Origin of the sequence: Blastococcus sp. URHD0036, from assembly GCF_000701365.1 — a bacterium.
In the GTDB taxonomy this organism is placed as follows: Bacteria; Actinomycetota; Actinomycetes; order Mycobacteriales; family Geodermatophilaceae; genus Trujillonella.
In genome coordinates this window covers 113,158-169,872 of the sequence record NZ_JNIK01000005.1, presented here as the reverse complement: position 1 = coordinate 169,872, position 56,715 = coordinate 113,158, and the positions used below count along the sequence as shown (strand labels likewise).

Annotated in this window: 58 protein-coding genes (2 of these 58 cut by a window edge); 24 read left to right on the top strand and 34 right to left on the bottom strand. The window is 75.2% G+C overall.

Annotated elements, in window-relative coordinates; genetic code table 11:
• The 9 genes from N555_RS0105595 to N555_RS0105555 form a co-directional block, all read left to right on the top strand.
• A protein-coding gene (locus N555_RS0105595; RefSeq protein WP_231502611.1) for a TetR/AcrR family transcriptional regulator crosses the window boundary here: on the top strand, positions 1-280 show its end. Its footprint begins 542 nt before the window's first position; the window shows 280 of its 822 coding nt (coding positions 543-822); the start codon falls outside the window, past its left edge; its stop codon occupies positions 278-280.
• Positions 281-389: 109 nt separating this feature from the next.
• Positions 390-1,217, top strand: coding sequence for a DUF2382 domain-containing protein (locus N555_RS0105590; protein ID WP_029430510.1), 828 nt, complete (start codon positions 390-392; stop codon positions 1,215-1,217).
• Positions 1,218-1,310: 93 nt separating this feature from the next.
• Complete coding sequence (locus N555_RS0105585; RefSeq protein WP_029430509.1) at positions 1,311-1,958, top strand: hypothetical protein; 648 nt, start codon at positions 1,311-1,313, stop codon at positions 1,956-1,958.
• Positions 1,959-2,112: 154 nt separating this feature from the next.
• On the top strand, positions 2,113-2,766 hold the full coding sequence (locus tag N555_RS0105580) for a GNAT family N-acetyltransferase (RefSeq protein WP_029430508.1): 654 nt from the start codon (positions 2,113-2,115) through the stop codon (positions 2,764-2,766).
• Between the two features lie 17 nt (positions 2,767-2,783).
• On the top strand, positions 2,784-3,182 hold the full coding sequence (locus tag N555_RS0105575) for a YciI family protein (protein WP_231502610.1): 399 nt from the start codon (positions 2,784-2,786) through the stop codon (positions 3,180-3,182).
• Between the two features lie 13 nt (positions 3,183-3,195).
• Positions 3,196-4,419: an RNA polymerase sigma factor gene (locus N555_RS0105570; RefSeq protein ID WP_029430506.1), complete on the top strand. Its 1,224-nt coding sequence runs from the start codon at positions 3,196-3,198 to the stop codon at positions 4,417-4,419.
• Positions 4,416-4,691, top strand: a complete 276-nt coding sequence (locus N555_RS0105565) for a DUF1905 domain-containing protein (protein WP_029430505.1) — start codon at positions 4,416-4,418, stop codon at positions 4,689-4,691. The genes N555_RS0105570 and N555_RS0105565 overlap by 4 nt, the downstream gene beginning before the upstream one ends.
• Entirely contained in the window at positions 4,688-5,038 is a 351-nt protein-coding gene (locus N555_RS0105560) for a VOC family protein (RefSeq protein ID WP_029430504.1), read from the top strand. The genes N555_RS0105565 and N555_RS0105560 overlap by 4 nt, the downstream gene beginning before the upstream one ends.
• 100 nt (positions 5,039-5,138) lie before the next feature.
• Positions 5,139-5,567 carry a nuclear transport factor 2 family protein gene (locus N555_RS0105555; protein ID WP_029430503.1) on the top strand — a complete coding sequence of 143 codons (429 nt, stop codon included), beginning with the start codon at positions 5,139-5,141 and terminating at the stop codon, positions 5,565-5,567.
• A gap of 16 nt (positions 5,568-5,583) precedes the next feature.
• Here the strand turns inward: N555_RS0105555 and arfB are convergent, their stop codons facing one another.
• On the bottom strand, positions 5,584-6,024 hold the full coding sequence (arfB, locus tag N555_RS0105550) for an alternative ribosome rescue aminoacyl-tRNA hydrolase ArfB (protein WP_029430502.1): 441 nt from the start codon (positions 6,022-6,024) through the stop codon (positions 5,584-5,586).
• 33 nt (positions 6,025-6,057) lie between these two features.
• Entirely contained in the window at positions 6,058-6,576 is a 519-nt protein-coding gene (yidD, locus tag N555_RS27320) for a membrane protein insertion efficiency factor YidD (protein ID WP_029430501.1), read from the bottom strand.
• A 43-nt stretch (positions 6,577-6,619) separates the two neighbouring features.
• Between yidD and mmuM the strand changes: the two genes are divergently transcribed.
• Positions 6,620-7,534, top strand: a complete 915-nt coding sequence (gene mmuM / locus N555_RS0105540) for a homocysteine S-methyltransferase (RefSeq protein WP_029430500.1) — start codon at positions 6,620-6,622, stop codon at positions 7,532-7,534.
• 49 nt (positions 7,535-7,583) lie between these two features.
• Here the strand turns inward: mmuM and N555_RS0105535 are convergent, their stop codons facing one another.
• Both N555_RS0105535 and N555_RS28925 read right to left on the bottom strand, forming a co-directional pair.
• Complete coding sequence (locus N555_RS0105535; protein WP_029430499.1) at positions 7,584-8,441, bottom strand: SDR family oxidoreductase; 858 nt, start codon at positions 8,439-8,441, stop codon at positions 7,584-7,586.
• A 151-nt stretch (positions 8,442-8,592) separates the two neighbouring features.
• Complete coding sequence (locus N555_RS28925; RefSeq protein ID WP_255347337.1) at positions 8,593-8,718, bottom strand: hypothetical protein; 126 nt, start codon at positions 8,716-8,718, stop codon at positions 8,593-8,595.
• 88 nt (positions 8,719-8,806) lie between these two features.
• Between N555_RS28925 and N555_RS0105525 the strand changes: the two genes are divergently transcribed.
• From N555_RS0105525 to N555_RS0105510, 4 genes are all read left to right on the top strand, one after another.
• Positions 8,807-11,440 carry a DEAD/DEAH box helicase gene (locus N555_RS0105525; protein ID WP_231502609.1) on the top strand — a complete coding sequence of 878 codons (2,634 nt, stop codon included), beginning with the start codon at positions 8,807-8,809 and terminating at the stop codon, positions 11,438-11,440.
• A gap of 205 nt (positions 11,441-11,645) precedes the next feature.
• Complete coding sequence (locus N555_RS0105520; protein WP_029430497.1) at positions 11,646-12,431, top strand: sulfite exporter TauE/SafE family protein; 786 nt, start codon at positions 11,646-11,648, stop codon at positions 12,429-12,431.
• Entirely contained in the window at positions 12,428-13,198 is a 771-nt protein-coding gene (locus N555_RS0105515; RefSeq protein WP_029430496.1) for a sulfite exporter TauE/SafE family protein, read from the top strand. Before N555_RS0105520 ends, N555_RS0105515 begins: the two co-directional genes overlap by 4 nt.
• 55 nt (positions 13,199-13,253) lie before the next feature.
• Entirely contained in the window at positions 13,254-13,988 is a 735-nt protein-coding gene (locus N555_RS0105510; protein ID WP_051683770.1) for an ANTAR domain-containing protein, read from the top strand.
• 30 nt (positions 13,989-14,018) lie between these two features.
• Here N555_RS0105510 and N555_RS28200 read toward each other — a convergent pair whose 3' ends face one another.
• The 3 genes from N555_RS28200 to N555_RS0105495 form a co-directional block, all read right to left on the bottom strand.
• The gene (locus N555_RS28200) at positions 14,019-14,747 is read right to left on the bottom strand and encodes a hypothetical protein (protein WP_197028906.1); all 729 of its coding nucleotides are present in this window, start codon (positions 14,745-14,747) and stop codon (positions 14,019-14,021) included.
• Positions 14,748-14,860: 113 nt separating this feature from the next.
• Positions 14,861-16,540 (bottom strand): alpha-amylase family protein, encoded by a 1,680-nt coding sequence (locus N555_RS0105500; protein WP_029430493.1) that lies wholly within the window; start codon positions 16,538-16,540, stop codon positions 14,861-14,863.
• Between the two features lie 34 nt (positions 16,541-16,574).
• Positions 16,575-17,624, bottom strand: a complete 1,050-nt coding sequence (locus tag N555_RS0105495) for a TIGR03885 family FMN-dependent LLM class oxidoreductase (RefSeq protein WP_034508922.1) — start codon at positions 17,622-17,624, stop codon at positions 16,575-16,577.
• A 66-nt stretch (positions 17,625-17,690) separates the two neighbouring features.
• Between N555_RS0105495 and hrpB the strand changes: the two genes are divergently transcribed.
• The 4 genes from hrpB (at position 17,691) to N555_RS0105475 (ending at position 22,989) form a co-directional block, all read left to right on the top strand.
• A complete protein-coding gene (gene hrpB, locus N555_RS0105490) occupies positions 17,691-20,177 on the top strand; it encodes an ATP-dependent helicase HrpB (protein ID WP_029430491.1) in 2,487 nt (828 codons plus the stop codon).
• Between the two features lie 72 nt (positions 20,178-20,249).
• Positions 20,250-22,103, top strand: a complete 1,854-nt coding sequence (malQ, locus tag N555_RS0105485) for a 4-alpha-glucanotransferase (protein ID WP_029430490.1) — start codon at positions 20,250-20,252, stop codon at positions 22,101-22,103.
• Between the two features lie 227 nt (positions 22,104-22,330).
• A complete protein-coding gene (locus N555_RS0105480; protein ID WP_231502608.1) occupies positions 22,331-22,708 on the top strand; it encodes a hypothetical protein in 378 nt (125 codons plus the stop codon).
• An 80-nt stretch (positions 22,709-22,788) separates the two neighbouring features.
• Complete coding sequence (locus tag N555_RS0105475) at positions 22,789-22,989, top strand: hypothetical protein (RefSeq protein WP_029430488.1); 201 nt, start codon at positions 22,789-22,791, stop codon at positions 22,987-22,989.
• Here the strand turns inward: N555_RS0105475 and N555_RS0105470 are convergent.
• Positions 22,986-24,263, bottom strand: a complete 1,278-nt coding sequence (locus tag N555_RS0105470; protein ID WP_231502607.1) for an MFS transporter — start codon at positions 24,261-24,263, stop codon at positions 22,986-22,988. The two genes, N555_RS0105475 and N555_RS0105470, sit on opposite strands and share 4 nt — an antisense overlap.
• 46 nt (positions 24,264-24,309) lie before the next feature.
• On the opposite strand from N555_RS0105470, the gene N555_RS0105465 reads away from it, so the two are divergent.
• The 3 genes from N555_RS0105465 (at position 24,310) to N555_RS0105455 (ending at position 26,530) form a co-directional block, all read left to right on the top strand.
• Entirely contained in the window at positions 24,310-24,765 is a 456-nt protein-coding gene (locus N555_RS0105465) for a hypothetical protein (protein WP_029430486.1), read from the top strand.
• Positions 24,753-25,598 carry a DUF998 domain-containing protein gene (locus N555_RS0105460; RefSeq protein ID WP_034508919.1) on the top strand — a complete coding sequence of 282 codons (846 nt, stop codon included), beginning with the start codon at positions 24,753-24,755 and terminating at the stop codon, positions 25,596-25,598. The genes N555_RS0105465 and N555_RS0105460 overlap by 13 nt, the downstream gene beginning before the upstream one ends.
• Positions 25,599-25,663: 65 nt before the next feature.
• Positions 25,664-26,530 carry a universal stress protein gene (locus N555_RS0105455; protein ID WP_029430484.1) on the top strand — a complete coding sequence of 289 codons (867 nt, stop codon included), beginning with the start codon at positions 25,664-25,666 and terminating at the stop codon, positions 26,528-26,530.
• A gap of 10 nt (positions 26,531-26,540) precedes the next feature.
• Here N555_RS0105455 and N555_RS0105450 read toward each other — a convergent pair whose 3' ends face one another.
• Positions 26,541-27,461, bottom strand: coding sequence for a DMT family transporter (locus tag N555_RS0105450; protein WP_034508916.1), 921 nt, complete (start codon positions 27,459-27,461; stop codon positions 26,541-26,543).
• A 62-nt stretch (positions 27,462-27,523) separates the two neighbouring features.
• Complete coding sequence (locus N555_RS0105445; protein ID WP_029430482.1) at positions 27,524-28,267, bottom strand: SDR family oxidoreductase; 744 nt, start codon at positions 28,265-28,267, stop codon at positions 27,524-27,526.
• Positions 28,268-28,352: 85 nt separating this feature from the next.
• Between N555_RS0105445 and N555_RS0105440 the strand changes: the two genes are divergently transcribed.
• Positions 28,353-29,897 carry a helix-turn-helix domain-containing protein gene (locus tag N555_RS0105440; protein ID WP_231502606.1) on the top strand — a complete coding sequence of 515 codons (1,545 nt, stop codon included), beginning with the start codon at positions 28,353-28,355 and terminating at the stop codon, positions 29,895-29,897.
• A gap of 52 nt (positions 29,898-29,949) precedes the next feature.
• Here the strand turns inward: N555_RS0105440 and N555_RS0105435 are convergent, their stop codons facing one another.
• On the bottom strand, positions 29,950-30,687 hold the full coding sequence (locus N555_RS0105435) for a DUF5995 family protein (RefSeq protein WP_255347338.1): 738 nt from the start codon (positions 30,685-30,687) through the stop codon (positions 29,950-29,952).
• An 8-nt stretch (positions 30,688-30,695) separates the two neighbouring features.
• Entirely contained in the window at positions 30,696-32,549 is a 1,854-nt protein-coding gene (locus N555_RS0105430) for a PucR family transcriptional regulator (protein WP_029430480.1), read from the bottom strand.
• Positions 32,550-32,956: 407 nt separating this feature from the next.
• Here N555_RS0105430 and N555_RS0105425 point away from each other — a divergent pair, with 407 nt between their 5' ends.
• On the top strand, positions 32,957-33,949 hold the full coding sequence (locus N555_RS0105425; protein WP_029430479.1) for an oxamate carbamoyltransferase subunit AllH family protein: 993 nt from the start codon (positions 32,957-32,959) through the stop codon (positions 33,947-33,949).
• A 150-nt stretch (positions 33,950-34,099) separates the two neighbouring features.
• Here N555_RS0105425 and hisG read toward each other — a convergent pair whose 3' ends face one another.
• From hisG to rpe, 7 genes are read right to left on the bottom strand one after another with little or no spacing between them, the layout of a single operon-like run.
• Positions 34,100-34,966, bottom strand: a complete 867-nt coding sequence (gene hisG / locus N555_RS0105420) for an ATP phosphoribosyltransferase (RefSeq protein WP_029430478.1) — start codon at positions 34,964-34,966, stop codon at positions 34,100-34,102.
• Between the two features lie 44 nt (positions 34,967-35,010).
• Positions 35,011-35,274 carry a phosphoribosyl-ATP diphosphatase gene (locus N555_RS0105415; protein WP_029430477.1) on the bottom strand — a complete coding sequence of 88 codons (264 nt, stop codon included), beginning with the start codon at positions 35,272-35,274 and terminating at the stop codon, positions 35,011-35,013.
• Positions 35,271-35,795, bottom strand: coding sequence for a 6,7-dimethyl-8-ribityllumazine synthase (gene ribH, locus N555_RS0105410; protein WP_029430476.1), 525 nt, complete (start codon positions 35,793-35,795; stop codon positions 35,271-35,273). Before ribH ends, N555_RS0105415 begins: the two co-directional genes overlap by 4 nt.
• Positions 35,792-37,093 carry a bifunctional 3,4-dihydroxy-2-butanone-4-phosphate synthase/GTP cyclohydrolase II gene (locus N555_RS0105405; RefSeq protein WP_029430475.1) on the bottom strand — a complete coding sequence of 434 codons (1,302 nt, stop codon included), beginning with the start codon at positions 37,091-37,093 and terminating at the stop codon, positions 35,792-35,794. The genes ribH and N555_RS0105405 overlap by 4 nt, the downstream gene beginning before the upstream one ends.
• Positions 37,090-37,713 (bottom strand): riboflavin synthase, encoded by a 624-nt coding sequence (locus N555_RS0105400; RefSeq protein ID WP_029430474.1) that lies wholly within the window; start codon positions 37,711-37,713, stop codon positions 37,090-37,092. Before N555_RS0105400 ends, N555_RS0105405 begins: the two co-directional genes overlap by 4 nt.
• Positions 37,714-37,715: 2 nt before the next feature.
• Complete coding sequence (gene ribD / locus N555_RS0105395; protein ID WP_231502604.1) at positions 37,716-38,747, bottom strand: bifunctional diaminohydroxyphosphoribosylaminopyrimidine deaminase/5-amino-6-(5-phosphoribosylamino)uracil reductase RibD; 1,032 nt, start codon at positions 38,745-38,747, stop codon at positions 37,716-37,718.
• Entirely contained in the window at positions 38,744-39,418 is a 675-nt protein-coding gene (rpe, locus tag N555_RS0105390; protein ID WP_029430472.1) for a ribulose-phosphate 3-epimerase, read from the bottom strand. The genes ribD and rpe overlap by 4 nt, the downstream gene beginning before the upstream one ends.
• A 191-nt stretch (positions 39,419-39,609) precedes the next feature.
• Between rpe and N555_RS0105385 the strand changes: the two genes are divergently transcribed.
• A complete protein-coding gene (locus tag N555_RS0105385) occupies positions 39,610-41,082 on the top strand; it encodes an aldehyde dehydrogenase family protein (protein WP_029430471.1) in 1,473 nt (490 codons plus the stop codon).
• 157 nt (positions 41,083-41,239) lie between these two features.
• On the opposite strand, the gene N555_RS0105380 is transcribed toward N555_RS0105385, so the two are convergent.
• From N555_RS0105380 to carB, 15 genes are all read right to left on the bottom strand, one after another.
• Positions 41,240-42,643 (bottom strand): RsmB/NOP family class I SAM-dependent RNA methyltransferase, encoded by a 1,404-nt coding sequence (locus N555_RS0105380; RefSeq protein WP_081866004.1) that lies wholly within the window; start codon positions 42,641-42,643, stop codon positions 41,240-41,242.
• Positions 42,640-43,617 (bottom strand): methionyl-tRNA formyltransferase, encoded by a 978-nt coding sequence (fmt, locus tag N555_RS0105375; RefSeq protein ID WP_231502603.1) that lies wholly within the window; start codon positions 43,615-43,617, stop codon positions 42,640-42,642. The genes N555_RS0105380 and fmt overlap by 4 nt, the downstream gene beginning before the upstream one ends.
• Positions 43,566-44,099 (bottom strand): peptide deformylase, encoded by a 534-nt coding sequence (def, locus tag N555_RS0105370; protein ID WP_029430544.1) that lies wholly within the window; start codon positions 44,097-44,099, stop codon positions 43,566-43,568. The genes fmt and def overlap by 52 nt, the downstream gene beginning before the upstream one ends.
• 25 nt (positions 44,100-44,124) lie before the next feature.
• Positions 44,125-44,814, bottom strand: coding sequence for an aspartate/glutamate racemase family protein (locus N555_RS0105365; RefSeq protein ID WP_029430468.1), 690 nt, complete (start codon positions 44,812-44,814; stop codon positions 44,125-44,127).
• Positions 44,815-44,821: 7 nt separating this feature from the next.
• Positions 44,822-46,783, bottom strand: a complete 1,962-nt coding sequence (locus tag N555_RS0105360) for a primosomal protein N' (protein ID WP_231502602.1) — start codon at positions 46,781-46,783, stop codon at positions 44,822-44,824.
• A 114-nt stretch (positions 46,784-46,897) separates the two neighbouring features.
• Positions 46,898-48,094 carry a methionine adenosyltransferase gene (gene metK, locus N555_RS0105355; RefSeq protein ID WP_029430466.1) on the bottom strand — a complete coding sequence of 399 codons (1,197 nt, stop codon included), beginning with the start codon at positions 48,092-48,094 and terminating at the stop codon, positions 46,898-46,900.
• Between the two features lie 92 nt (positions 48,095-48,186).
• A complete protein-coding gene (gene coaBC / locus N555_RS0105350; RefSeq protein ID WP_029430465.1) occupies positions 48,187-49,398 on the bottom strand; it encodes a bifunctional phosphopantothenoylcysteine decarboxylase/phosphopantothenate--cysteine ligase CoaBC in 1,212 nt (403 codons plus the stop codon).
• A gap of 78 nt (positions 49,399-49,476) precedes the next feature.
• Positions 49,477-49,740, bottom strand: a complete 264-nt coding sequence (gene rpoZ, locus N555_RS0105345) for a DNA-directed RNA polymerase subunit omega (RefSeq protein ID WP_012949163.1) — start codon at positions 49,738-49,740, stop codon at positions 49,477-49,479.
• 56 nt (positions 49,741-49,796) lie between these two features.
• Complete coding sequence (gene gmk / locus N555_RS0105340; RefSeq protein ID WP_029430464.1) at positions 49,797-50,405, bottom strand: guanylate kinase; 609 nt, start codon at positions 50,403-50,405, stop codon at positions 49,797-49,799.
• 30 nt (positions 50,406-50,435) lie between these two features.
• A complete protein-coding gene (gene mihF / locus N555_RS0105335; RefSeq protein ID WP_029430463.1) occupies positions 50,436-50,792 on the bottom strand; it encodes an integration host factor, actinobacterial type in 357 nt (118 codons plus the stop codon).
• A 322-nt stretch (positions 50,793-51,114) separates the two neighbouring features.
• Positions 51,115-51,429 carry a hypothetical protein gene (locus tag N555_RS0105330; RefSeq protein ID WP_029430462.1) on the bottom strand — a complete coding sequence of 105 codons (315 nt, stop codon included), beginning with the start codon at positions 51,427-51,429 and terminating at the stop codon, positions 51,115-51,117.
• Positions 51,426-52,316 (bottom strand): orotidine-5'-phosphate decarboxylase, encoded by an 891-nt coding sequence (pyrF, locus tag N555_RS0105325; protein WP_029430461.1) that lies wholly within the window; start codon positions 52,314-52,316, stop codon positions 51,426-51,428. Before pyrF ends, N555_RS0105330 begins: the two co-directional genes overlap by 4 nt.
• On the bottom strand, positions 52,313-53,251 hold the full coding sequence (locus N555_RS0105320) for a dihydroorotate dehydrogenase (RefSeq protein ID WP_231502601.1): 939 nt from the start codon (positions 53,249-53,251) through the stop codon (positions 52,313-52,315). The genes pyrF and N555_RS0105320 overlap by 4 nt, the downstream gene beginning before the upstream one ends.
• Positions 53,248-54,129, bottom strand: coding sequence for a dihydroorotate dehydrogenase electron transfer subunit (locus N555_RS0105315; protein WP_156036203.1), 882 nt, complete (start codon positions 54,127-54,129; stop codon positions 53,248-53,250). The genes N555_RS0105320 and N555_RS0105315 overlap by 4 nt, the downstream gene beginning before the upstream one ends.
• Positions 54,126-56,715: the 3' portion of a carbamoyl-phosphate synthase large subunit gene (gene carB, locus N555_RS0105310; protein ID WP_029430458.1), read on the bottom strand. The gene runs 704 nt beyond the window's last position; 2,590 of the gene's 3,294 nt are visible here — the last part of the coding sequence; its start codon lies off the right edge, out of view; it ends in the stop codon at positions 54,126-54,128. Before carB ends, N555_RS0105315 begins: the two co-directional genes overlap by 4 nt.

Below are 56,715 nucleotides of genomic sequence, written 5' to 3'. Positions count from 1 at the left end.
CCGCGCCTACAGCAGCTTCCTGCTCGGCCACCTGCTGCTGGAGGTCTCGCAGAAGGGCGTGGCGGTGAACGCCGAGGACGCCGGTGCCCAGCCCCCGGAGTTCGCGCCGGACCTGAGCGAGTACCCGACCGTGGTCCGGCTCCAAGGGCTGCTGTCCGTGGACGAGTCGGCCGCGGAGTTCGAAGAGGCGCTGGAGAACCTGCTCGGACGCCTCGAGGTCGTGCGGCGTGAGGGGCGCAACCCCCGCAATCCGGAGAGCTTCACCGATCGTCCCGACTAGGACGTTTACGTCGTAAACGGCACGGGCAGGACTGCTGTGGCGGCCCGCCCGGTGTACCCGGCCCGGGGGCCTGCCGACACCTCTCAGTCGACCCTCCCGAGGAGAACCCGTGATCAGCGAGCAGCAGATCAGCACCGTCATCGGCAGCACCGCCGTCGGCCCCCAGGGCAAGCTCGGCACCGTCGGCGAGGTCTACCTCGACGACTCGACCGGCCGCCCCGAGTGGGCGACGGTCAAGACCGGCCTGTTCGGCACCAAGGAGGCCTTCGTGCCGCTGGCCGAGGCCGAGCTCTCCGGCGGCGAGCTGCGTCTGCCGTACGGCAAGGACCAGGTCAGCAACTCGCCGCACCACGACGTCGAGGGCCACCTCTCCCCCGAGGACGAGGCCGACCTGTACCGCCACTACGGCATCGGTGGCACCCAGGAGATCGCCGCCGCGGTCGGCACCGCGCGCGGCCCCGAGCTCACCGACGACACGACCGGCTACTCGACCACCGGCGGGGCGATCACCGACACGACGCGCGGCACCGTCGGCCACGACACCTCCGGCCCGACCACCGACGACGCGATGACGCGGTCGGAGGAGCGGCTCGAGGTCGGCACCCAGCGGGTGGAGACCGGCGTCGCGCGGCTGCGGAAGTACGTGGTGAGCGAGAACGTCACCGAGACCGTGCCGGTCTCGCACGAGGAGATCCGCGTCGAGCGGGAGCCCATCACCGACGCCAACGTCGGCAACGCGCTCGACGGCCCGGCGATCTCCGAGGAGGAGCACGAGGTCACGCTGCACGCCGAGCGCCCCGTCGTCGCCAAGGAGGCCGTGCCGGTCGAGCGTGTCCGGCTGGACGTCGACACCGTCGCCGACCAGGAGACGGTCAGCGAGACGGTGCGCAAGGAGCAGATCGAGCTCGACGCCGACGAGACCACCCGTCGCCGCTGATCCCGAACGGGTGACCCTGGAGCCGGCCGCGCATCCCGCGGCCGGCTCCCGGGCACTCCCCCGTCCCCTGACCGCCCCACCAGCGGAGGCACCATGAGCAGCAGCACCGCACCGGACGCCGGCGCGACCGGCACGACCGGCACCACCACCGCTCCCACCGGCGGGGCACGGGTGACCCGCGGCGTCGCGCGGGACGCCGTCGACGCCCAGCACGCCCGCTTCGGCGGCATCAAGTGGGGCGCGGCGTTCTTCGGCTGGCTGTCGGCCAACGGCCTGGCCGTCATCCTGATCGCGCTGGTCGCGGCCGCGGGGGTGGCGATCGGGCTCACCCAGGGCGTGAACAGCGCCGACGAGGCCACGGACGAGGCCACCACGATCGGCCTGGGCGGCGGCATCGCCCTCGTCGTCATCCTCTTCCTCGCCTACCTCGCCGGCGGCTACGTGGCCGGGCGGATGTCCCGGTTCGACGGGTTCCGGCAGGGGCTGGCCGTCTGGCTGATCGGGCTGCTGGTCGTCGCCGCGCTCGCCGTCGCCGGACTGGTCTTCGGCAACGAGTACAACGTGCTCGAGCGGCTGGACCTCCCGCGCATCCCGATCGACGAGGGCACCGGCACCACCGGCGGGATCATCGCCCTGGCCGCCGTCCTCGTGGCCACGCTGCTGGGCGCCATCCTGGGTGGCCGTCTCGGCACCCGGTACCACCGCAAGGTCGACCGCGCCGGCTTCGACGCGACCGTCTGAGCCATCGACGTCCGGAAGGGCCTCACTCTTCGCCGGAGTGGGGCCCTTCCGGCTCTTGCGGTGTTCCTCGTGCGCCTGCGGTGCTGCAGCGCCGCAAGAGGGCGAGGAATACCGCAGAAGCGCCGCCGTCGGGGCGTCGTGGTCTGATGCCGGGGTGAGCGACGTCCCCACCGTCGTCCGGGTGGGTGCGCCCTCCGTGCGGCCGGCCGAGCAGCGCGACGTCCCCCGGATCGCGGCCACCCTGACCGTGGCCCTGGCCGACTCCCGCTGGACCCGCTGGGCGCTGCCCGAGGACGGCCGGATCCAGCGGCTGACCCGCTGGCACGAGCTGTCCGGCGGGCACCGCGGGGTCTCCACCGGGACGGCCTGGGTGACCGAGGACGTCACCGCCGTCGCCACCTGGACTCCCCCACCGGGCGCCCCGGGGACGACGCCGATGCCCGCGGACGTGCGGGCGGCGCTGGACCGCGAGCTGCCCGTGCTGTCCGCCTCGCACGCGGGCCGGGTCGCCCGTACCCGGGAGATCGTCGACGCCGCCCGCCCGGCCGGAGCGCACTGGTGGCTGGACCACCTCGGCACCCGCCCGTCGGCACGCCGCAAGGGCCTGGGCCGCGCGGTCCTCGGCCCCGCGCTGGACCGCTGCGACGCCGACGGCGTGCCGGCCGCCACCTCCGTCTACACCTGGGCCGGGGTCCGGTTCCTGCGCGGCTCCGGCTTCGACGTGGCCGCCTCGCTGCACACCGCCGACGACGAGCTGCCGGTGTGGGTGCTGGTGCGTCCCCCGGCGACGGGTGTCGAATCCGGCTGAGGCCGTTCGTACAGGGGGTGAGCGGGCGGACCAGCCGCCCGCCGGACGCCGGGGAGACCACCGTGGCCCAGTACCTGCTCAACCTCATCCAGCCCGACGGCGACGCCCCGCCGCCGCCGGAGTTCCTCGAGCCGATCATGCGCGACATCGCCGCGGTCAACGAGGAGATGCGCGCCGCCGGCGTCTGGGTGTTCGCCGCCGGGCTGCACCCGGCCTCGTCCGCCACGGTCCTGACGCCGCAGGGGGACGACGTCCTCGTCACCGACGGCCCGTTCGTCGAGGCCAAGGAGCACATCGGGGGCTTCACCCTCATCGACGCAGCCGACCTCGACGCCGCCCTCTTCTGGGCCCGGAAGATCGCCCGCGCCAGCACGCTGCCCATCGAGGTGCGGCCGGTGGCCGACGGCGGGGAGTGAGGGCCGCTCCTCGATGACCTCGATCGAGGACGTCTTCCGCGAGGCGTACGGCCGCGCGGTCGCCGTCCTGACCCGCCTCCTCGGCGACATCGACACCGCCGAGGAGGCGGTCCAGGACGCCTTCGTCACCGCGCTGCAGCGGTGGCCGGCCGACGGGGTGCCCCCCAGCCCGGCCGGCTGGATCGTCACCACCGCCCGCAACCGGGCGATCGACCGGAAGCGCCGCGAGGCGACCCGCGATGCCCGGCACGCCCAGGCGGCCCTGCTCGCCGAGCCGGGCCCCCCGCCCGAGGAGGGTGCCGTGAGGGACGACCGGCTCCGCATGCTCTTCACCTGCTGCCACCCCGCGCTGGCGCCCGCCGCCCGGGTCGCGCTGACCCTGCGTCTCGTCGGTGGGCTGACCACTCCCGAGATCGCCGCGGCGTTCCTCGTCCCCGAGCCGACGATGGCCCAGCGGCTCGTGCGGGCCAAGGCGAAGATCCGCGACGCCCGGATCCCCTACCGGGTGCCGGCCGAGGCCGACCTCCCCGACCGGCTGGCCGGCGTGCTCGCCGTCGTCTACCTGGTGTTCACCGAGGGCCACACGGCCAGCGCCGGTGACCGGCTGGTCCGCACCGACCTGTGCGCCGAGGCCATCCGGCTGGGGCGGGCGATGGTCGAGCTGATGCCCGACGAGCCCGAGGCCCTGGGCCTGCTGGCGCTGATGCTGCTGACCGAGTCACGGCGGCCGGCGCGGCTCTCCCCGGACGGCGAGCTGGTGCCGCTTTCCGTGCAGGATCGCGAGCTGTGGGACGGCGCGCTGATCGCCGAGGGGCAGGACCTGGTGCGCCGCTGCCTGCGCCGAGGCGCGCCCGGGCCCTACCAGGTGCAGGCGGCGATCCAGGCCGTGCACGCGGACGCCCGGACCGCGGCCGACACGGACTGGCGCCAGGTCGTCGTCCTCTACGACCACCTCATGGCGCTCGCCCCGACGCCGGTCGTGGCGCTCAACCGGGCGGTCGCGGTGGCGGAGGTCGACGGCCCCGCGGCCGGGCTGGCCGCGCTGGAAGGCGTGGAGCTGCGGTCGCACCTGCTGCCCGCCGTCCGTGCCGACCTGCTGCGCCGGCTCGGCCGCACCGCCGAGGCGGCCGCGGCGTACGACGCGGCCCTGGCGTCGGTCGCGAACGAGCGGGAGGCGGTCTTCCTGCGCGGGCGCCGCGATGAGTTGCCGCCGCCCTCGGGGTCTGAGGAGGCATGAGCACTCCTCTGGACGTCACCTTCACCGCGCCCATCGAGAAGGACGGCGCTTATCCCACGTACCTGACCGTGCCGGACTCCGGGGAGCTGCTCGGCACCCGGCGCGCGGTCAAGGTGACCGGCACGGCCGACGGGCACCCGTTCGAGGCGACGCTCATGCCGTCGGGCACGGGTCCGCACTGGCTGCCGCTGCGCGCCGCGATCTGCACCGCGATCGGCAAGAGCGCGGCCGGGGAGACGGTGACGGTGCACCTGCAGGCGCGGCGGTCGTGACCATGGACCTCTTCGCCGGCCTCCCGGTGCGCGACCGTGCGCGCTCGATCGCCTGGTTCACCCAGCTGCTGGGGGCCGAGCCCGCCTTCTTCCCGAACGACACCGAGGCCGTGTGGGAGCTCCGCGAGCACGGCTACCTCTACGTCGACGTCCGGCCGGCCACCGCGGGCGGCGGGATGGTGACGCTGTTCGTCGAGGACTTCGAACAGCGGCTTGCGGCCATCGTCCGGCGGGGGCTGGAGCCGGCCGTGCGCGAGGTGTACGAGAACGGCGTCCGGCACGCGACCTTCCGCGACCCGGACGGGAACGAGGTCTCCTTCGGCGGCCCGCCCGGCGAGACGGGCTGAGCCCCGCGGGTCCGCCGCAGGGGCGCAGGTCCCTGGCCGGGCGAGCTCGGCCCGGAGGACCGTGGTCGCGGTCGGAGCAACCTCATGGAGAGGGAGAGCGATGACCGAGACCAGCGAGGTCATGGACCGGTACCTCGACGCCCTGCTGAACGGCCGGGACTTCGCCGCGATGTTCGCCCCGGACGTCGTCTGGACGACCATGGAGACCGGAGAGCAGGTCCGGGGGCGAGATGCGGTGCGGGACCTCATCGTGGAGATGCACAGCCGCTCCTTCGAGGCGCACCCGGAACTGGTCTCCCTGGTGACCGGCGACGGCGTGGCCCTGCTCGAGGCCGTCTTCGCCGGTCGGCAGGTGGGCACGTGGCAGGGCCTGCCCGCGAGTGGCCGCGATGTCCGGGCGCCGTACGCCATGGCCTACGACGTCGCGGGCGGCTCCATCACCGCGCTGCGCGCCTACCTCCCGATCGCACAGCTGCGCGCGCAGCTGACGCAGACCCAGGGGGCGGTCAGCGCGCCGGCCTCGGTGTGAGGCCGACGGCTCGTTCTCAGTCCCAGGTGTTGCGGCGGCGCTTGAGCTCGCCGCGCTGCTTCTTGGCCGCGATCCGCCGCTCCTGCGAACCTCGGGTCGGCTTGGTGCGGCGGCGGGCCGGCGGTGGCGGGGCGAGGGCGGCCCGGAGGACGGCGGCCATGAGCTCCCGGGCGGCCTGCCGGTTGCGCAGCTGCTGCCGGTGCTCCGACGCCACGACGGTCAGCACGCCGTCGACCAGCCGCGGGGCCAGCCGCTCGGCCAGCCGGGCCCGCTGGGGGTCGGTCAGCCCGGGCAGCTCGAGCGGTACGACCGACAGCTCCACCCGGGAATCGGCGGTGTTGACCCCCTGACCGCCCGGCCCGGACGAGCGGGAGAACCGCCAGCGCAGATCGCCCGCGGGGACGACGAGGGAGCCGGTGACCGCGAGGTCACCGGCGGCGTCGTCGGAAGCGGGCACCCGGACATTCTCACCGGGGAGGCAACCGACTTCTCAGGCGGCGGCGGGCACGGGGTCTGCTCCCCCGGCGGCACCCGGCCGGCAGCGGACCAGCCGGCGCAGCGTCAGCCACGAGCCCCGCCCGGCCCCGTGCGTCTCCAGCGCCTCGACCGCGTAGGCCGAGCAGGAGGGCGTGAACTGGCAGCACGGCGCCCGCTTCGGGCTCACCTCGCGCTGGTAGACGCGGACCGCAGCCACCAGCCGGTCGGCGAGCCGACCACGACCCGCGCCCGCCCGGTGGACGTGCCGCGCCGTCGTCGGGGCCAGGTAGACCATCTCCATGCCGCAGCCGATGGCGTTGGCCAGGCAGCAGCCGGTGTTCAGGAACAGCAGGTCGCGCAGGCAGGAGTCGTTGCTCCGGCCGCGCCCGTACCCGTAGCCGGGCGGCGGACCGTAGCCCCGCCCGTAGCCACCGCCGTATCCACGCGGCGGAGGTCCGTACCCGCGGCCCCACCCGGGCCCGTAGCCGCCCCGCCGGCGCCGGCCGCCACCGCTGCTCCAGATGAAGACCATGCACCGATTGTCAGAGGGTCCCCGCGGGTCCGCAGCGCGGAGGATGGGTGCCGTGCCTCCCCAGCCGCTCTCCGCCGCGCTCGCCGCCGGACCCGTCGTCCTCGACGGCGGCCTGTCCACCGAGCTCGAGGCGCAGGGGCACGACGTCTCCTCGGCCCTGTGGTCGGCGCGGCTGCTGCGCGACGACCCCGCGGCGGTCGTCGCGGCGCACGCCGCCTTCGCTGCCGCCGGCGCCCAGGTGGTGACGACGGCGAGCTACCAGGCCTCGGTCGAGGGCTTCGCGACGGCGTTCGGGCTGGACCGGGCCGGCGCGCTGGCGCTGATCCGCCGGTCGGTGGAGCTCGCCCGTGAGGGCGCACCGGAAGCATGGGTGGCAGGCTCCGTCGGCCCCTACGGCGCGGCGCTGGCCGACGGGTCCGAGTACACCGGCGCGTACGTGGACGAGGTCGGCGTCCGGGCGCTTCGGGAGTTCCACCGGCCGCGGATGGCGGCGCTGGCCGAGGCGGGGGCCGACGTCCTGGCGCTCGAGACGATCCCGGCGGCGGCGGAGGCCGAGGCGCTGCTGATCGAGGCCGAGGACCTCGGCGTCCCGGTCTGGTTGTCGCTCACCACCGTGCGCGACGCTGCCGGGCTGGCCCGGGCCCGGCGGGGCGAGCTCGCGGCGGACGTCTTCGCGATGGCAGCCGACGTCGACGTGGTCCTCGCCGTCGGCGTCAACTGCACCGCCCCGGCGGACGTCCGGGCCGGGGTGGCCGCGGCGGCGACCAGCGGGCGGCCCGTCGTCGTCTACCCGAACAGCGGCGAGGGCTGGGACGCGACGGCGCGGCGGTGGACCGGTACCGGCGGCGTCGACCCGGCCGCCGTCCCGAGCTGGGTGGCCGCGGGCGCCCGGCTGGTCGGGGGCTGCTGCCGGATCGGCCCGTCCGACATCCGCCGGCTCGCCGCCGCGCTGCACTGACCGGAGTGCCAGAAGCGAGGAAACCTCGCTCCTGGCACTCCGGAAAGCCTCAGAGGATCGGGTTGCCGCCGGTGACGGCGACGCGCGCGCCGGAGACGTAGGACGCCTCGTCGCTGGCCAGCAGCACGTACACCGGCGCGAGCTCCGCGGGCTGGGCCGCGCGACCGAGCGGCACCTGCTGGCCGAAGCTCTCCACCTTCTCCGGCGGCATGGTCGAGGGGATCAGCGGCGTCCACACCGGGCCCGGCGCGACGCTGTTGGCGCGGATGCCCTTCTCGGCGTACATCTGCGCCAGGCTCGCGGTGAAGTTGGCGATGCCGGCCTTGGTCATCGCGTACGGGGCCAGCTGCGGGCTCGGCATGTCGGAGTTGACCGACGACGAGTTGATGATCGAGCCGCCCGAGGGCATGTGCGGGATCGCGTCCTTGCAGAGCACGAACATCGCGGTGAGGTTCGTGGCGAGCGTGTGGTCCCACTCCTCGTCCGGGATCTCCTCCAGCGACTCGTGGGTCATCTGGAAGGCCGCGTTGTTGACCAGGACGTCGACCTTGCCGAACTCCTCGACGGCCTTCGGGATGATCGTCTTCGCGTGCGCCCGGTCGGCGAGGTCGCCGGGCACCAGCACGCACTTCCGCCCGGCCTGCTCCACGTACTTCGCGGTGTCCTGCGCGTCCTCGTGCTCGGAGAGGTAGGCGATGAGGACGTCGGCGCCCTCGCGCGCGAACGCGATCGCGACCGCCCGACCGATGCCGCTGTCGCCGCCGGTGATCACGGCGGCCTTGCCGGTGAGCTTCCCGGAGCCGGTGTAGCTCTCCTCGCCGTGGTCGGGCTTCGGGTCCATCTCGCCCAGGGTCCCGGGCGGGGTCTGCTGCTGCTCGGGCTGGGAGTCGGGGCGCGGTGACGACACGGGTTCCTCCTGCTGCGTACGGCGTGCGGCGCGGGGAGCTGCTCCCCCGCTGCCTCGCCGACGCGCCTACCCGCGCCGTTCCCGGACTACCCCGGACAGCACGGAACCGGCCGGGCTGGTGCCCGGCCGGTTCCCGTTCGTGCTGCGCGCGTCAGGCCGCGCGGTGCTCCTGCTGCTGGGCCGCCGTCGGCAGCTCCCAGCGCATCTCCATGTGCCGGTGCCCCGCCTTGTCGACGACGGGCACCCACCTGACCAGCGGTCGTTCCTCAACGCGCATCTCGCGTCCGCCTCTCGTTCACCTGTTGTTCACCTTCTGACCTTAGTCGGTTCACCTGACACATCTCGGGAGGTGATGTGACCGAGTCGTGACCGAAGGCGGCCGGGAGGGCGCCTGCGCGGGAAGGGACGGCGCGTCCGGCACGCTGTTCCCCACGATGACCGAGGCCCTCTCCCCCAGCAGCACCGCCCCGCCCCTGCTCGACGACCCCGCCGACCTCTCCTCGCTCCGGGCGCGCGGAGCCGACGCCGACGAGCTGTTCACCGCCTTCGCCGCCTGGGCCGAGGCCGGCGGGACGACGCTCTACCCGGCGCAGGAGGAGGCGCTGATCGAGCTGCTCAGCGGCGCGAACGTCGTCCTCTCCACGCCCACGGGGTCGGGCAAGTCCCTGGTGGCGACCGGCGCGCAGTACGCGGCGCTGGCCGGCGGCCGGCGCAGCTACTACACGGCGCCGATCAAGGCCCTGGTCAGCGAGAAGTTCTTCGCGCTCTGCGGCGTGTTCGGCGCGGCCAACGTCGGCATGCTCACCGGCGACGCGGCCGTGAACCGGGACGCGCCGATCATCGCCTGCACCGCCGAGATCCTCGCCAACATCGCGCTGCGCGAGGGCGCCGACGCCGACGTCGGCCTGGTGGTCATGGACGAGTTCCACTTCTACGGCGACCCCGACCGCGGCTGGGCCTGGCAGGTGCCGCTGCTGGAGCTGCCGAAGGCGCAGTTCCTGCTGATGAGCGCCACCCTCGGCGACACGACGGACCTCCGCGAGGACCTCTCCCGGCGCACCGGCCGGCCCACCGCCCTGGTGGCCAGCGCCCAGCGACCGGTCCCGCTGCACCACTACTACGCGACGACGCCGATGCACGAGACCATCCAGGAGCTGCTGGACACCAAGCAGGCGCCGGTCTACGTCGTCCACTTCACCCAGGCCTCGGCGCTCGAGCGGGCGCAGGCGCTGATGAGCGTGAACGTGGCCACCAAGGAGGAGAAGGCCGCGATCGCCGACATGATCGGCGGGTTCCGCTTCTCCTCCGCCTTCGGCACGACCCTCAGCCGGCTGGTCCGCCACGGCATCGGTGTCCACCACGCGGGGATGCTGCCGAAGTACCGGCGGCTGGTGGAGCAGCTCGCGCAGGCCGGGCTGCTCAAGGTCATCTGCGGCACCGACACCCTCGGCGTCGGCATCAACGTGCCGATCCGCACCGTCGTCTTCTCCGCGCTGAGCAAGTACGACGGCACCCGCAGCCGGCTGCTCCAGGTCCGCGAGTTCCACCAGATCGCCGGCCGGGCCGGGCGCGCGGGCTACGACACCGCAGGCACGGTCGTCGTCCAGGCGCCCGAGCACGAGGTGGAGAACCTCAAGCAGTTCGCCAAGGTCGCCGACGACCCGAAGAAACGCCGCAAGCTGGTGCGCAAGAAGGTCCCCGACGGCATGGTGCCGTGGAGCGAGTCGACGATGACCCGGCTGGTCGAGGGCGAACCCGAGAAGCTGAGCAGCCACATGCGGGTGACCACGGCGATGGTCCTCGACGTGGTCGACCGGCCGGGGAACCCGTTCGTCGCCATGCGCCGGCTGCTGACGGAGAACCACGAGCCGCGCCCCAAGCAGCTCAGGCTGATCCGCGAGGCCGTCGGCATCGCCCGGTCGCTGCTGCAGGCCGGCGTCCTCGAGCGGCTCGACGAGCCCGAGCCGGACGGACGTCGCTACGACCTCACCCTCGACCTGCCCGAGGACTTCGCGCTCAACCAGCCGCTGTCGACCTTCGCCCTCGCCGCGATCGAGCTGCTGGACGCCGAGTCCGACACCTATCCCCTCGACGTCGTCAGCGTCATCGAGGCCACCCTCGACGACCCCCGGCAGATCCTCGCCGCGCAGCTGAACAAGGCCAAGGGCGAGGCCGTCGCGCAGATGAAGGCCGAGGGCATCGAGTACGACGAGCGGATGGAGCTGCTCGAGGAGATCAGCTACCCCAAGCCGCTCGAGGAGCTGCTCGGGCACGCGTTCGAGGTCTACACGCGGACCAACCCGTGGGCCAGGGACGCCCACCTGTCGCCGAAGTCGGTCGTCCGCGACATGTGGGAGCGGGCGATGACCTTCCGGGAGCTGGTCAACACCTACGGGCTCACGCGGTCGGAGGGCGCGGCGCTGCGGTACCTCTCCGACGCGTTCAAGGCGCTGCGGTCGGGGGTCCCGGCGGCCGCGCGCACCGAGGAGGTCACCGACCTCGTGGAGTGGCTGGGCGAGCTGGTCCGCCAGGTCGACTCGTCGCTGCTGGACGAGTGGGAGTCGCTCACCGATCCGGATCAGCCCCTGGACCAGCCGGTCGCCGTCCCGGCCCGGCCGCGGCCGCTCACCGGCAACGAGCGGGCGTTCACCGCGATGATCCGCAACGCGCTGTTCCACCGCGTGCAGCTGTGGGGACGGCGCCGCTGGTACGACCTCGGCGAGCTCGACGCCGGCTCCGGGTGGGACGCCGACCGCTGGGGCGAGGTCGTGCAGGCCTACTTCGCCGAGCACGCCGAGCTCGGCACCGGCGCCGACGCCCGCGGCCCCGCGCTGCTCATCTGGGACAAGGAGACGCCCGGCGTCTGGAAGGTGCGGCAGATCCTCGACGACCCGGACGGCAACCACGACTGGGGCATCGACGCCGAGGTCGACCTCGCCGCCTCCGACGAGGAGGGCGCGCTGGTCCTGCGGATCGTCGACGCCGGCCGCCGCGACTGACCCGACTGCCACCGACCGGCCCGTTCCCCTCCCGGGCGCTCGTGCTCTGCCCATCCGGACGGGGCAGAGCACGAACGCGGCCGTCGGGCACGTGGCCGGGCCTGCTCGTGCTCTGCCCACAGGGCTGGGCAGAGCACGAGCAAGGCAGGGGGGACGTCGGCCCCGCGTGCCCGGCTGCCCGAACGGCCTGTGACACCGTGAGCCGGTGACGCCGTGGGAGATGGTCGCGGTCGCCGCGGCGGGGCTGGCGGCCGGCGGGATCAACGCCGTCGTCGGCTCGGGGACCCTGGTGACGTTCCCGGTGCTGCTCGCCGTCGGGCTGCCGCCGGTGACCGCGAGCGTGTCCAACAGCCTCGGGCTGGTGCCGGGCAACGTCGCCGGAGCCATCGGCTACCGCCGTGAGCTCTCCGGTCAGCGCCGGCTGCTGATGCTGCTCCTGCCGGCCTCCGTGCTCGGTGCGGTGACCGGCGCCTTCCTACTCCTGCACCTGCCGGCCGAGGCGTTCGAGACGATCGTGCCGGTGCTGGTCGGGCTGGCCGTCGTCCTGGTGGCCACCCAGCCGTGGCTGCAGCGGTCCATCGCCCGCCGGCGCGCCGCCGCGGGGCAGACCGGCCCGGTGCGGCTGAGCGGCGGGCGGCGGGCCGCGCTGCTGGCCGGGGCCTACGGCACCGGCACCTACGGCGGCTACTTCGCCGCCAGCCAGGGGATCCTGCAGATCGGCGTCTTCGGCCTGCTGCTCCCCGAGCCCCTGCAGCGGCTGAACGCGATCAAGAACGTGCTGACCTCCGCGGTCAACGCGGTCGCGGCACTGGCCTACATCGTCGTCGCCAGCGACCGGGTCGACTGGGCCGCGGCCGGCTTGATCGCGGCCGGCTCGGTGTTCGGCGGCTACCTCGGCGGGAAGTTCGGCCGGCGGCTGCCCCCGACGGTCCTGCGGGTGGCGATCGTGGTGCTGGGCTGCGTGGCGATCGTGGTGCTGCTGCGCCGATGAGCCCGCTGGAGTGGTGCCTCCTCGTCGTCGCCGGGGTCGGCGCGGGGCTCACCGGCAGCATCGCCGGGCTCGCCTCGCTGATCAGCTACCCCGCGCTGCTGGCGACCGGCCTCCCGCCGGTGACGGCGAACGTGACCAACACCGTCGCGCTGGTCCTCAACAGCGTCGGCTCGGTCAGCGCCTCCCGGCCGGAGCTGCGCGGGCAGGGCCGCCGGCTGCGGCCGCTGCTGGCCGCCGCGGTGCTCGGGGGCGGAGCCGGCGCGGCGCTGCTGCTGTCCACCCCGTCGGACGCGTTCGAGCGGATCGTGCCGTTCCTCATCGCGGCGGCGTCCGGCGCGATCCTGGTCCAGCGTCCGCCCCGGGAGCTCGCGGCCGAGGGCGCCGCCCTCCACGCCGGCGCGCACGGCGACCCGCGCTGGCTGCCCGCCGCGGTGTTCGGCGTCGGGATCTACGGCGGCTACTTCGGTGCCGCGGCCGGGGTGCTGCTGCTCGCGACCCTGCTGCTGGCGACCGGCGAGGGTCTCCCGCGGGGGAACGCGATGAAGAACGCCGTCCTGGGCGTGGCCAACGCGGTGGCGGCGCTCGGGTACGTCGTCCTGGCCGACGTCGCCTGGTCGGCCGCGCTGCCCCTGGCGGTCGGGCTGTTCGCCGGCGGGCTGCTCGGGCCCCGGGTGGTGCGCCGCAGCCCGCCGGCGGCGCTGCGGCGGGTCATCGCGGTCGCCGGGCTCGGCCTCGCCGCCTACCTGGGGGTCCAGGCGTTCGGCTGATGCTCCGTCCGGGCAGGATGCAGGAGCCGGGCGGTCCGGCAGAGGAGGCAGCACGGTGACGACGGACAACTCCCACCAGGCGACGGACGACCCCGAGAAGCGGTTCCTCGACGCCCTGCAGGCCCCCGTGCCGGAGGAGCTGTCCGGGCCGGAGATGCTGCCCACCCGTCTGGCCAGGGCCGCCGCGCAGGCGCTGCCCGTCGACGGCGCCGGCCTCAGCATCCACGAGGGCGCCGGTCTCCGGACGCCGGTCGGGGCCAGCGACGAGCTCACCTCGCTCGCCGAGCGGCTGCAGTTCACCCACGGCGACGGGCCGTGCCTGCGCGCGCACGACACCGGTCAGGCGATCGCCTTCGACCTCGACGCCATCGCCCGCAACTGGCCGGAGTTGCACGCCTCGCTGATCGGCGCCACGCCGTTCCAGGCGGTCCTGTCCCTCCCGCTGGCCCCGCCGCTGGGCCCGACGGTGGTCCTCGACCTCTACGCCGGTGAGGTGGCGCGGCTGACGCAGGTGCCGCGCGAGGACGTGGCAGCCGTCGTCGACGTCCTCACCGAGGAACTGGTGCGCGCCAGCGACGGCGAGGAGGGCCCGCGGTGGTGGGACTCCCCCGACGCCCGCTCGCGCAACTCGGTCTGGCAGGCCACCGGGCTCACCAGCGTGGCGCTGGGCCTCGACGTCGTCGCCGCGTTGGCGGTGCTGCGGGCGCACGCCTTCGCCACCGGACGGGTGGTCGACGACGTCGCCGCCGACCTGGTGTCCGGACGGATGGACCCGAAGGCGCTGGACTGACGGCGGGCGACCGCCCCGGCCCGGGGCCGCTCAGCGTCCGACGTAGGCGGCCAGGAACAGCACGAACGCGCTGGTGGCCAGGAGCAGCCGCGCCGGCGTGAGTCCGTTCAGCAGCCCCGCGGTCGCCTCCACCCAGGCCGGCCGGACGGCGGCCTCGCGGGCGCCGCGGCGGACCAGCCGCACCTCGTCGGCCAGCAGCGCGCCGGCCGCGCCGAGCATCGACAGCCCGATGACGAGGAAGACCAGCGCCAGCCCCTCGCTGAAGACGTCGGCCTGGCCGGCGAGGACCACCGCGACGACGATGCCGGCGACCAGCCCGAGGAGGCCGCCCGCGGCCGGGGCCCAGGGACCCATGCGGGTCATCGGGTCGCGCCGGCGGGCGCGCACGGTCGGCCGGCTGCTGACCGGCGTGGTCGGGAAGGTGCCGGGCGGGGGCACGTCGTCCGGCCCGGTGAGGCCGTCGCCGGTCAGCGCCCAGGCGGCGACGGGGCTCTCCGCCGGATCCCCGCCGGGCGCCGGGACGGCCGGCTCGACGAGCGTGGGGCTCTCGTCGGACGCCCCGACGGCGGTCGCGCCGGCGGGCACGGCGGGCGCCTCGGCCGTGTCGGCGTCGCCGTCGGCAGCTCGCGGCGCAGGAGCCTGGGCGGGCTCCTGCGCGGGGCTCTGCGCGCTGCGGCCCATCGGGCCGAAGTACGGCGGGATGGGGCCCGTCTCCTGCATCGGACGGGCCTGGACGGGGGGTGCGGTGGGCTCGGACATCGCCGCGACGCTAGGCCGGGCCACCGACACGGCTGGGACCTCCGCGGCGTGTGTCGACATCTCGCCGTGTCGGCACCTCACCGTGTCGACGAGGTGACTCCTCGACACGTCGACTAGAGCAGCCGGCGGCTCTCCTGGGCGACCACCCGCAGCCAGCGGCAGCCGTAGCCGTCCAGCGGCAGCTCCACGGAGCCGTCGTCGGCGATCGCGGTGCTCTGCGTGACCAGGAGGTCCTCCAGGCGGTGCGTGGAGTCGCAGCCCGACAGCGTGAGCGGCACCGTCCGCGGTTCGGGGCCGAGGTTGTGGACGGCGATCAGTGCACCGTCATCCCAGGTGGAGAGACTGGCCAGCACCTGGGGGTGCGGCTGGCCGAGCACCTCGTAGGTGCCCCACCCGAGCTCCGGGGACTCGCGGTAGCGGCGGATGAGCAACCGCATGAACGACAGCAGCGAGTCCGGGTCGCGGCGCTGGTCGGCGACGTTGACGTACTCGGGCGCGAAGCCGCCGTCGACGACCGGGCCGGGCAGCTTCGAGGGGGCGGCGGTGGAGAAGCCGCCGTTGCGCCCCGCCGTCCACTGCATCGGCGTGCGCACCGCGAGCCGGCCCTCGGCGGCGAGGTTCTCCCCCATGCCGATCTCCTCACCGTAGAAGAGCACCGGGGTCCCGGGCAGGGAGAACATCAGGCTGTAGACCATCCGCACCCGCCGCGGGTCGCCGTCGAGCATCGGGGGCAGCCGCCGCGTGAGGCCGCGGCCGTAGACCTGCATCCGCTCCTCGGGCCCGAAGGCGGCGAAGACCTCCTGGCGCTCCTCGTCGCTCAGCTTGTCCAGGGTGAGCTCGTCGTGGTTGCGGACGAACATCCCCCACTGGTTGTCCGGGGAGACCTGCGGGCGCGAGGTCAGCGCGTCGACCAGCGGGGCCGCGTCGCAGCGGGCCAGCGACAGGTACATCGCCTGCATCGCGATGAAGTCGAACTGCATGGTCAGCTCGTCGCCGTCCACCCCGCCGAAGAACTGCTGCTGCTCCTCGTGCGGCAGGTTGACCTCGCCGAGCAGCACCGCCGCCTCGGCGCGCCTGCTGATCAGCGCGCGCAGCGCCCGGAGGTACTGGTGCGGGTCCTGGAAGTCGGCGACCTCCTGCTCGTCGATCCCGGAGGTCTCCAGCAGGAACGGGACGGCGTCCACGCGGAAGCCGTCCAGGCCCAGCTGCAGCCAGAAGCCGATGACCTTGGCGATCTCGTCGCGGACCAGCGGGTTCGCCACGTTGAGGTCGGGCTGCTCCTTGTAGAACTTGTGCAGGTACCACTCCCCCGTCTTCTCCTCCAGCTGCCAGGTGCTGTCCTCCTGGTCGGGGAAGACGACGTCGCCCTTGGTGTCCGGCGGCGGGTCCGCGCGCCAGACGTAGAAGTCGCGGTACGGGGAGTCCTTGGACGCGCGGGCCGAGCGGAACCAGGGGTGCTTGACCGAGGTGTGGTTGACGACGAGGTCGGCGATCACCCGCATCCCGCGGTCCTTCGCGGTGCGGATCACCTCGACCAGGTCGCCGTGGGTGCCCAGCCGCGGGTCGACGCCGTAGAAGTCGGTGATGTCGTAGCCGTCGTCGCGCTCGGCGGTCGGGTAGAAGGGCATCAGCCACAGGCAGGTGACGCCGAGGTCGGCGAGGTGGTCGATCCGCTGGGCCAGGCCGGCGAAGTCACCGCAGCCGTCGCCGTTCCAGTCCATGTAGGTCTCGACGTCGAGGCAGTAGACGACGGCCGTCTTCCACCAGAGGTCGCTCGTGTCGGTGATGCGCATGCTCGTGCTCCCTCTGCTCAGGAGTGGGTGGTGGTCAGGCCATCGAGGACTGCAGCGGTTCCTGCCTGGGCCGCCACGGACCCTCGGGGCCGGCCGGGTCGATCGCCTGCGCCGGGGCGGGTGCGGTGACCCCGAGCTGGGGCAGCACGTGCTCGCCGAAGGCGTCGAGGAAGGCCGTCTGCTCGACGCCGACGTGGTGCAGGTAGACCTCCTCGAAGCCCAGCTCGACGTACTCGGCGATCCACGCGGCGTGCTGCGCGAGGTCGGACGACACCCGCACGGCACCGGTCACCGCTTCCGGCGTCACGTGCGCACTGGCCTGCTCGAACGCCTCGGGGCTGTCGAGGTCCCAGCACAGCGGGGGCGGGAAGACGTTGCTGCGCCACTGGTCGTGGGCGATCCCCAGCGCCCGCTCCGGGTCCGGGTCGTAGGAGACGTGCACCTGCAGGACGAGCTTGCCGCGGCCCCCGGCGTCCCGGTAGGCGGCGATCATCTGCCGCAGCTTGTCGTGCGGCTGGTTGATGGTGACCAGCCCGTCGGCCCAGTCGGCGCCGCGGCGGGCGGTCTCCACGCTGACCGCGGGGGCGATCAGCGCCGGCTGCGGGTCGGCCAGTGTGTGGACCTTGGCCCGGTCGACCTTCACCAGGCCGTCGTGGCTGACCTCCTCGCCGGCAAGCAGCGCGCGGATGACGTCGACGCACTCGCGCAGCCGGGCGTCGCGCAGCTCCTTGCGCGGCCACGGGTCGCCGGTGACGTGCTCGTTCATCGCCTCGCCGCTGCCCAGTGCCACCCAGAACCGGCCGGGGAACATCGCGCCGAGGGTGGCGATCGCCTGGGCGACGATGACCGGGTGGTACCGCTGCCCGGGGGCGTTGACCGCCCCGAACGGCAGGCTCGTCGTCGCCATCGCCGCCCCCAGCCAGGACCAGGCGAAGCCGGACTCCCCCTGGCGCGGGTTCCAGGGGGTCAGGTGGTCGGAGCACATGGCCGCGGTGAAGCCGACGTCCTCAGCGTGCCGGACGGCCGCCAGGAGCTCGCGCGGGTGGACCTGCTCGTGCGAGTTGTGGAACCCGATGACGGTCATGGGGGCTGCCTACCCGTGTGGAGGTGACGCAGTCCTGCATCACCGCTCGCACGGGAGACTGGGCCCGTGCTGCCACCGCCCGGGACGCCGGGGACCGACCTCCCCGTCCGCTCCGCGCTCCCGGCGCTCGCCGACGCGCTGGACGCACGGGGCTCCGCCGTCCTGGTGGCGCCGCCCGGGACCGGGAAGACCACGCTCGTCCCGCTGGCCCTGGCCGACCGCCTGCCCGGACGGGTCCTCGTCGCCGAGCCGCGCCGGGTGGCCGCCCGCGCCGCTGCCACCCGCATGGCCACGCTGCTGGGCGAACCCGTGGGGCAGCGGGTCGGCTACAGCGTCCGTGGCGACAGCCGGCGCAGCGCCGCCACCCGGGTCGAGGTCGTCACCACCGGCCTGCTCGTGCGCCGCCTCCAGGCCGACCCGGAGCTGCCCGGGGTGGCCGCGGTGGTGCTCGACGAGTGCCACGAGCGGCACCTCGACACCGACCTGGCGCTGGCCTTCGGCCTCGACGTGCACGAGGCGCTCCGCCCGGACCTGCAACTGGTCGCCATGTCGGCGACCGCCCAGGCCGACCGGCTGGCGACGCTCCTGGGCGCGGACGACGGCCCGGCCCCGGTCGTCGAGGCGCACGGGGCCCTGCACGACGTCGACGTGGTGTGGGCGCCGCCGAGGGCACCGGTCGACCCCCCGCACGGCCTGCGGGTCGACCCGCGGCTGCTGGCGCACGTGGCCGCGACCGTCCGCCGGGCACTGGCCGAGCGGACCGGCGACGTCCTGGTGTTCCTGCCCGGCGCCGGCGAGATCGGCACGGTGACCGGCCTCCTGAGCGGGATCGACGCCGACGTGCTGCCGCTGCACGGCCGGCTGCCGGCCGCCGCGCAGGACGCCGCCCTGCGGGCCGGCCCCCGCCGCCGCGTCGTGCTGGCCACCGCGCTCGCGGAGAGCAGCCTGACCGTGCCCGGCGTCCGCGTCGTCGTCGACGCCGGGCTCGCGCGCGGACCCCGGGCTGACCTGGCGCGCGGCCTCGGGGCCCTGGTCACCGTGCGGGCCTCGCGGGCCGCGGTCACCCAGCGGGCCGGCCGCGCCGGCCGGGAGGGGCCCGGGGCGGTCTACCGCTGCTGGACCTCCGCCGAGCAGGACCGGCTCCCCGCGCACGACGAGCCCGAGGTGGCCGTCGCCGACCTCACCGCCTTCGCGCTGGAGCTCGCCTGCTGGGGAGCGCCCGGCGGCGCCGGCCTCGCACTGCTCGACCGTCCACCGACGGCTTCGCTGCTCGTCGCCGGACAGACGCTGCAGGGCCTCGGCGCGGTGGACGACGACGGCCGGGCGACTCCCCGCGGACGGGCGCTCACCGCCGTGGGGGTGCACCCCCGGCTGGCCCGGGCGCTGCTGGACGGCGCGCCGCTGGTGGGGCGCCGCCGCGCGGCCGAGGTGGTCGCGCTGCTGTCGGCGGACCTCCCCTCCCGCAGCGACGACCTGGTCGCGACCTGGCGGGCCCTGAGGTCAGGGTCCGACCGGCCGGCGACCGCCCGCTGGCGCGAGGAGGTGGCCCGTCTCGAGCGTGCGGCGGACGACGCCGTCCCCCGGCCCGGCGAGCGGCTGCCCGACGACACCGCGGCCGGGCTGGTGGTCGGCCTGGCCCATCCGGAGCGGCTGGCGCGGCGGCGGCCGGGCGGCACGGCGACCTACCTGATGACCGGCGGCACGGGCGCAGAGCTGGCTCCCGGCACGGCGCTGACGGGGGCGCCGTGGCTGGCGATCGCCGTCGCCGACCGGTCCCCCGGCCGGCGGGACGCGCGGGTGCGCTCGGCCGTCGCCATCGACGAGGCGACCGCGCTGGAGGCCGGCGGCCCGCTGCACGTCGAGGACGACGAGGTGTCGTGGCGCAACGGGACGGTGCACAGCGCGCGCGTCGAGCGGCTGGGCGCCGTCGTGCTGTCCGAGCGGCCGCTGCGTGATCCGGATCCCGCCGCCGTGGCGGCCGCGGTCGCCGAGGGCCTGCGGGCCGACGGCCTCGGCGTGCTGACCTGGACACCGGCGGCGCGACGGCTCCGCGAGCGCCTCGCCGCGGCGCACGCCGGCCTCGGGGCGCCGTGGCCCGCCGTCGACGACGAGGCCCTCCTCGCCGCGATCGACGTCTCCGCTGCCCGCAGCCGGGCCGGCCTCGCCCGCGTGGACGTCGTCGCGGCGCTGCGGGCGCTGGTGCCCTGGCAGCTGGCCGGCGACCTCGATGCCGTCGTCCCGGACTCGGTGACCGTCCCGACCGGCTCCCGGATCCGCGTCGACTACACCGATCCGGCCGTGCCCACGCTCTCCGTGCGGGTGCAGGAGGTGTTCGGCTGGGCGCAGACGCCGCAGGTCGCCGGCCGTCCGCTGCGCCTGCAGCTGCTCTCCCCCGCCCAGCGCGTCGTCGCCACCACGGCCGACCTCGCCGGCTTCTGGGTCACCGGCTATACCGCCGTCCGCAGCGAGCTCCGCGGCCGCTACCCCCGCCACCCCTGGCCGGAGGACCCGGCGTCGGCCGCTCCCACGACCCGGGCCCGGCCGCGGCGCTGATGCGGCCGACCGAGACCGGCACCACGTCCGGCTTGCACTGCGCGGCGCCCGGTGGCCGGTGAGGATCGGGGGGTGACACGCACCGCGACGACCGACGAGTGGGGCATCGACGCCAGCTGGCTCGACGCCCTCGACGAGGAGCACACGGTCCCCCAGGCCACCATCGACCGGCTGCGGGAGGTGATCGGCACGCCTCCCGACGACCTGGACGAACGGGCGCCGATCGTGGCCCTCCCCGGCGACGTGCTGGAGCTGGACGAGGCCGAGGTGACCCTCGAGGACGGCTCCACCCGGCACGTCGACGGCGAGCTCGACGACGACTTCCCGCTGGGCTACCACTGGATCCAGGCTCCCGGCGGGCACCGGCGGCGGCTGATCGTCACCCCCGGCCGGTGCTGGCTGCCGGACCGGACGTGGGGCTGGGCGGTGCAGCTGTACGCCGCCCGGAGCCGGGCCAGCTGGGGCATCGGCGACCTCGCCGACCTGCGCTCGATCCGCGAGATGGCCGCCGCCCAGGGCGCCGGCTTCGTGCTCATCAACCCGCTGCACGCCGTCGCCCCGACGCCGGAGCAGGAGGCCAGCCCCTACCTGCCGGCGACCCGCCGCTTCCGGAACCCGATCTACCTGCGGGTGAGCGAGGTGCCCGGTGCGCACGCCGTCGAGCTCGACGAGGACGCCGGGCGGGCGCTGTCCGACGGCGAGCTGATCGACCGGGACGCGGTCTGGGCCCGCAAGCGCGCGGTGCTCCGGCGCGTGTTCGACGCCACCGGCCGCGACGACCAGGCGTTCCCCGACTGGTGGTGGCACCAGGGGCAGAAGCTGCAGGACTGGGCCACCTGGTGCGCGATCGCCGACGAGCACGGCCCCGACTGGCACACCTGGCCCGAGGCCCTGCGCGACCCGCGCAGCGAGGAGGTCGGCCGGTTCGTCGCCGACCACGAGCGCGACGTCGCCTTCCACGCCTGGCTGCAGTGGTGCCTGCAGCTGCAGCTCGAGCGCGCGACCGAGGGCATGACCGTCATCCAGGACCTGCCGATCGGCGTCGCCGGTGGCGGCGCCGACGCCTGGACCTGGCAGGACGTCCTCGCGCAGGGCGTGAGCGTCGGTGCTCCGCCGGACGCCTTCAACTCGCAGGGCCAGGACTGGGGCTCCCCGCCGCTGGTGCCCTGGCGGCTGCGCGCGGCGGACTACGAGCCGTTCATCGAGTCCATCCGGGCCACGATGGCCGGCGCGGGCGGGTTGCGGATCGACCACGTCATGGGCCTGTTCCGGCTGTGGTGGGTCCCGTCGGCGGGCCCGGGAGTCAGTGGTGGAGCCGCCGACGGCGCGTACGTGCGCTACCCGGCCGAGGACCTGCTCGGCATCGTCGCGCTGGAGAGTCATCGGGCGCAGGCCCTCGTGGTCGGCGAGGACCTGGGCACCGTCGAGGACGGCGTACGCGAGGCCATGGCCGAGCACGGCGTGCTCAGCTACCGGCTGCTGTGGTTCGAGGACGACGAACCGGCGACCTGGCCGACAGAGGCGATGGCCGCGATCAGCACGCACGACCTGCCGACGGTCGCCGGGCTGTGGACCGGTGCGGACATCGCCGAGCAGCGCGAGCACGGCACGGGCACCGACGAGGAGCTCGAGCGCGGACGCACCGAGCTGCTCGGCCGGCTGCGCGGGGTCAAGAAGAAGGCGAAGCCGGAGACGGCGGTGCGCAAGGCGCACGAGGCCCTGGCGACCGCCCCGTCGCTGCTGCTGTCGGCCACCCTGGAGGACGCCGTCGCCGACGAGCGCCGGCCGAACATGCCCGGCGCCGCCGACCGGCCGAACTGGTCGCTGCCGCTGCCGGTGCTCGTGGACGACCTCCCGCAGCACGAGCTGCTGCAGACGGTGGCCCGCACCCTGGCCGACGGCGTCTCGGGCGGCTCCCCGGCCTGAGCCGGGACCGTCCTCCGCGGACGCTCGGGCTCTGCCCAGCATTTCTGGGCAGAGCCCGAGCGCGCCCGAGAACCACTCGGCGCCCTCAGCGTTGTCCCCAGACCGGCCACGACTCTTCTGCGAACGGCCGCTGGAGGGACAACGCCTCCCTACGGCGGCCCGTCCGATCGAGCAGATGCGGCCGTGTCGACCGAACACGTGTTCGAGCGCCGTGCCAGACTCCATCCGTGGCCGGGGGCATGCAGCGGGGACGGACGGGACGGTCGCTCGGCGAGCGCGCCGCCAGTTCCGGCGTGCCCGCGGCCGGGGAGGACTGGGACGCCCCCTTCCCGCAGGCGACCGCCTCCGCCGCGCCACCGTCCCCGCCGCCCGACGTCCGCGACCTGCCCCCACCGCCGCCGGTGGTGCGACGGGCCGACGGCCGCGGCCGGCACTGCTGGGTGCACGACCCGCCCGGTGCTCCCGGCGTCTGGCCCGGCCTGCTGGTCGAGTGGCGGCAGACCGACGACGGATGGCACGGCCGGGTGGCGTTCACCGTGGCCGGCCCGGCGGGCTCGGTGCTCATGGAGGCCTGGCTCCCCGCGGCCGCGCTGGAGCAGCGGTGAGGCCCGGTGCACGGTTACCGGTCGCGACGCCGGGCTATGGCTCCCCGTGGACACATCCGGAGAGAGAGCGGAGGACCGCGATGAGCACCCCTGACGAGCCGACGCTCGACGACGTCATCGACCCCCAGGAATCGGTGCCGCGCGACCGGTCCCAGCACGCCGGCGGCTACGACCGCCCCAACGACGACGCGCTGCAGCACCGCACCGAGCAGGAGCGGCAGGCCGTCGGCTCCGACGACGCGGACCCGGCCGGCGACGAGCCGCACTCGGCGACCGACTAGCGGTCCGACGGGGCGAGCGCCCGGGTGCGGCCGAGGACGACGGTCAGCACGAGGGCCGCGGCGCTCGTCCCCCCGGCCAGCCACACCACCGACGGCCAGCCGCCCGTGGCCCAGGCCCGCCCCGCCACCGTGCCGCCCACCGACGAGCCGACGTAGTACCAGAACGCGTACAGCGAGGCGGCCTGTCCGACCGCCCGGCCTCCGTACGCCGCCCGCGTGGCCACCCAGGAGCTGGCGACGCCGTGGGCGGCGAAGAAGCCGGTCGTGAGCACGCACAGCCCGACGACGAACAGGGACAGCGGTGCGACCAGCGTCAGCAGGACCCCGCCGAGCATGACCGCCGCGGCGAGCGGCACGACCCGCCGCGGGCTCCACCGGTCGGCCAGCGCGCCTGCCGCCGGGGAACTCACCGACCCCAGCAGGTAGGCGAGGAACACCAGCCCCGCGACCGAGGGCGCCAGGGCGTACGGCGCCTCCTCCAGCCGGAACGTGGCCGCGTTGTAGACCGCCACGAACCCACCCATCAGCAGCGCCGCGACCGCGTACAGACCGACCAGCACCGGATCGGTGAACGCCGCGGCCAGCTGCCGGAGGAGCCGCCCGGTGCGCGGGACCGGCCGGAACCGGCGCGAGGCCGGGAGCAGCACCCACACCGCCGCGACACAGGCAGCGGCGAGGACCGCGATGCCGGCCATCGTCGTCCGCCAGCCGCCCAGGTCGGCCAGGAAGCCCCCGAGGACCCGCCCCGACAGCCCGCCGATCGCCGTGCCGCCGACGTACAGGCCGATCCCCCGCGAGGACACCGACGGGTGCAACTCCTCCCGCAGGTAGGCGACGCAGACCGCCGGCAGCCCGGCCAGCGCGAACCCCTGGAGGGCGCGGACCACGAGCAGCAGCTCCCAGGACTGCACCACGGCGAGCAGCGCCGCCAGCAGCACCGAGGCCACCAGGCTGGCGCGCAGGATCGTCGTCCGCCCGCGGCGGTCGGAGACCGGCCCCAGCACGAGCAGCCCCAGCGCCAGGCCGGCCGTCGCCACGGACACCGCCAGCGTCGCCGCCTCCGGGCCCACCCCGAACGCCCGGGTCAGCTCCGGCAGCAGCACCTGCGGCTCGTAGAGCATCGCGAACACCGCGAGGCCGGCGAGGAACACCGCGACCGAGGCGGAGCGCAGGCCGGCCGAGCCCGCGCGATACCCCTCCGGGAGCCGTCCCTGCTCCGGGTCGGCCGTCTCCCGCTCGGTCGCCGGACCGGGCAGCGGCGCGGCGGAGGTCACGGGTCCATGGTCCTCCCCGCGGTCGGCCGGCTGCTTGGCTGGGCCGGTGAGCCGCCTCTCCTCCGCCGACGTCGCGTGCTGGGTGGTCAAGAGCAGCCGTCTCCCGGCCGAGGTCGAGCCGGACTGGCCGGCCGGAGCCGCTCGCCGGATCGCGCGTTGCCTGCGCCGCTCCTACCGGCTGGACCTCATGCGACCCGGCGACCCGTGCCTGCTGTGGGTCAGCGGGCGCACGACGCCGGGGGTGCACGCGGTCGGCGTCCTCGCCGACGGGCCGAGCGACGGGGACGGCGGACCGGAGGTGACGCTGGAGCTCACCCTGCTGGCCGATCCGGTGCCCCGCGCGGAGCTGCTCGCCGACCCGGTCGCGGCCGGCGCCGAGGTGCTGCGGATGCCGGCGGGGAGCAACCCCTCGTGGCTGTCCGCCGGGCAGTTCGCCGTCGTCCGCGCCCGGGTGGCGCTGCCGTCCGCCGCCCAGGACCGGCTGGGACCATGGCTGCCGTGACCCCCCTCCGGTTGCGCCTCGGCGCCCTGCTCTGGCTGCTCACCCTCCAGTTCTTCGTGGTCGAGATCGTCGTCCAGGCCCAGTACGAGCTCGACTACTCCCGGGCCGACGACGTCATCAGCCTGCTCGGCTCGTCGGTGTCGCCTGGCCACGTGCTGATGAACGTCTCGTTCGTCGTCCAGGGCGTGCTGGTCCTCGCCGGACTGCTCCTCCTGCGACCGGCGCTGACCGGCAAGGGCGCGCAGGTGGCGACCGCCATGCTGGCGGCCGCGGCGATCGGCGTGGCCGTGGTCGGGCTGTTCCCCCTGGGCGACGACGACACCTGGCACCGCTTCGGCGCCTTCCTGTACCTGGCGGGCAGCGCGATCGGGCTGATCGGGCTGGCCTACGCGGTGCGGCGCCGGTCGGAGGCGCTGGGCACCTTCCTCGCGCTGCTCGGCCTGGTCACGACCGCGATGACCGTCTTCTACCTCACCGAGGTCACCGGCTTCCTCGGCGAGGGCGGCACCGAGCGGGCGGCCGCCTATGCCCTCCCCATCGGGCTGGCGGTGGCCGGGATCGGTCTGCTGCGGGTCGCCGGCCGGCCGGTCTCGGACGCCTCGACCGGGCGGCGGGCGCAGCGCGAGCAGGAACGAGCCGAGCGGATCCGGCGGGCGCGGGAGCGCGACGAGGCGTTGGAGGCGGCGGCCGCCCGGACCACCCCTGCCGAGCCGGCCGGCGCACCGGCGGCCGAGCCGGCGGCGGGACCGGCCGACGACGGAGCCGCCGATCCGGCCGACGACTTCGACCCCGACGACCCGTGGGCCAGCCCTCGCCGCCGCCGCGACGGCTGAGGGGCCCCGGGCCGCAGCTCAGGGCCGCTGCCCGTGGTCGTGGCCGGACCGGCGAGGATGGGGTCATGACGTCTCCGCAGAAGCTGCGTGTGCTGGTCGGCTACGACGGGTCCCCGAGCGCCGTGACCGCCATCGAGGCGGCCGCACGCCTGGTCCCGGCCGCCGAGGCGACGGTCGTGCACCTCTGGGAGCCGCCGTTCACCTCCCCGCAGCTGCGCCAGCGCCTGGCCGGCCGGGCCGCGGACCTCGAGCAGCTGGGTGAGCTGCTCGAGCAGGAGGGCCGCGCCGAGGCGGAGCGGCTGGCGGCCAACGGCGTCGCCCTGGCCGGCGCCGCCGGCTGGACCGCCGAGCCGCTGGTGGAGCGCTCCTACGGCGGGACCGGGTACCAGTTCGCCCGGGCCGCCGAGGAGCAGGGGGCCGACCTGGTCGTCGTCGGTTCCCGCGGGCTGACCGGCCTCAAGGCCGTCCTGGGCAGCGTCTCGGAGCTCGTGGTGCACGTCAGCCCCGTGCCGGTCCTCGTGGTGCCGCACCCCCTGACGACCGTCGAGTGGACCGCGTGCGCGTCCGGTCCGGTCGTCGTCGGCACCGACGGGTCCGACACGGCCGGCCGCACCGCCGAGGCCGTCGGCCGGTTGTTCCCCGACCGCGAGCGCCTGCTGGTGGCCGTCGAGGAGCCCGGCGAGGGCCCGGGGCCCAGCGCGCCCGACGGCGCCGAGCTGATCACCGTCCCCCGGCACGGCCGGCCGGGCAGCGAGCGGGCGACCGCCGCGGCGCTGGCCGAGTTCGCCGGCGTGCGAGGCGCCAGCGTGCTGGCCGTGGGCAGCCGGGGGCACTCGAGCGGGCACGAGCTCCTGCTGGGCAGCGTGGCCCGCGAGGTGCTGCACTGCGCCCACCGGCCGGTCCTCGTCGTGCCCGCCGCCAGCCGGGGCTGAGCGGGCCCGCTCAGCCGGGGACCGCGGCCTCCTGCGGCGCGACCGCCGGGGCCCGGTCGCGGCGGCGGGAGACCGCCACCCCGGCCAGGCACACCACGCCACCCACGACGGCGAGCACCGGCGGCACCTCGTCGAGCAGGACCCAGGCGAGTCCGATCACCAGCGGCGGCACCAGGTAGGTGGTCACGCCGAGCCGGCCGGCGTCGGTGCGGGCCAGCGCATAGGCCCAGGTGCTGAACGCGATCGCCGTCGGCACCGCGCCCAGGTAGACCATGCCGAGCACCGACGACAGGGGCGCGTCGGCGACGTCGCCGGCCAGCACGCCGGCCCACGGCAGGCAGCAAATCGCGCCGATCGCGCAGGCGGTGAGGACCACCTGCAGGGCGGGCAGTCGGCGCAGGACCACCTTCTGCGCGACGACCCCGATCGCGTAGCCGACCGCGGCGACCAGGCAGAAGACGACGCCGATGACGTCGGCCCCGCCGCTGCTGGTGGAGAGGCCGATGAGCAGCACGCCGGCGAAGGCCACCGCGATGCCGACGACCAGCCAGCGCGGGAACCCCTCCCCCAGCCACAGCCCGGCGAAGACGGCGATGAGGATCGGCCCGACGTTGGCCAGCAGCGACGTCGTCCCGGCGTCCAGGTGCCGCTCGGCCGCGTTCAGCGCGACGTTGTAGACGGCGAACCAGCCCACCCCGCAGCCGGCCAGCAGCGCCCACTCGCGGCGGGTGGGCGCCACCCAGCCACGGCCGAGCGCGAGCACGGCGAGGACGACGGTGCCGACCAGCAGCCGGCCCAGGGCCAGCGCACCCGGCGAGATGTCCTCACCGACGGCCCGGATGCCGACGAACGCCGACGCCCACGCCAGCACGGTGACGACGACGGCCGCGGGGACGAGGAACGCACGGGCGGCCGGCGGCGGGTTCAGCACCTCCGCAGACTAGGTGCCGGGTACGACACCCCTCCGGCGGTTTCCGGACACGGCGTCGTCGGTCATCCGCCCAGATGGGCGGCGTACGTGCGCCGTCCGCGGTCCCGGCCGGAGGGCAGCGCCGCGCCGTCCCGGACGGCGGTGCTGAGCCGCCCGGGTACCGGCGTGGAGACCACGTGCCCGCCACCGCCGCGGGCGGCCACCCACGCGCGGGCGATGTCGGCGACGGCGAGTTCCTCCGGTCCGCCGAACTCCACGACGTCCCCGGTCGGCTGCTGCCGGGCCACCTGAGCGAGGTACGCGCCGGCGTCGGCGACGTCGACCGGCTGGACCCGCCAGCCCATGGGGACCGGCAGCACCGGCCCCTTGCGGGCCGTGGCGAGGAGCTCGTCGACGAAGCCGTGGAACTGGGTGATCCGCACGATGGTCAGCGGCAGGCCGGAAGCCAGCAGCACCTGCTCGGCGGCGTACTTGGCGCGGTAGTAGCCGTACGGGATCCGGTCGACGCCGACGATCGACACGTACACCAGGTGCCGCAGCCGGTCCCGGTCCACGGCCTGCACCAGCCGCCGGGTCCCGGCGACGTCGACCTCCCAGGCGTTGGTCGGGTCGCTGGCCGCGTGCACGACGACCTCGGCGCCGGCCAGGGCGTCGCGGAGGTCGAAGCCGGTGGCCAGGTCCCCGCGCACACCGCCGGGGCCGGCTCCGCGCCGCGACATCAGCCGCAGCCGGTCGCCGTCGGCCTGCAGCGCCTGCACGAGGGAGGGGCCGAGCCGTCCGGAGGCCCCCGTCACGAGGATGTCCATGGCCTCATTCTGGCCGGACCGGTCCGTCCAGGGTGCCCGGCGAGCCGCGCGCCGCCTATCTCACATGCGAGATACGGTCGGTCCCGTGACGCTCATCGAACAGCCCGTCGACACCGCCATGCGTCGCATCGGAGCGCTCGTCCGCGACGCGCGCCAGCACCGCGGCCTGACCCAGGCCCAGCTGGCCGAGCGGCTCGGCACCAGCCAGAGCGCCGTCGCCCGCATCGAGCAGGGCGGCCAGAACCTGACCCTGGAACTCCTCGGCCGGCTCTCGGAGGCCCTCGACAGCGAGCTGATCACCGTCGGGCCGACCGGACCCACCCACCTCCGGGTCACCGGCGGCACCGCGCTGCAGGGCAGCGTCACCGTCAAGTCCTCGAAGAACGCCGCCGTCGCGCTGCTGTGCGCCGCACTGCTCAACCGCGGGCGCACGACCCTGCGCAACGTCGCCCGCATCGTCGAGGTGGAGCGGATCCTCGACGTGCTCCGCTCCATCGGCGTCTCCGCCGTGTGGGACACCGCCGGCCACGACCTGACCCTCGTCGTCCCCGCCGAACTCAACCTCGACGGCATCGACGCCGACGCCGCCCGGCGGACCCGCAGCATCATCATGTTCCTCGGCCCGCTGCTGCACCGCGCCGACAGCTTCCGGCTCCCCTACGCGGGCGGCTGCGACCTCGGCACCCGCACCGTCGAGCCGCACATGATCGCGCTGCGCCGGTTCGGCCTGGAGATCGAGGCCCACGCCGGCCACTACCAGGCCACGGTGTCGCCCCCCACCACCGTCGACCGCACCATCGTGCTGACCGAGCGCGGCGACACCGTGACCGAGAACGCGCTGCTCGCGGCCGCGCGCACCGACGGCACCACGACCATCCGCAACGCCAGCTCCAACTACATGGTCCACGACCTGGTCCTGTACCTGCAGCTGCTCGGCGTGCAGATCGACGGCCTGGGGACGACGACGCTGGTCGTCCGCGGCCGGCCGGTGCTCGACGCCGACGTCGACTACACGATCAGCGAGGACCCGGTGGAGGCGATGAGCCTGCTCACCGCGGGGATCGTCACCCGGTCGGAGCTGACGGTCCGCCGCGCGCCGCTGGAGTTCCTGGAGATCGAGCTCGCCGTCCTGTCCGAGATGGGGCTGCGCTACTCGCTGTCGCCGGAGTACCGCGCCGCCAACGGCCACACCCGGCTGGCCGACATCACCATCCAGCCCTCGGACCTCAAGGCACCGATCGACAAGATCCACCCGATGCCGTTCCCGGGCCTCAACATCGACCACCTGCCGTTCTTCGCGGTCATCGCGGCGGCGGCCGAGGGCTCGACGATGATCCACGACTGGGTCTACGACAACCGGGCCATCCACCTGTCGGACCTGACCCGCCTGGGCGCCGACGTCCGGCTGCTCGACCCGCACCGCGTCCTGATCACCGGCCCGACCCGGTGGCGCGCGGCGGAGGTGGTCTGCCCGCCGGCGCTGCGCCCGGCCGTCTGCCTGCTGCTGAGCATGCTCGCCGCCCGCGGCACGTCGGTCCTGCGCAACGTCGACATCATCGCCCGCGGCTACGAGCACCTCTACGAGCGGCTGGTGGAGATGGGCGCCTCCATCGAGGTCTTCCACGACTGAGGCATAGGAAGCTCTCCCTACGTCCTCGCACTCTAAACGTGGGGGGAGCTTCCTATGCCCCGCCCGGCGGGAGCGTGACGCCGAAGCCGCGCACCGCGAGCCGCAGCAGGACGGGCCCGGGACGGCGGAGGTCGGCGACCCGGGCCGCGCTCAGCCGCTCCAGCTCCGCCACACGGGCGGTCAGCGCGTCGGGTCCGCGCAGCCGGGCGGCGTGCAGCGCGTTGGCGTTGGCCCACACCTTGCGCCGCGACTCGCGCAGCAGCACCCGCGCCGCCCCGCGGTTCAGCCCCGCCGCCAGCCGGTCGACGACGGTGCGCCGGCTCCCCGCGGCCTGCAGCGCGGCGTCCTCGTCGGCGACCCGGCCGGCGAGCACGCCGTCGATCCGCTCGTGGTCGCGCTCGCGGGCGGCGTGCACCGCGGGATCGGCGAAGTCGGCGGGCGGGATGACCCGCACCAGGGACTGCGGCAGGTCGTAGTTGATGTGCGCGTTCATGCCGAGGAGCACGTGCGCCTCCGGCCGGGCCGCGGCGCGCGTCCCGAACGCCTCCCGCCACGGCTCCGGCGCGCTCGCCGGGTCGCGGCCGTGCGCCTCCAGCGCGTCGAGGTAGAGCCCGGCGAAGTCCACGTCCCAGGTCGTGACCCAGCCCGGTTCCTCGAACAGCCCGGCGTCCAGGGCCGCGCCCACCGCCCGCGTGGTGCGCAGGTAGGTGCCCAGGAAGAACCGCGCCGGGTCCGCGGCCGCCTCCATGGGCGCGAGCAGGGCCGCCATCCGGTCGACGAGCTCCTCGATCGGCCCGCTCAGATCAGTGCGTCCAGACCGTCGTCCGGCGGCAGGAGACCGGCGTCCACCGGCGGGCGGTGCGGCTGGTCGAGGCCGCGCATCCGCGCCGCGTGCAGCGCCAGCAGCAGGTTGAGCCGCAGCGTCGGGTCGGTGGTGAAGGGTCCGAGCAGCCGCTCGAGCTTGCCGATGCGGTAGCGCATCGTGTTGTAGTGGAAGTGCAGCCGGCGGGCGGACTCCGCGACGTTGAGGTTGGTCTCGAGCAGCACCCGGAGCGTCTCGCGCAGGTCGGCCGAGTCGGCGTCGGACGCGTCGGCCAGCGAGCCGAGCACCTCGTCGACGTAGGACCGCAGCTCGGTGCTGTCGGGGATGAGGGAGAGCAGCCGGAAGACGCCGAGCTGGTCGAAGTGCGTGACGGTCGCCGGCCCGTGGATCTCCTGCCCCACGCCCAGCGCCCGCTGCGCCTGCTGGTAGGCCTCGCCGACCGCGGAGAGCGATCCGGCCGGCCGGCCGATGCCGGTGGCGAGCACCCGGCCCACCCGGCGGACCCGGGCGTTCACCCGTGAGGTCACGGCGGCGACGAGGGAGGTGATCTCCTCGGGGCTGCGCCCGTCGAGCGGCAGGACCGTGACGATCTCGGTGGACAGGCCCGCCACGGCGGCGCCGGCGACCTCGCCCTCCAGGGCCGACCGCCACCCGTCGGCGAGCCGGTCGAGGACGTCGAGCGCGCGGGTGGGATCGGCGTTCGGGTCGGCGGCGGTCTCGGTCGCCGTCACCAGCACGATGACCGGGCCGTCCAGCCGCCAGCCGAACGACCGCGTCTGGGCCAGCACGCGCTCGGTGTGCCGCAGCGACCCGCCGACGAGCCGGCGGACCAGGTCGCCCTGGAAGCGCAGCTCCACCGAGTGCACGGCCTGCTGGCGGATCACCGACAGTGCGGCGACGACGGCGGCCCGCTCCAGCACCCCGCCGGCCCCCCAGAGCAGCGAACCGGTCCGGTGCACGGCGACCAGCCAGCCCTGCCGCTGGTCACCGGCGACGATCGGGGCGACGGCGTACTCCCCCACCCCGCCGGGGAGCTCGTGGTGACCGGGGACCAGCAGGATGCCGTCGGCGGGTGACAGGTCGGCGTCGGCCAGGACCTCGGCGGGGGTGACCGCCGCCTGCACGGCGCGCTGCCCGGAGATCCGGCGGGCCGGTGCCATCTCGGCCATCAGGTCGTCGGCGGCGGCGTCCAGCAGCCAGAGCCAGTCGCTGATCTCGGTGACGTCGACCGCCGGGCCGGCGCTGGTGACGATCTCGCGGTCGGGCCCGAGCCCGAGGACGGCGGCGCCCTCCAGGTAGCTGGCGAGCTGCTCGGTGACCTCGGCGAGGCCGCCGCCGCTGAGCGCGACGTCGATGAACTGGTCGTGCATCCGCAGGGACAGCGCCAGGGCCTCGCCCTGCTTGGCCACCACGGCCCCGAGCACCTCGGAGACGACCTCGTCCATCCGGGAGGTGGCGGGCACCGCGAGCACCGGGAAGTCGCGCCGGTCGGCCTCGGCGAGCACCTCGGGCGGCACGGGCACTGGCCCCTCGGTGAGCCGGTAGGCCAGCCCCGCGGTGCCCATCGAGACCAGCCGCTCGACGAGGGCCCGACAGTTGGCCGGGTCCGCCGCGGGCAGCCGCGCGCCGAGGACGACGAGCACGTCGGGCCCGGCCACCGACAGCGGATCGGCCGGGTCGTCGACGACCATGTGCCGCACCAGGCGGGAGCGGCCGCCGCTGCCGGCGACGACCTCGGTACCGGCCAGCCCCGGGAGCCCCAGGGCCTCGTCGAGGCTGAGCCCGGAGCGCTCCTGCCAGCTCGCGTGCTGCGGACGGACCTCGGTCACCGGGCGGTTCCCCTCTCGGCCGGACGGGGTGTGTTTGGCTGCCGCACGACCCGGGTAGCCACTTTCGTTCCGCGAACGCTCCGGAGATACGACCTCACCGCGCGTGATCCCCCTCCGCGAGCCGTGACGATGTGCAAGCGTCTCCATCCAAGGCGTCGCTAGTGTTGCTCCACGGTTGACGTCATTCTGTCAGGAGTCCCCGTCCGAGCGTGGTCATTCTTGGCGAGATCCGCCATATTTCGGCCCGCGACGCGCCGAATACGTTCGACTTCCGGATCCACCCCGCTCGCTGGATGGTAGGTGGCCACCGCTTCCCCCGGTGCCCTGGCCCCCCGACGGGCGGACGGCGCCGGGCAGGAGCACCGGTCAGGGGGAGCTCCCGCCACTTTCTCGGGGAAAGGCCTCCGATGCGCACGATCGACGACAGCTCGCCCACCGCCACCGGGTCGCAGTCCCGCGGCCGAGCCGCCCGGGCCGGCATGCCCACCTTCCCGCTCCCGCGCGAGTCCGCCCAGGCCACCGCGCGCACCGCTCGCGTGTCCCGGGCCGCCACCGCGGTTCCCGCGTCGGCCAGCACCGGCGTCGCCGAGCTGCTGCGCGGCCCGGTCCGGCCCGCCCGGGTGCTCCTCAGCGTCCCGGCCGCCGTGTACCTGCAGGTCGCCACCGACCGCGGCACGGACGTGGTCGGGATCCTGACCAGTGACGCCGCCCGGCTGCCGCTGGGGTGCGTGCTGTTCCGGCCGAGCAACGGGCGCCCGCTGGTCGCCCTCCCGGCCGGCGCGCCCGCCGAGGTCGGCGGCGGCCGCGTCGTCGTCGGCGACCTCGCCGTCAGCGCCGCCGCCTGGTGGGACCCGCGGCCCCGGCTGCCCGCCCCGCGGCCCGCGCTGCTGCCCGAGGGCGTGCGCCAGCTGCGCATCGCCCTGTACGGCGACGGCCCGCACAGCGCCTTCAACCTGCCCGGGCTCCCCGGCGGCCCCGGTGGCCCGCTGGCCGCGCTCCGGGGCGCCGTCCGCCGCGCCGACCTCGACGCGGCGCTCCGCACCGCGACCCGGCTGGTCGGCCTCGGCCCCGGGCTGACCCCGGCCGGTGACGACGTCATGGCCGGCACGATCGCCGGCCTGGTGCTCCTGGGCCACCCGGCAGCCGAGCGCTTCGCCAGCGGCGTGCACACCCTCGCGGTCGGTCGCACCACCGAGCTCTCCCGTGCCCTGCTGCGGCACGCGATGGCCGGGCGGGTCAGCGGCGAGTACGCCGCCGTCCTGCAGGGCCTGGTCGGTGAGCGCCCGCTCGGGCCGGCCATCGCCGGGCTGATGGCGACCGGGTCGACCAGTGGCCGCGCCCTCGCGCTGGGCCTGTCCACCGCGATCGACCTGGTCGAGCGGACCACGCGCCCGCACTGAACGCGCCCGCCCGGGCCCTCGTCCTGATCGGGACGGGGGCCCGCGGCATGTCCGGAGCGGTGATCACCGTCCTCGCCCCGTGACCGCCGACCCCGCTCCCCACCGCGAGGCCGGCGACTCCGGCGCGAGGACGCCGCCCGGCCTGACCGCTCAGATGCGGCAGGCGTGGATGCTGGTCACCAGGATCGCGCGGGCACCGAGCTCCCAGAGCTCGTCCATCAGCCGGTTGGTCTCCGACTGGCGGACCATCGCGCGCACCGCCGACCAGCCCTCGGTCTGCAGCGGGCTCACGGTCGGCCCCTCCAGCCCCGGCGTGATGGCGGTGGCCCGCGCCAGCAGGTCGTTGGGGCAGTCGTAGTCGAGCAGCACGTACTGCCGCGCCACGAGGACGCCGCGCAGCCGCCGCCGCAGCTGGGCCACCGCCGGGCTCTCCTCCGCACCACCCCGGCGCACCAGGACCGCCTCGCTGGAGAGCACGGGCTCGCCGATGATGTGCAGGCCCGCGGCCCGCAGCGTCGTCCCGGTCTCCACGACGTCGCAGACCGCCTCGGCCACACCCAGCCGGCAGGCGGTCTCGACCGCGCCGTCGAGCTTGACCACGCCGGCGTCGATGCCGTTCTCGTCGAGGTACCGGCGCAGCAGCACCGGATAGGCGGTCGCGATCCGCTTGCCGGCCAGCTGCTCCAGCTTCTCGATGCCGGACTCGACCGGGCTGGCGAAGCGGAACGACGAGCGGCCAAAGCCCAGGGGCATGACCTCCACGGTGGACTGCTCGGCGCCGTCGGCGGGAGCGGTCTCGAGCAGCATGTCCCGGCCGGTGATGCCGACGTCCAGCGTGCCCGAGGCGACGTACACGGCGATGTCGCGGGGTCGCAGGTAGAAGAACTCGGTGTCGCTGTCCGGGTCGTAGACGGCGAGGTCCTTGGTGCTCCGCCGCTGCCGGTAGCCGCTCTCGGCGAGCATCTCGGCGGCCGGTTCGCTCAGGGCTCCCTTGTTGGGCACGGCGACGCGCAGCACGCTGAGGACTCCTCGCAGGTCAGGGGGTGATCAACGGGTGCTGATCACAGGTGAGCGTAGACGTCGGCCAGGCTCAGTCCCCGCGCCAGCATGAGCACCTGCACCCGATAGAGGAGCTGGCTGATCTCCTCCGCCGTCCGCTCCTCGCCCTCGTGCTCGGCGGCCATCCACGACTCGGCGGCCTCCTCGACCACCTTCTTGCCGGCCGCGTGCACGCCGTCGCGCACCGCCGTCACGGTGCCCGACGCCGGGTCGCCGTCGGCCACCTTGGCCGACAGCTCGGCGAACAACTCGTCGAAGGTCTTCACGCTCGTCCTCCCGGGCCCGGGGTCGCGGTGAACCCGGTGGTGCGCTGGGGCGCGCGCAGGGCGCGCAGGGTCAGTGCCGTGGCCAGGGCCGCGACCGCGGCCTCCCAGCCCTTGTCCTCGGCCGAGCCGGGCAGTCCCGCGCGGTCACGGGCCTGCTGCTCGGTGTCGCAGGTCAGGACGCCGTTGCCGACCGGCCGGCCGGCGTCCAGGGAGACGCGGGTCAGCCCGGCGGTCACCGCGTCGCAGACGTACTCGAAGTGCGGGGTGCCGCCACGGACGACGACGCCGAGGGCGACGACGGCGTCGTGCCGCTCGGCCAGCGCCTGGGCGACCACCGGCAGCTCCACCGCGCCGGGCACACGGACGACGGTCGGCTCCGGCACGCCGCAGGCGACGGCAGCGGCCACCGCGCGCTCCAGGAGACTGTCGGTGATCTCCGCGTGCCAGGTCGTGGCGACGATGCCGAGCGACAGCCCCTCCGCGTCGACCGGCGCCGCCTCGGGCGCCCCTGCCCCGCTCACAGCCGCTGCTCCTGCTGCCCCAGCGGCACGTCGGTGCCGGGGACGGTGGGCAGGTCCTCGGAGCCGGTCTCGGGCTCGAGGATGTCCAGCAGGTGGCCCATCCGGTCGCGCTTGGTGCGCAGGTAATCGAGGTTCTCGGCGGTGACGTGGCTGGGCAGCGGCACCCGGCCGAGGATCTCCAGCCCGTAGCCCTCCAGCCCCGCGCGCTTGGCCGGGTTGTTGGTCAGCAGCCGCATCGTGCGGATGCCCAGGTCCACGAGGATCTGCGCGCCGGTGCCGTAGTCGCGGGCGTCGGCGGGCAGGCCGAGGTCGAGGTTCGCATCGACGGTGTCCGCACCGCGGTCCTGCAGCTGGTAGGCCTGCAGCTTGTGCAGCAGGCCGATCCCCCGGCCCTCGTGCCCACGGATGTAGAGGACGACGCCGCGCCCCTCCTCGGCCACCGCGGCCAGGGCGGCCTGCAGCTGGGGGCCGCAGTCGCAGCGCAGCGAGCCGAACACGTCGCCGGTCAGGCACTCGGAGTGCACGCGGACGAGGACGTCCTCGCCGTCCCCGAGATCGCCGTAGACGAAGGCGACGTGCTCGCGCTCGTCGTAGGAGCTGCGGTAGCCGACCGCGGTGAAGGTGCCCGGCGACAGCGGCACGATCGCCTCCGCGACGCGCTCGACGAGCTTGTCGAAGCGCTTGCGGTAGGCAATCAGGTCGGCGATCGACACCATGACCAGATCGTGCTCGTCGGCGAAGGAGCGCAGTTCACCGGCCCGCGCCATGCGGGTGGGCTCCTGCTCGCTGACGAGCTCGCACAGCACCCCGGCCGGCCGCAGCCCCGCCAGGACGGCGAGGTCGACGGCGGCCTCGGTGTGCCCGGGTCGGCGCAGCACGCCGCCGTCCTTGGCCCGCAGCGGGACGACGTGACCGGGCCGGGAGAGCTGGGTCGCCGTCGTCGCCGGGTCGGCCAGCAGCCGGACGGTGTGCGCGCGGTCGGCGGCGGAGATGCCGGTGGTCACGCCCTCGCGCGCGTCGACGGTGACCGCGTAGGCGGTGCCGTGCCGGTCCTGGTTCACCCGGTACATCGGCGGGAGGTCCAGCCGGTCGGCGTCGTCCTCGGAGACCGCCACGCAGACGTAGCCCGAGGTGTAGCGGACCATGAACGCCAGCAGCTCGGGCGTGGCCAGCTCCGCGGCGACGATCAGGTCGCCCTCGTTCTCGCGGTCCTCGTCGTCGACCACGACGACGGCCCGGCCGGCCTTGACCGCGGCGATGGCGTCCTCGACGCCGTCCAGCCGCACGCGCGCGCTCATCGGCGTGCCTCCAGCAGCCGCTCCACGTACTTGGCGACCACGTCGACCTCCAGGTTGACCGGGCTCCCCGCGGCGCGGGTGCCCAGTGTCGTCTCGCGCAGGGTGGTCGGGATGAGGCTGACCTCGAACCATGGCTCGGGGTCGTGGACGGCGCTGACGGCGCTCACGGTGAGCGAGACGCCGTCGACGGCGATCGAGCCCTTCTCGACCACGTAGGGGGCCAGCGCCGGCGGCAGGCCGATGCGGACGACCTCCCAGTGCTCGCCGGGTGTCCGGTGCAGCACCTCGCCGACGCCGTCGACGTGGCCCTGCACCAGGTGCCCGCCCAGGCGGGTCTGCATGGTGACGGCACGCTCGAGGTTGACCGGGTCGCCTGCCCCCACGGCACCGAGGCTGCTGCGGCTGAGCGTCTCGGCCATGACGTCGGTGGTCCAGACGCCGGTGCCGTCCGCGCCGGGCTCCACGCCGGTGACGGTGAGACACACCCCGTTGACGGAGATGGAGTCGCCGAGGGCCACGCCCCCGAGCACGGTGCGGGCGCGGATCGCGAGCTGGGCGGCGTCGGTCTGTTCCTCGCGGGCGACGAGCGTGCCGACCTCTTCGACGATGCCGGTGAACACGGTCAGCTCCTCCCGTCCGGCCGCAGCCGGATCTCGACGTCGCGGCCCCGCTGGTGGACGCCGCTGACCGTGAACGACAGCGCTTCCCCGATCGCGCTGATTCCCAGGTCGCCCACCAGGGAGGCACCGGCGCCCAGCAGCTTCGGCGCGAGGTGCAGGACGGCCTCGTCGACCAGGCCCGCGCGCAGGAACGCCGCGGTCAGGGTGGGGCCGCCCTCCAGCAGCAGCCGGCGGACGCCGTGCCCGTAGAGCTCGGCGAGCAGCTCGGCAGAGGTGGCCGCGGCGCTGACCAGCGTGGGCGCGGCGCCGTCCCGCACCCGCGCGGTGGCCGGCACCCGGCCGCGCCGGTCGACGACGACGCGCAGTGGCTGCCGCTCGGCGTCGGTCCCGTCGGGGCGGCGGACCGTGAGCTGCGGGTCGTCGGTGAGGGCCGTCCCGGAACCCACCACGACGGCGTCGCAGGTGGCGCGCAGCCGGTGGACCGCCTCCCGCGCCTCGGGGCCGGTCACCCAGCGGCTGGAGCCGTCGGCGGCGGCCACCCGGCCGTCGAGAGTGCCGGCGACCTTCCACACGACGTACGGCCGGCCGGTGCGCACCGCGGTCAGCCAGGAGGCCAGCGCGCCGGCCTCGGCGGCGGCCCGCTCCAGCCCGATCTCCACGTCGACGCCGGCGTCGAGCAGCCGCTGCGCGCCGCCACCGGCCAGCGCCGTCGGCTCGGGGACGGCGACGACGACCCGCGCGATGCCGGCGGCCAGCAGCGCGTCGGCGCAGGGGCCGGTGCGCCCGGTGTGGGCGCAGGGCTCGAGTGTGACGACGGCGGTGCCGCCCCGGGCCCGCTCGCCGGCCTCGGCCAGGGCGGCGATCTCGGCGTGCGGACCGCCGGGCGGGGCAGTGGCGCCCTCTCCCACCGGCGTCCCGTCGGCGGCCAGGACCACCGCGCCCACCGGCGGGTTGGGGCTGGTCGTGCCGAGCACCGCGCTGCCGAGGGCCAGCGCGCGGGCCATGGCCATGCGCTCGGCGAAGGGGGCGGTCACCCGGTCAGCGCCGCGGCGGCCTGCGCCCGCAGCGCGGCGATGGCGCGCGCGGGGTCGTCGGCGCCATAGACGGCGGAGCCCGCGACGAACACGTCGGCGCCGGCCTCCGCGGCCTGCTCGATGGTGTCGGCGTTGATGCCGCCGTCGACCTCGACGAAGAGCGTGAGGTGGCCGGTGTCGACCAGCTCGCGGGCGCGGCGGACCTTGGGCAGGACGTCGGCGATGAACGACTGGCCGCCGAAGCCGGGCTCGACGGTCATGACCAGGAGCGTGTCGAAGTCGCGGAGGATCTCCTCGTAGCCCTCCAGCGGGGTGCCGGGCTTGATCGCGAGGCCGGCCAGCGCACCGGCGGCGCGCAGGTCACGAGCGACGTCGCGCGGGTCCCCGGTACAGGCCTCGGCGTGCACCGTGACGTTCTTCGCGCCGAGCTCGGCATAGCCGGGGGCCCAGCGCTCCGGCGCCTCGATCATGAGGTGGCAGTCCAGCGGGATCGGGCTCACCGCCTGGATCGCCTCGACGACCGGGCGGCCCAGGGTCAGGTTGGGCACGAAGTGCGCGTCCATGACGTCGACGTGCAGCCAGTCCGCGTCCGCCACCCGCTGGGTCTCCTCCGCGATCCGGGCGAAGTCGGCCGACAGCAGGCTCGGGGCGATGAGCGGGGTCCTGGGCACGAGTGCCGAGTCTAGGCAGCGGCGTCCCTCCCCTTTCGGGCGACGCGACCGGGTACACGGCGCTCCCGCGGCACCGCCGCCCTGACGACGTGACCGCCGCGCCGCAGCGCGGCACCGAGAACCACACCGCGGCAGCCGGGACGGTGCACGACGCCGGTGTCCGTTGCGCGCGACCGGGTAGGGCGTCGGTCATGGCTTCGAGCACACCCACCCCGTACGACGGCCTCGACCGCATGCCCATCGCCGGCAGCTGGCGCCCTGGCAGCTCCGAGAAGACCGCGACCGACACCGATCCCTACACCGGCGAGACGCTGACCGAGCTCCGGCTGGCGGACGCCGACGACCTCGACCAGGCCTACGCGAGGGCGAAGGAGGCGCAGCGGGACTGGGCCGGCCGGCTGCCCAGCGAACGGGCCGAGGTGATGCGCCGGGCCGCCGCGATCATGGAGGCCCGGAAGGACGAGATCGTCGACTGGCACATCCGCGAGAGCGGCGCCGCGGCGCCGGCGGCCGCCTTCGAGTTCGCCATCACCGTGCGCGACTTCCACGAGGCGTCGTCCTACCCGTACCGGGTCGAGGGCCGGATCCTGCCGGCCGACATCGAGGGCAAGGAGAGCCGCGTCTACCGCCGTCCGGTGGGCGTGGTCGCCGTGATCAGCCCGTGGAACGTGCCGATGCACCTCTCGAACCGCTCGGTCGCGCCCGCGCTGGCGCTGGGCAACGCCGTCGTCCTCAAGCCCGCCGGGGACACCCCGGTGACCGGCGGCCTGCTGCTGGCCAAGGTCTACGAGGAGGCGGGCCTGCCCGAGGGCCTGCTGTCGGTGGTGATCGGGTCCGGCAGCGAGATCGGCGACGCGATCGTGTCCCACCCGACGCCGCGGGTCGTCTCCTTCACCGGTTCGACGCCGGTCGGCAAGGGGATCGCGGAGAAGGCCGGCCTGAAGAAGCTCTCCCTGGAGCTCGGCGGGAACGGTCCGCTGGTCGTGCTCGACGACGCCGACCTCGGCTACGCGGTCGACGCGGCGATCTTCGGGAAGTTCTTCCACCAGGGCCAGGTCTGCATGATCACCAACCGGATCGTTGTGCACTCCTCGGTGCACGACGAGTTCGTCGACCGCTACGTCGAGCGGGCCCGGTCGCTGAAGGCCGGCGACCCCCGAGAGGACGACACGGTGATCGGGCCGATCATCAACGCCAAGCAGCTCGAGGGGATCCAGGAGAAGGTCGCGCAGGCCCGCTCCGACGGCGCCGACCAGCTGCTCGGCGGCGACCCGACCGGCCCGATCGGCTCGGTGCTGCCGCCGCACGTGCTGCTCGGCACCAACGACGTCGCCACCGCCCGTCAGGAGGTGTTCGGGCCGGTCGTGACGATCATCCGGGCCCGCGACGAGGACGACGCCCTGGCCATCGCCAACGACACCGAGTACGGGCTGTCGAGCGCGGTCTTCACCGAGGACACCGAGCGCGGCGTCCGGTTCGCCCTCCGCGTCGAGGCCGGGATGACGCACGTCAACGACTCGCCGCTCAACGACGAGAACAACACCGCGTTCGGCGGCGAGAAGGAGTCGGGCCTCGGGCGCTTCGGCGGCGAGTGGGCGATCGACGAGTTCACCACCGACCACTGGGTGAGCGTCCAGCACACCAGGCGCCAGTTCCCCTTCTGAGCCCTCGTGCGAGGAGGTCCCCCGGCTCGCTCGGGCTCTGCCCACCATGCTGGGCAGAGCCCGAGCGAGCGGCACTGGTGATGTGCGTTGAGGGCGCGTTCCATCGCGGGAACGCGACCCCGGCGCACATCGCCGGGCCCGGCGCGGCTCCGGCGGCTCAGCGGGTGCGGCGCAGCAGGGCCATGAACATCGCGTCGGTGCCGTGCCGGTGCGGCCACAGCTGCCCGGACTGTCCGCGCTCGACGCCGGGCACCTCGGGGAACAGCGGCGCCACCGGCAGCACCTCGACGTCGTCCCGGGCGGCAGCGACCGCGACGACGTCCACCGTCTCCGCCGCGTGCGGCGAGCACGTCACGTAGGCGACCACTCCCCCGGGGCGCACCGACGCCAGCGCGCTGTCCAGCAGCGCCCCCTGCAGCTCGGCCAGCGGGGCGACGTCGTCGGCCGTCCGCCGCCAGCGCACCTCGGGCCGGCGGCGCAGCGCGCCCAGCCCGGTGCACGGCGCGTCCAGCAGCACCCGGTCGAACGAGCCGGCCGCCCAGGGCGGCTCCCGGCCATCGGCCACGAGGACCTCGACGTCGGGCTCGTCGCCGAGCGCCTGCCGGACCAGCTCGGCGCGGTGCGGCGCCCGGTCCGCGGCGGTGAGCCGTACTCCGGCCGGCCGGACGGCGGCCAGCAGCCCCGACTTCCCGCCCGGGCCTGCGCACATGTCCAGCCAGGCGGCATCCGGACCCTCCAGCGGCGCCCGGGCCAGCAGCAGCGCGGCGAGCTGGCTGCCCTCGTCCTGCACGGCCGCGACGCCGGACCGCACCGACGCCAGCCGGCCGGGGTCCCCGCTGCCGAGGCGCACCGCGTACGGCGACCACGGCCCCGGCTCCCCGCCGGACTCCTCGACCAGCTGGTCGCGCGGCACCCGCCGAGCGACGAGGTGCACCTCGGGTGCGGCGTCGTCGGCCAGCAGCGCGGGCTCCAGCTCGGACTCGTCGGCGAGGGCGCCGCGGAACGCCTCGACCACCCAGCGCGGGTGGTCGGTCGCCAGGGCGAGCCGCTCGTCGCCGTCGGCAGCCAGCCGCTCCAGCCAGGCGGCCCGGTCGCCGCCGGTGGCGACCTTCCGCAGGACGGCGTTCACCAGGCCGGCCGGGCCGGCACCGACGATGGCCCGGGTCAGGTCGACGCTCGTGTCGACGGCCGCGTGCGCCGGCACCCGCAGGTCCAGCACCTGGTAGGCGCCCAGCCGCAGCAGGTCCAGCACCCGCGGGTCGAGCTCGGCCAGCGGCCGGGAGACCAGCGTCGCGAGGACGGCGTCCAGGGTCCCCTGCGCCCGCAGCGCGCCGTAGGCCAGCTGCGTGGTGAACGCGGCGTCGCGCGGGTCGAGCTGGCGCTCCCGGAGCAGTTGCGGCAGCAGCAGGTTCGCGTACGCCTGGCGCGAGGACACGGCGTCCAGCACGTCGTAAGCGGTCAGCCGGGCACCGTCGAGCTGGGCGCGCGGCCGCTGTCCCTGATGCCCCTTCGGGCGTCCACCCGCGGGCCGTCGTCCCTGCCGGCGCGGCGGGACGCTCACGAACCGACCCGCTCGCCGGTCGCGGGGCGGGCGCCGCGCGCCCAGTCCGCCGCGGGCAGCATCCGCTTGCCGGCCGGCTGGACCTCGCCGAGCCGCACCGCGCCCCGGCCGGTGCCCACGAGGACGCCGCTGGTCCCGACCGAGAGCTCGCCGGGCTCCAGCCCGAGCGACGTCGGCAGCGGCTCCACCGGACCCAGCCGCAGCCGGTCGCCGCGCCACGTCGTCCACGCGCCCGGTGCCGGGGTCACGCCGCGCACCCGCCGGTCGACCACGTGCGCCGGGAGGGTCCAGTCGATCCGTGCGTCGGCGACCTCGATCCGCGGCGCCAGGCTGATGCCCTCGGCGGGCTGGGGCTGCGGCTGCAGCGCACCGGCCTCGATGCCGTCCAGCGTGGCCAGCAGCAGCTGGGCGCCGCTGACCGCGAGCCGGTCGAGCAGGTCGCCGGCGGTGTCCCGGGGGCCGATCGGCTCGGTGAGCGTGCCGAAGACCGGACCGGTGTCCAGCCCGGCCTCCAGCTGGAAGGTGCAGGCGCCGGTGATCTCGTCACCGGCCATGAGCGCGTGCTGCACCGGTGCGGCGCCGCGCCAGGCCGGCAGCAGGGAGAAGTGCAGGTTCACCCAGCCGTGCCGCGGCAGGGCGAGCGCGGCCCGTGGCACGAGCGCGCCGTAGGCGACGACGGGCGCGCAGTCGACGGCGAGCTCGGCCAGCTGCGCCAGGAACTCCGGCTCCCGCGGCGAGCGTGGCTGCAGCACCGGGATGCCGGCGGCGTCGGCGCGCTCGGCCACCGGCGAGCGGCTGAGCGAGCGGCCGCGGCCGGAGCGGGCGTCGGGGCGGGTGAGGACGGCGACGACCTCGTGGCCGGACCCGAGCAGGAGGTCCAGCGACGGGACGGCGGGCGCCGGCGTACCGGCGAAGAGCAGCCTCAGTGGGGGCTCACCTCCACGCGCGGCACCCAGGCGGCCAGCCCGGCCCACTCCGCCTCGGCCAGGGCGGCCAGCGCCGTCTCGCGCGCGGCAGGGTCCAGCCGGTCGACGAACAGCACGCCGTCGAGGTGGTCGACCTCGTGCTGGACGGCCCGGGCCAGCAGGTGCGATCCCTCGATGCGCACCGGGTCGCCGTGCATGTTCCAGCCGGTCGCCGCGACGTGCAGGTGCCGGCGGCAGTCGTAGGCGTAGCCGGGCAGGGACAGGCAGCCCTCGGGGCCGTCCTGCTCCTCCGCACCGACGAGCGTCACGTCGGGGTTGACCAGGTGGCCCACCTCGCCGTCGACGTGCCAGGTGAAGACCCGCAGGCCCACGCCGATCTGCGGGGCCGCGAGCCCGGCACCGCCGGCGGCGTGCATGGTGTCGACCAGGTCGGCGACCAGCGTGCGGAGCTCGGCGTCGAAGTCGGCCACCGGTGCGGCCGGGGTGGTCAGCACCGGGTCGCCGTACAGCCGGATGGGGGTCACGCTCACCGGTCGATCCTAGGCGGCGCCCCGCTCACGCCAGCGCGGCCTCCACGGCGGCGTCCACGTGCAGCTGCGTGGTCGGGAACAGCGGCAGCCCGACGTCGCCCGGACCCAGCAGCAGCTCGAGCTCCGTGCAGCCGAGGACCACCCCCTCGGCGCCCTCGGCGGCCAGCCGCCCGACCACCTCGCCGACGGCGGCGCGGGACTCCTCGCGCACCACGCCCAGGCACAGCTCGTCGTAGATCACCCGGTGCACCAGCGCCCGGTCGGCGACACCCGGCACGACGACCTCCAGCCCGTGCCCGGCCAGCCGGTCGACCAGGAAGGGCCGCTCCATCGTGAACGCCGTGCCGAGCAGGCCGACGCGGGTCAGCCCGCAGGCGCGGACGGCGGCGGCGGTGACGTCGCCGATGTGCAGCAGCGGCACGTCGAGGACGGCGGTCAGCGCATCGGCGACCTGGTGCATCGTGTTCGTGCACAGCAGGACGAGGTCGGCGCCCGCGGCCTGCACGCTCCGGGCGTCGGCGGCGAGGAGCTCCCCGGCCCGATCCCAGTCGCCGGCCACCTGGAGCCGCTCGATCTCCGCGAAGTCCACCGAGAGCAGCACGCAGCGGGCCGAGTGCAGGCCGCCGAGGCGGTCGCGCACCGCCTCGTTGAGCAGCCGGTAGTACAGCGCGCTGCTCTCCCAGCTCATGCCGCCGAGCAGGCCGATCGTCCGCATGCGCCGATCACACCAGCTCGGTGGGGTCCAGCTGCACCCGCACGTGCTCGGGCACCTTCTTCGCGCTGCGGACCCCCTGCACCTCGGCCAGGGCGTGCGCGAGGGTGGCGCCCTCGCCCCGCGGGGTGCGCACCAGGTAGCGCTCGCGGACGCCCTCCTGGCCGGGGCGCGGCTGCTCCGGGACGGGCCCCAGCAGGTCGGCGTCGGCGGGCAGTCGCAGCGCGGCGAGGAAGTCGGCCAGCGCCTCCGGGGAGCCCGACAGCGAGGCGATCCGGGTGGCCGGCGGGAAGCCGAGCTCGCGCCGGTCGGCCAGCTCGCGCTCGGCCAGCCAGCCCGGGTCCCAGCGGACGAGCGCCTGGACGACGGGGTGGGCGGCGTCCGCGGCGACGACCACCTGACCACCGGCCGACGCGGGGCGGACCAGCGCGGCGGCGTTCATCCAGCGGCGGAGCGTCTCCTCCCCCGCCCGCAGGTCGGCCCGGCCGAGCAGCGCCCACGAGTCCAGCAGCAGCGCCGCCCCGTAGCCGCCCTCGGCGACGGGCTCGGCACCCGGGGTGGCGACGACGAGCGCGGGCCCGGCCGGCACCGAGGCCAGCACCCCGGACGTCCGGCCGGACACCCGGACCGCCGCGCCGGGGAAGGCCCGGCCCAGCTCCTCCGCCGTCCGCGAGGCGCCGAGGACGGAGGCGCGCAGCTTGGTGCCGTGGCAGTGCGGGCAGTCGAAGGTGGCGGCCGGGCGGGCGCACCAGCGGCACGCCGGGACGCGGGAGCCGCCGGGACCCGGCGTCGCCGAGATGCCCAGCGGTCCGGCGCAGACCGCGCACCGGGCGGGTGCGCGGCAGCGCTCGCAGGACAGCCCGGGCGCGTAGCCGGACCGGGGCACCTGCACCAGCACCGGGGCCCCGGCGGCCAGGGCCTCCCGCGCGACGCGGTGGGCGAGGCTGGGCAGCCGGGCGGTGCGTGCGGCCGGGTCCCGTGCCAGCTCCGAGTCCGCACCCAGGGCGTGCACCCGCGGGGACGCCGCGCGCAGGGCTGACCGGTTCCCGACCAGCTCGTGCGCCCACCCGCTCTCCAGCAGCAGCGCCGCCTCCGCCGTCCGGGCCGTGGCCGCGACGACGGCGGCGCAGCCGGCCAGGTGCGCGCGGTGCACCAGGACGTCGCGGGCGTGGGCGTAGGGGCCGCGGGGCTCGGCGTGCAGGTCGTCGCCGTCGTCCCAGATCGCGACCAGGCCGAGGTCGGCGACCGGGGCGTAGACCGCCGCCCGGGTGCCGAGCACGACCGTGGCCGTGCCGCGCGCGACGTCGAGGAACCGGCGGTAGCGGGCGTCGGGTGCGGCGTCGGCCCGGAGGACGACGAACGAGCCCTTCGGCAGGGCACGGGCGGCCGCGGCCTCGAGCCGGTCGAGGTCGCGCCCGTCGGGGACGACGACCAGCGCGCCCCGGCCGCCGGAGAGCGCGGCCTGGCAGAGCTCGGCCAGCCGGGCCGGCCAGTCCTCCCCCGGCAGCGCCGTCCACACCGCACGGGCCGGGCGCCCCTCGGCCAGCGCGGTCAGTAGCGCCGGTCCGGCGGGATAGCGCGCGAAGCCCGCCGGGTCTGGTGCCGGCGGGGGCTCCGGGGCCTCCGCGGGCGGCCGCTTCTCGGCCGAGGCCCGCCGCGGCGGGATCGCCAGCCGGAGGACGTCGGAGAAGGTGCCGCCCCAGCGGTCGGCCACCGCGCGGGCGAGCGCCGCCACCTCCGGGGTGAGCACCGGCTCGGACGAGACGACCTTCGCCAGCGGCGCGAGCCTGCCCTGGTGCTCGGTGGTGTCGCCCAGCTCCAGCACGAAGCCGTCGACCAGTTGCCCGGCGAAGCGCACCCGCACCCGGCAGCCGGGCCGGACGTCGTCGGCCAGCTCCGGCGGCACCGCGTAGTCGAAGGGCCGGTCGAGGTGCGCCAGCGGCACGTCGACGACGACGCGGGCGATCAGCACGAGCTCAGTCTCTCCGCTGCGTCCGACGGATCCGCGCAGCACTGTGCAGAAGGGGCCCGGTCCGCGATCGGAACGGGCCCCCTCTGCACACTGCCGGAGTGGTGGTGCCTCGCCTCAGAGGCCGCAGGCGGAGCGGAGCGCCTCGACGCGGTCGGTGCGCTCCCACGGGAGGTCGAGGTCGGTGCGGCCGAAGTGGCCGTAGGCGGCCGTCGGCGCGTAGATCGGGCGCAGCAGGTCCAGGTCGCGCACGATCGCGCCCGGCCGCAGGTCGAACACCGTGGTGATCGCCTTCTCCAGCACGTCGTCGGGCGCGGTGCCGGTGCCGTGGGTGTCGACGAACAGGCCGACCGGGTGCGCGGCGCCGATGGCGTAGGCGACCTGCACCTCGCAGCGCTTGGCCAGCCCGGCGGCGACGACGTTCTTGGCCACCCAGCGCATGGCGTAGGCCGCGGAGCGGTCCACCTTCGACGGGTCCTTGCCCGAGAAGGCGCCGCCGCCGTGGCGGGCCATGCCGCCGTAGGTGTCGACGATGATCTTGCGGCCGGTCAGCCCGGCGTCGCCCATCGGACCGCCGATGACGAACTTGCCGGTCGGGTTGACCAGCAGCCGGTAGTCGGTGGTGGGCAGGCCGAGCGCGGCGAGCTCGGGCTCGACGACCAGCTCGCGGATGTCGGGGGCGAGCAGCTGGTCGATCGAGATGTCCTCGGCGTGCTGGGAGGAGACGACGACGGTCTCCACGCCCACCGGCCGACCGTCCTCGTAGACGACGGTGACCTGGGTCTTGCCGTCGGGACGCAGGTAGGGCACCGAGCCGTCCTTGCGGACCGCCGACAGCCGCCGGGCGAGCCGGTGGGCCAGCGCGATCGGCAGCGGCATGAGCTCCGGGGTCTCGTCGGAGGCGTAGCCGAACATCAGGCCCTGGTCGCCGGCGCCCTGGCGCTCGATCTCGTCGTCGGAGATGCCGCTGGTGCGGGACTCGTAGCCGGCGTCGACGCCCTGCGCGATGTCGGGCGACTGCGCGCCGAGGGAGACGCTGACGCCGCAGGACGCGCCGTCGAAGCCCTTGCGGGAGGAGTCGTAGCCGATGCGGAGCACCGTCTCGCGGACGATCGAGGCGATGTCGACGTAGCCGGCGGTGGTGACCTCACCGGCGATGTGCACCTGGCCCGTGGTGATCATCGTCTCGACCGCGACCCGGCTGCGCGGGTCCTCGGTGAGCATCGCGTCGAGGATGGCGTCGCTGATCTGGTCGGCGATCTTGTCCGGGTGGCCTTCCGTCACCGACTCGGACGTGAAGAGGCGGCGTGCCACAGGAACTCCCAGGGGGTCGACGAACGGGTGACGAACGATTCCGCCGTGCACGGTACCGGCGGTGCCCCGCCTGCGGGTACGGAGGCGGCCGGTCAGCCCAGATGGGGGACGACGGCGCTCCAGATGCCCGCGGCCACGGAGTCCTTGCTCCCGGGGGGCAGCTCGGTCGCCGACCCGTCGGAGCCCAGCACCACCGCGGCGTTGTCCGGGCGGCCGAACACCCGGCCGTCGGACACGTCGTTGACCACCAGCAGGTCACAGCCCTTGCGGGCCAGCTTGGCGCGGCCGTGCGCGAGGACGTCGCCCTCGGCGTCCCCCGTCTCGGCGGCGAAGCCCACCACCAGCTGCCCGGCGCTCCGCTCCGCGACCAGCTCGACGAGCACGTCGGGGTTGCGCACCAGCGGGATCGACGACGGCTCGGCGGCGCTGCCCTTCTTGAGCTTGGTGGGAGCCACCGACTCGGGGCGGAAATCGGCCACCGCGGCGCTCATGACGACGACGTCGGCCTCGCGGGCCCCCGTACGCATCGCCGTCCGCAGCTCCTCCGCGGTGCCCACCCGCTCGACGCGGACGCCGAACGGCGCCGGCCCGTCCACGTTGGCCGCGACCAGCACGACGTCGGCACCGCGGGCCGCGGCGACGCGCGCCAGCGCGAGCCCCTGCAGCCCGGAGGACCGGTTACCCAGGTAGCGCACCGGGTCCAGCGGCTCGCGGGTGCCGCCGGCGCTGATCAGCACGCGCCGGCCGGCGAGGTCCTGGGCGAGCGCGGCCGGCCCGGCGTCGAGCACCAGCTGGGCGAGGGCGGCGATGTCGGCGGGCTCGGGCAGCCGGCCCGGGCCGGAGTCAGGCCCGGTCAGCCGGCCCACCGCGGGCGGCAGCACGATGGCGCCGCGACGGCGCAGGGTGGCGACGTTGTCCTGGGTCGCGGGGTGCAGCCACATCTCGGTGTGCATCGCCGGGGCGAACACGACCGGGCAGTGCGCGGTGAGCAGGGTGGCCGTGAGCAGGTCGTCGGCGCGGCCCGCGGCCGCCCGGGCGAGCAGGTCCGCGGTCGCCGGGGCGACGACGACGAGGTCGGCGGTCTGGCCGATCCGCACGTGCGCGACCTCGGGGACGTCGGCCCAGACGTCGGTCGTGACCGGGTTGCCCGACAGCGCCTCGAACGTGGCGGCCCCGACGAAGTGCAGGGCACTCGGCGTCGGCACGACCCGCACGTCGTGGCCGGACTCGGTCAGCGCGCGGAGCAGGAGGGCCGCCTTGTACGCGGCCACGCCACCGCTGACGCCCAGCACGATGCTGCTCATGGGCTCATCCTCCCCCAGACACGACGACGCCCCCGGCGGTTGCCGGGGGCGTCGTCATCACAACGGGGTGCTGGCGGTCTAGTTCTCGCCGGCGGTGTGGGTGAGCAGGCCCTCGTTGATCTCGCGCAGCGCGATGGAGAGCGGCTTCTCCTGGGGCGCGGTGTCGACCAGGGGGCCGACGTACTCGAGCAGACCCTCGGAGAGCTGGCTGTAGTAGGCGTTGATCTGCCGCGCACGCTTGGCGGCGAAGATCACCAGGCCGTACTTGCTGCTCGTACGCTCGAGCAGCTCGTCGATCGGCGGGTTGGTGATGCCCTCGGGGGCAGGTGCGACTCCGGACACGGGTGGGCGTGCTCCTCAGATCGATCAGCGGGAGTGGGCGGGCCGGCGGACCCGGCTCACTCTTTCGCGCCGCCCCGGCAGAGGTCGGGCGACGGCGCAGTCAGCAATCCTACCAACTCGTCGGCGGCCCGGGTGACGTCGTCGTTCACCACCACCACGTCGAACTCCCCGGAGGCGTCCAGCTCGGCCTGCGCGATGGCCAGCCGACGCTCCTGGACGGCCGCCGGTTCCGACCCGCGCCCGGCCAGCCGGCTGACCAGCGCCGCCCACGAGGGCGGGGCGAGGAACACCAGCTGGGCCTCGGTGTCGCGGGCCCGAACCTGGCGCGCGCCCTGCAGCTCGATCTCCAGGAGCGCCGGCGCCCCGGCCGCGAGGCGCTCGCGGACCGGGGCCACCGGCGTGCCGTAGCGGTTGCCCGCGTACTCGGCCCACTCGAGCAGGCCGTTCCCGGCGATGAGCCGGTCGAACTCGGCGTCGTCGACGAAGTGGTACTGCACGCCGTCGGTCTCCCCCGGCCGCGGGCGGCGGGTGGTGACCGACACCGACAGCCACACCTCGGGATACCGGCGCCGGACCTCGGCCACGACCGTGCCCTTACCGACCCCCGAGGGGCCGGAGAGCACGGTCAGCCGCGCCGGCGGCGGGCGGTCGGGAGCATCGGGCACCACTCGTCGTCCTCGTCCGGGTCGTGCGGGTCAGCTGGTGGCGTCGGCCGGCACCTGCTCTGCCGACACCTGGTCCCCGCCGAACTCCGCTTCCAGCGCGCGGCGCTGGTTGGCTCCCAGACCGCGCACGCGCCGGGTCGGGGAGATCTCCAGGCGCTCCATGATCTTCGCAGCCCGCGCCTTCCCCACTCCCGGCAGGGACTCGAGGACGGCGCTGACGCGCATCTTGCCGATCACCTCGTCGGTCTCGCCCTGACGGAGGACGTCCCCGACGGTGGCCCCCTTGGTCTTGAGCTTCTCGCGCAGTTCGGCGCGCGACTTGCGGGCGGCGGCCGCCTTCTCGAGTGCGGCGGCGCGTTGTTCGGGAGAGAGGCTGGGAAGGGGCATCGTTGCGACCCAATCGTGTCGTCGCCGGCGACCTGACCCGGCAGGTGGCTGAGCTCGGTGGGTGGAGCTCCGGCTGGAGCCTGACGGCCAACCTAGTAACCGGCATCCGTGCAGGTCACGCCCACCGCCGGACATTTTCGGCGGCACCGTCTGCCAGCCACCGTTCACCCTGCGTCCACCGCTCGGTCGACGCTGCGTGATCCGCCCTGGTGAGGGGGTTTCCGATCTGGAACCGTTCCGCTCTGAGGCGGCTCGGCGCGCCGGGAGACGGATGCCGCGACACGCCGCAGAACCCCACGCGACACGCGGGCCGACGTGCGGCTCAGCCCTCCTGGGCGACTCCGCGGGCCCGGCGCCCGACGCCCCAGCCGGCGAGGCCGGCGAGCAGCAGCAGCCCGCCGACGCCCAGCCCCGCTCCCAGGAGCTGTCCGTCGCTCCACACCACGCTGCCGTCGTCGAAGATCACCGAGAGCGTGCTGCTGTACGCCGTGGTCGTCTCCTCGGCGAGCGGTGCGTAGGCCGACCAACCGAAGTCGAGCGGCACGGCCGGGTCCGTGGTGGCGAACACCAGGGCCCCGGCGACGAGGAGGGCCACCGCGAGCGCCCCGATCGCCCAGGGCAGGACCCGCCTCGTCACGCGAGCGCCGACGTCCAGCGGTCGGCCGCGGCCCGGAGGGCGGCCGGGTCCGGCCCCGCGGCCAGCACCTCCCGGGAGACGGTGGGGACGACGGCGGCGTCGCGGCCGAACAGCCGGCGCAGGTCCTCGGGCGTGCCACCCTGGGCGCCGAGACCCGGTGCCAGCACCGGCCCGCCGAACCCGGTCAGGTCGACGTCCAGCTCGCGGAGGGTGGCCCCGACCACGACGCCGAAGGAGCCCGTCGTGGGCCCGAACCGGCTGGCCAGGTCCTGCACCGAGCCGAGGTCGGGCAGCGGGTCGCCGACCACCCAGCCCGGGGTGTTCCAGGCCCGCACGGTGTCGACGACGACCTGGGCGACCGACCGCTCGCGCGCGCGCGAACCGCTGACCACGGCGTGCTGGAAGGTGCCGGCGTCGGGGTTGGACGTGCGGGCCAGCACGAACAGACCGCCGCCGTGCTGCCGGGCGGTGTCGACCGCCGGCTGCAGCGAGCCGGGCCCGAGGTAGGGGCTGACGGTCAGCGCGTCGACGGCCAGGGGGTGGTCGGGACGGAGGTAGTCGGCGTAGGCGTCCATCGTCGAGCCGATGTCGCCCCGCTTGGCGTCCAGCAGCACCAGGGCGCCGGCCGAGCGGGCCCGGACGACGGCCTCCTCCAGGACGGCGATCCCCCGCGACCCGTGCCGCTCGTAGAACGCCAGCTGCGGCTTGAGGACGGCGACCGTGCCGGCCAGGGCGTCGACGACGGCGTCGGTGAAGCGGGCCAGCCCCTCCGGGGAGTCCGGCAGCCCCCACTTCTCCAGCAGCGGCGCGTGCGGGTCGATGCCGACGCACAGCGGTCCGCGGGCGGCCACGGCATCCGCGAGGCGGTGTCCGAAGGGCTCACTCATCGGTGCGCGTACCCGACGGCCTCGCGGAGCGACGAGAAGCCCCGCGCGGCCAGGGCGGCGGCCAGCTCGCGGTGCACCCGCGCGGTCGCCGACGGGTCGTGGAAGACCGCCGTCCCGACGCTCACCGCCGAGGCGCCGGCGAGGACGAACTGCAGGGCGTCGAGGCCGCTCCGGATGCCGCCCATGCCGAGGATCGGGACCTCCGGCAGCGCCGCGTGGACCTGCCACACGCAGCGCACGGCGACCGGCCGGACCGCCGGACCCGACAGCCCGCCGGTGACCCCGCCGAGGACCGGCTTCATGGTGTCCGGGTCGATGACCAGCCCCAGCAGGGTGTTGATCATGGAGAGCCCGTCCGCGCCGGCCTCGGTGACCGCGCGGGCCACCGAGACGATGTCGGTGACGTCGGGGCTGAGCTTCGCGTAGATCGGCTGCGCCGGATCGGCGGCCGCCCGCACCGCGGCGATCACGTCGGAGGCGGCGACCGGGTCGCAGGCGAACACCTCGCCCCGGCTCTCCACGTTGGGGCAGCTGATGTTGACCTCGAGGCCGAGCACGCCGGGCACCCCGCGCAGCCGGGTGGCCAGCTCGGCGAAGTCCTCGACGCGGGTGCCGGCGATGGACACGAACGCGGGCACCCCGCGCTCGGCCAGCCAGGGCAGCTCACCGGCGAGGAGCCCGTCGATGCCGGGGCCCTGCAGGCCGATGGAGTTGAGCATCCCGCTCGGGGTCTCGGCCATCCGCGGCGTGGGCCGGCCCGAGCGCGGGCGCAGCTGCACGGACTTGGTGACCACCGCTCCGAGCGCGGTCAGGTCGACGAACGGCTCCAGCTCCTGGCCGAACGCCGAGCAGCCCGACGCCGTGAGCACCGGGCTCACGAGCGGCACCGACCCGAGCGCCGTCGTCATGTCGACGGCCGTGTCGAGCACGGTCACGGTCGCACCACCCCCATCGCCTCGGCGCCGACGACGTCCCAGGGCAGCGAGCCGACGTCGGCGAAGCGCACCCGGTCCCCGCCGAACACGGGGCCCTCGGTGCAGGAGCGGGAGAAGCGGGTCTGCCCGTCCTCCCCCACCACCGGCAGCACGCACGTCATGCAGACCCCGATCCCGCAGGCCATCGACTCCTCGACGGCGACGTAGGACGGCACGCCCGCGGCCGTGGCGGCGTCCGCGACCGCGCGCAGCATCGGCATCGGCCCGCAGGCGTACGCGACCCCGGACTCCCCGATCAACTCCTCCACGGCGAGGGTCACACGGCCCGCCCGGCCGGCGCTGCCGTCGTCGGTGGTGACCTCGACCCGGTCCGCGACCGATCCGAGCTCCTCGACCGAGCACAGCCGCGCGGCGTCGGCAGCGCCGGTCACCGCGAGCACGCGGGAGCCCCGGGAGCGCAGCAGCTCGGCCAACCCGACCAGGGCCGCTGCCCCGTAGCCGCCGCCGACCAGCAGCGCCGTCGTCCCGGGCTCGGGCAGCGGGAACGGCCGGCCCAGCGGCCCGACGACGTCGACGACGTCCCCGGCCCGGCGCTCGGCCAGCCAGGTCGAGCCGGGGCCGTGCGGGGCGACGACGACGGTCACCGTGCCGGGACCGGTGCCGGCGAGGGCGATGGAGCGGCGCAGCAGGTTCGCCGTCATCGGGCCGCCGACGGCGAACGCGACGAACTGACCCGGCTGCGCCCGCTCCGCCACGTCGGGTGCCGCCAGGGTCAGCTCCACGTAGGCGCCGACCGGCCGCGCGGAGAGCACCTCGACCTCGCGCTGTACCGGTGGCTGCTCAGCCTTCGGCGCGGGGGTGGTCAGGTACGAGGTCACCGGCCGGCCGCCAGGGCGGCGTGCAGCTCCTGCAGGCTCCGGACGCCGATGTCCCCGGCGCGGAGCGCCTCGATGCCCTGCACCGCGGCCGCCATCCCCTGCACGGTCGTGATGCTCGGGACGCCGGCGCTGATCGCCGCGGCCCGGATCTCGTAGCCGTCCAGCCGCGGCCCGCTGTTGCCCGGCGAGCCGAAGGGCGTGTTCACCACCATGTCGACGTCGCCGGCGAGGATCCGCTCGACGCAGTTGCCGGGGCCCTCGCTGTACTTGCCGACGACCTCGCAGCCCACCCCGTTGCGGCGCAGCACCTGGGCGGTGCCGGCCGTGGCCAGGATGCGGAAGCCGAGATCGGCCAGCCGCTTGACCGGGAAGATGGCCGACCGCTTGTCCCGGTTGGCCAGCGACACGAAGACCGTGCCCTCGACGGGCAGCGAGCCGTAGGCGGCGGCCTGGGACTTCGCGAACGCCGTCCCGAAGCCGACGTCGAGACCCATGACCTCGCCGGTGGACTTCATCTCCGGCGACAGCACCGTGTCGACGTTCTGGCCCTCGACGGTGCGGAAGCGGTTGAAGGGCAGCACGGCCTCCTTCACCGCGATCGGCATGTCCGCGGGGAGGTCGCCGCCGTCGCCGGTGGCGGGCAGCACGCCGGCCTCCCGCAGCTCGGCGATCGACTGGCCCACCGCGATCCGGGCCGCCGCCTTGGCCAACTGCACCGCCGTCGCCTTGGAGACGAACGGCACCGTGCGGCTGGCCCGGGGGTTGGCCTCGATGACGAAGAGGATGTCGTCCTTGATCGCGTACTGGACGTTCACCAGCCCGCGCACCCCGATCCGGGCGGCGAGCTTCTCGGTCGCGGTCCGGATCTTCGCGATGTCGGCGTCGCCCAGGGTGATCGGCGGCAGGGCGCACGCCGAGTCGCCGGAGTGGATGCCGGCCTCCTCGATGTGCTCCATGACGCCGCCGAGGTACAGCTCCGCGCCGTCGTAGAGGGCGTCGACGTCGATCTCGACCGCGTCCTCCAGGAACCGGTCCACCAGCACCGGGTGCGCGGGGCTGACGTCGGTGGCCTTGGCGATGTAGGCCTCGAGGGTGCTCTCCTCGTAGACGATCTCCATCCCGCGCCCGCCCAGCACGTAGGACGGCCGCACGAGGACCGGGTAGCCGATCTCCGTGGCGATGGCCCGGGCCTCGGCGAAGGTCGTCGCGGTGCCGTGCTTGGGCGCGACCAGGCCGGTGTCGGCGAGCACCCGGGAGAAGGCCCCGCGGTGCTCGGCGTCGTCGATGGCCTCGGGCGAGGTGCCGAGCACCGGCACCCCGGCGTCCTTCAGCCGCTGCGCCAGACCCAGCGGCGTCTGCCCGCCGAGGGTGCAGATGACCCCGGCGACCGGGCCGGCGGCGCGCTCGGCCTCCACCACCTCGAGGACGTCCTCGAAGGTCAGCGGCTCGAAGTAGAGCCGGTCGGCGGTGTCGTAGTCGGTGGAGACGGTCTCGGGGTTGCAGTTGACCATCACCGCCTCGTAGCCGGCGTCCTGCAGCGCCATGACGGCGTGCACGCAGGAGTAGTCGAACTCGATGCCCTGGCCGATCCGGTTCGGGCCCGAGCCGAGGATCAGCACCGCCGGCTTCTCCCGCGGCTCCACCTCGGTCTCCTCGTCGTAGGACGAGTAGTGGTACGGCGTGCGGGCGGCGAACTCGGCGGCGCAGGTGTCGACGGTCTTGTAGACCGGCCGGATGCCGAGGCGCCAGCGCAGGGTGCGGACGCCGTCCTCTCCGGCGAGCTCCGGGCGCAGGGCCGCGACCTGCCGGTCGCTCAGCCCGTGCCGCTTCGCGCGGCGCAGCAGCGCCGCGGTGATCGCCGGCGCGTCGCGGACCTCGGCGGCGACCTCCTGGACGAGCGCGATCTGGTCGACGAACCACGGGTCGAAGCCACTGGCCTCGGCGACCTGCTCGACCGTGGCACCGGCGGCCAGCGCCTGCTCGGCGACGTAGAGCCGGCCGTCGACCGGGGTGCGCAGCACCTCGAGCAGTTCCTCGGCAGACCGGGTCTCGGCCGGGCCGGTCCAGAAGCCGGCGACCTTGGTCTCCGTGGACCGCATGGCCTTGCCCAGTGCCTCGGGGAAGTTGCGCCCCATGGCCATGACCTCGCCGACGCTCTTCATCGTCGTGGTCAGCCGGGGGTCGGCGCCGGGGAACTTCTCGAACGCGAACCGCGGGATCTTCACCACGACGTAGTCCAGCGTCGGCTCGAACGCCGCCGGGGTGACCCCGGTGATGTCGTTGGTGATCTCGTCGAGCGTGTAGCCGATGGCGAGCTTGGCCGCGATCTTGGCGATCGGGAAGCCGGTGGCCTTGGAGGCGAGCGCGGAGGACCGCGACACCCGCGGGTTCATCTCGATGACGACCAGCCGGCCGTCGGCGGGGTTGACCGCGAACTGGATGTTGCAGCCGCCGGTGTCGACGCCGACGGCGCGGAGGACGTCGATGCCGACGTCGCGCATCCGCTGGTACTCGCGGTCGGTGAGGGTCATCGCCGGCGCGACGGTCACCGAGTCGCCGGTGTGCACGCCCATCGCGTCGATGTTC

Bases quoted from the DNA above. Each gene is read 5' to 3' on its own strand.
- N555_RS0105555 (WP_029430503.1), top strand. From the start codon at position 5,139: ATGACCGAGACCAGCGAGGTCATGGACCGGTACCTCGACGCCCTGCTG.
- N555_RS0105585 (WP_029430509.1), top strand. From the start codon at position 1,311: ATGAGCAGCAGCACCGCACCGGACGCCGGCGCGACCGGCACGACCGGC.
- N555_RS0105460 (WP_034508919.1), top strand. From the start codon at position 24,753: ATGGCTGCCGTGACCCCCCTCCGGTTGCGCCTCGGCGCCCTGCTCTGG.
- coaBC (WP_029430465.1), bottom strand. From the start codon at position 49,398: ATGAGCAGCATCGTGCTGGGCGTCAGCGGTGGCGTGGCCGCGTACAAG.
- N555_RS0105455 (WP_029430484.1), top strand. From the start codon at position 25,664: ATGACGTCTCCGCAGAAGCTGCGTGTGCTGGTCGGCTACGACGGGTCC.
- N555_RS0105565 (WP_029430505.1), top strand. From the start codon at position 4,416: ATGAGCACTCCTCTGGACGTCACCTTCACCGCGCCCATCGAGAAGGAC.
- N555_RS0105445 (WP_029430482.1), bottom strand. From the start codon at position 28,267: ATGGACATCCTCGTGACGGGGGCCTCCGGACGGCTCGGCCCCTCCCTC.
- mihF (WP_029430463.1), bottom strand. From the start codon at position 50,792: ATGCCCCTTCCCAGCCTCTCTCCCGAACAACGCGCCGCCGCACTCGAG.
- N555_RS28925 (WP_255347337.1), bottom strand. From the start codon at position 8,718: ATGCGCGTTGAGGAACGACCGCTGGTCAGGTGGGTGCCCGTCGTCGAC.
- N555_RS0105570 (WP_029430506.1), top strand. From the start codon at position 3,196: ATGACCTCGATCGAGGACGTCTTCCGCGAGGCGTACGGCCGCGCGGTC.
- N555_RS0105425 (WP_029430479.1), top strand. From the start codon at position 32,957: ATGCGCACGATCGACGACAGCTCGCCCACCGCCACCGGGTCGCAGTCC.
- N555_RS0105515 (WP_029430496.1), top strand. From the start codon at position 12,428: ATGAGCCCGCTGGAGTGGTGCCTCCTCGTCGTCGCCGGGGTCGGCGCG.
- mmuM (WP_029430500.1), top strand. From the start codon at position 6,620: ATGGGTGCCGTGCCTCCCCAGCCGCTCTCCGCCGCGCTCGCCGCCGGA.
- N555_RS0105500 (WP_029430493.1), bottom strand. From the start codon at position 16,540: ATGCGCATCACCGACACGAGCGACCTCTGGTGGAAGACGGCCGTCGTC.
- pyrF (WP_029430461.1), bottom strand. From the start codon at position 52,316: ATGAGTGAGCCCTTCGGACACCGCCTCGCGGATGCCGTGGCCGCCCGC.
- N555_RS0105495 (WP_034508922.1), bottom strand. From the start codon at position 17,624: ATGACCGTCATCGGGTTCCACAACTCGCACGAGCAGGTCCACCCGCGC.
- N555_RS0105405 (WP_029430475.1), bottom strand. From the start codon at position 37,093: ATGAGCGCGCGCGTGCGGCTGGACGGCGTCGAGGACGCCATCGCCGCG.
- yidD (WP_029430501.1), bottom strand. From the start codon at position 6,576: ATGGTCTTCATCTGGAGCAGCGGTGGCGGCCGGCGCCGGCGGGGCGGC.
- N555_RS0105475 (WP_029430488.1), top strand. From the start codon at position 22,789: ATGAGCACCCCTGACGAGCCGACGCTCGACGACGTCATCGACCCCCAG.
- N555_RS28200 (WP_197028906.1), bottom strand. From the start codon at position 14,747: ATGTCCGAGCCCACCGCACCCCCCGTCCAGGCCCGTCCGATGCAGGAG.
- N555_RS0105385 (WP_029430471.1), top strand. From the start codon at position 39,610: ATGGCTTCGAGCACACCCACCCCGTACGACGGCCTCGACCGCATGCCC.
- N555_RS0105365 (WP_029430468.1), bottom strand. From the start codon at position 44,814: ATGCGGACGATCGGCCTGCTCGGCGGCATGAGCTGGGAGAGCAGCGCG.